Source organism: Stenotrophomonas sp. TWI1409, from assembly GCF_039673015.1.
Taxonomy (GTDB): Bacteria; Pseudomonadota; Gammaproteobacteria; order Xanthomonadales; family Xanthomonadaceae; genus Stenotrophomonas; species Stenotrophomonas maltophilia_A.
Genome location: NZ_JBDJKU010000025.1, coordinates 1 through 57,036, shown reverse-complemented (window position 1 = coordinate 57,036; position 57,036 = coordinate 1). Strand labels below are relative to the sequence as shown.

Annotated in this window: 54 protein-coding genes and 1 pseudogene; all 55 read left to right on the top strand. The window is 66.8% G+C overall.

What is annotated here, in order from left to right; genetic code table 11:
- Nucleotides 1-132 precede the first annotated feature (132 nt).
- The 55 genes and pseudogenes from ABE423_RS10455 to ABE423_RS10185 all read left to right on the top strand — a co-directional run bounded on the left by ABE423_RS10455 (nucleotide 133) and on the right by ABE423_RS10185 (nucleotide 56,954).
- Nucleotides 133-1,077, top strand: coding sequence for a chemotaxis protein (locus ABE423_RS10455; RefSeq protein WP_032127374.1), 945 nt, complete (start codon nucleotides 133-135; stop codon nucleotides 1,075-1,077).
- Between the two features lie 137 nt (nucleotides 1,078-1,214).
- A complete protein-coding gene (gene flgB, locus ABE423_RS10450; RefSeq protein WP_010485889.1) occupies nucleotides 1,215-1,610 on the top strand; it encodes a flagellar basal body rod protein FlgB in 396 nt (131 codons plus the stop codon).
- Nucleotides 1,611-1,613: 3 nt separating this feature from the next.
- Complete coding sequence (gene flgC, locus ABE423_RS10445) at nucleotides 1,614-2,021, top strand: flagellar basal body rod protein FlgC (protein WP_010485892.1); 408 nt, start codon at nucleotides 1,614-1,616, stop codon at nucleotides 2,019-2,021.
- Between the two features lie 23 nt (nucleotides 2,022-2,044).
- A complete protein-coding gene (locus ABE423_RS10440) occupies nucleotides 2,045-2,728 on the top strand; it encodes a flagellar hook capping FlgD N-terminal domain-containing protein (RefSeq protein ID WP_346485977.1) in 684 nt (227 codons plus the stop codon).
- A gap of 32 nt (nucleotides 2,729-2,760) precedes the next feature.
- Nucleotides 2,761-3,984 (top strand): flagellar hook protein FlgE, encoded by a 1,224-nt coding sequence (flgE, locus tag ABE423_RS10435; RefSeq protein WP_107431886.1) that lies wholly within the window; start codon nucleotides 2,761-2,763, stop codon nucleotides 3,982-3,984.
- A 32-nt stretch (nucleotides 3,985-4,016) separates the two neighbouring features.
- Entirely contained in the window at nucleotides 4,017-4,766 is a 750-nt protein-coding gene (locus ABE423_RS10430; protein WP_346485975.1) for a flagellar basal body rod protein FlgF, read from the top strand.
- A 102-nt stretch (nucleotides 4,767-4,868) separates the two neighbouring features.
- On the top strand, nucleotides 4,869-5,654 hold the full coding sequence (gene flgG, locus ABE423_RS10425; protein WP_005409571.1) for a flagellar basal-body rod protein FlgG: 786 nt from the start codon (nucleotides 4,869-4,871) through the stop codon (nucleotides 5,652-5,654).
- Nucleotides 5,655-5,676: 22 nt separating this feature from the next.
- On the top strand, nucleotides 5,677-6,369 hold the full coding sequence (flgH, locus tag ABE423_RS10420; RefSeq protein ID WP_010485899.1) for a flagellar basal body L-ring protein FlgH: 693 nt from the start codon (nucleotides 5,677-5,679) through the stop codon (nucleotides 6,367-6,369).
- 2 nt (nucleotides 6,370-6,371) lie between these two features.
- Nucleotides 6,372-7,508, top strand: coding sequence for a flagellar basal body P-ring protein FlgI (locus ABE423_RS10415; protein ID WP_049421917.1), 1,137 nt, complete (start codon nucleotides 6,372-6,374; stop codon nucleotides 7,506-7,508).
- A 1-nt stretch (nucleotide 7,509) separates the two neighbouring features.
- Complete coding sequence (flgJ, locus tag ABE423_RS10410; protein WP_346485972.1) at nucleotides 7,510-8,709, top strand: flagellar assembly peptidoglycan hydrolase FlgJ; 1,200 nt, start codon at nucleotides 7,510-7,512, stop codon at nucleotides 8,707-8,709.
- 8 nt (nucleotides 8,710-8,717) lie between these two features.
- Nucleotides 8,718-10,598 (top strand): flagellar hook-associated protein FlgK, encoded by a 1,881-nt coding sequence (gene flgK, locus ABE423_RS10405; protein ID WP_346485970.1) that lies wholly within the window; start codon nucleotides 8,718-8,720, stop codon nucleotides 10,596-10,598.
- Nucleotides 10,595-11,797 (top strand): flagellar hook-associated protein FlgL, encoded by a 1,203-nt coding sequence (gene flgL, locus ABE423_RS10400; RefSeq protein ID WP_346485968.1) that lies wholly within the window; start codon nucleotides 10,595-10,597, stop codon nucleotides 11,795-11,797. Before flgK ends, flgL begins: the two co-directional genes overlap by 4 nt.
- 396 nt (nucleotides 11,798-12,193) lie before the next feature.
- Complete coding sequence (locus ABE423_RS10395; RefSeq protein ID WP_346485966.1) at nucleotides 12,194-13,399, top strand: flagellin; 1,206 nt, start codon at nucleotides 12,194-12,196, stop codon at nucleotides 13,397-13,399.
- 72 nt (nucleotides 13,400-13,471) lie between these two features.
- Nucleotides 13,472-14,692 carry a flagellin gene (locus ABE423_RS10390; protein WP_346485964.1) on the top strand — a complete coding sequence of 407 codons (1,221 nt, stop codon included), beginning with the start codon at nucleotides 13,472-13,474 and terminating at the stop codon, nucleotides 14,690-14,692.
- A gap of 86 nt (nucleotides 14,693-14,778) precedes the next feature.
- Nucleotides 14,779-15,960 carry a flagellin gene (locus ABE423_RS10385; protein ID WP_049480297.1) on the top strand — a complete coding sequence of 394 codons (1,182 nt, stop codon included), beginning with the start codon at nucleotides 14,779-14,781 and terminating at the stop codon, nucleotides 15,958-15,960.
- A 439-nt stretch (nucleotides 15,961-16,399) separates the two neighbouring features.
- Nucleotides 16,400-17,818: a flagellar filament capping protein FliD gene (gene fliD, locus ABE423_RS10380; RefSeq protein ID WP_346485962.1), complete on the top strand. Its 1,419-nt coding sequence runs from the start codon at nucleotides 16,400-16,402 to the stop codon at nucleotides 17,816-17,818.
- A 128-nt stretch (nucleotides 17,819-17,946) separates the two neighbouring features.
- On the top strand, nucleotides 17,947-18,363 hold the full coding sequence (gene fliS / locus ABE423_RS10375; protein ID WP_005409561.1) for a flagellar export chaperone FliS: 417 nt from the start codon (nucleotides 17,947-17,949) through the stop codon (nucleotides 18,361-18,363).
- The gene (locus ABE423_RS10370) at nucleotides 18,360-18,653 is read left to right on the top strand and encodes a hypothetical protein (RefSeq protein ID WP_010485909.1); all 294 of its coding nucleotides are present in this window, start codon (nucleotides 18,360-18,362) and stop codon (nucleotides 18,651-18,653) included. Before fliS ends, ABE423_RS10370 begins: the two co-directional genes overlap by 4 nt.
- Nucleotides 18,650-19,228, top strand: a complete 579-nt coding sequence (locus ABE423_RS10365; protein WP_010485910.1) for a PilZ domain-containing protein — start codon at nucleotides 18,650-18,652, stop codon at nucleotides 19,226-19,228. The genes ABE423_RS10370 and ABE423_RS10365 overlap by 4 nt, the downstream gene beginning before the upstream one ends.
- A 91-nt stretch (nucleotides 19,229-19,319) precedes the next feature.
- On the top strand, nucleotides 19,320-19,952 hold the full coding sequence (locus ABE423_RS10360) for a response regulator transcription factor (RefSeq protein WP_032970105.1): 633 nt from the start codon (nucleotides 19,320-19,322) through the stop codon (nucleotides 19,950-19,952).
- 285 nt (nucleotides 19,953-20,237) lie between these two features.
- On the top strand, nucleotides 20,238-21,647 hold the full coding sequence (gene rpoN / locus ABE423_RS10355; protein WP_049398121.1) for an RNA polymerase factor sigma-54: 1,410 nt from the start codon (nucleotides 20,238-20,240) through the stop codon (nucleotides 21,645-21,647).
- A gap of 14 nt (nucleotides 21,648-21,661) precedes the next feature.
- Nucleotides 21,662-22,039: a response regulator transcription factor gene (locus tag ABE423_RS10350; RefSeq protein WP_010485922.1), complete on the top strand. Its 378-nt coding sequence runs from the start codon at nucleotides 21,662-21,664 to the stop codon at nucleotides 22,037-22,039.
- Complete coding sequence (locus ABE423_RS10345) at nucleotides 22,036-23,541, top strand: sigma-54 dependent transcriptional regulator (protein ID WP_125895718.1); 1,506 nt, start codon at nucleotides 22,036-22,038, stop codon at nucleotides 23,539-23,541. The genes ABE423_RS10350 and ABE423_RS10345 overlap by 4 nt, the downstream gene beginning before the upstream one ends.
- 186 nt (nucleotides 23,542-23,727) lie before the next feature.
- Nucleotides 23,728-24,144: a hypothetical protein gene (locus ABE423_RS10340; RefSeq protein ID WP_125895717.1), complete on the top strand. Its 417-nt coding sequence runs from the start codon at nucleotides 23,728-23,730 to the stop codon at nucleotides 24,142-24,144.
- 393 nt (nucleotides 24,145-24,537) lie between these two features.
- Nucleotides 24,538-24,903: a flagellar hook-basal body complex protein FliE gene (gene fliE, locus ABE423_RS10335; protein ID WP_005409552.1), complete on the top strand. Its 366-nt coding sequence runs from the start codon at nucleotides 24,538-24,540 to the stop codon at nucleotides 24,901-24,903.
- A 12-nt stretch (nucleotides 24,904-24,915) separates the two neighbouring features.
- Complete coding sequence (gene fliF / locus ABE423_RS10330) at nucleotides 24,916-26,562, top strand: flagellar basal-body MS-ring/collar protein FliF (RefSeq protein WP_253143086.1); 1,647 nt, start codon at nucleotides 24,916-24,918, stop codon at nucleotides 26,560-26,562.
- 7 nt (nucleotides 26,563-26,569) lie between these two features.
- Nucleotides 26,570-27,556: a flagellar motor switch protein FliG gene (fliG, locus tag ABE423_RS10325; protein ID WP_024958226.1), complete on the top strand. Its 987-nt coding sequence runs from the start codon at nucleotides 26,570-26,572 to the stop codon at nucleotides 27,554-27,556.
- Nucleotides 27,553-28,194: a FliH/SctL family protein gene (locus tag ABE423_RS10320; RefSeq protein ID WP_032129206.1), complete on the top strand. Its 642-nt coding sequence runs from the start codon at nucleotides 27,553-27,555 to the stop codon at nucleotides 28,192-28,194. The genes fliG and ABE423_RS10320 overlap by 4 nt, the downstream gene beginning before the upstream one ends.
- The gene (locus ABE423_RS10315) at nucleotides 28,191-29,576 is read left to right on the top strand and encodes a FliI/YscN family ATPase (RefSeq protein WP_032129207.1); all 1,386 of its coding nucleotides are present in this window, start codon (nucleotides 28,191-28,193) and stop codon (nucleotides 29,574-29,576) included. The genes ABE423_RS10320 and ABE423_RS10315 overlap by 4 nt, the downstream gene beginning before the upstream one ends.
- Before the next feature lie 3 nt (nucleotides 29,577-29,579).
- Nucleotides 29,580-30,047, top strand: coding sequence for a flagellar export protein FliJ (gene fliJ / locus ABE423_RS10310; RefSeq protein ID WP_005416437.1), 468 nt, complete (start codon nucleotides 29,580-29,582; stop codon nucleotides 30,045-30,047).
- Complete coding sequence (locus tag ABE423_RS10305; protein WP_346485956.1) at nucleotides 30,047-31,183, top strand: flagellar hook-length control protein FliK; 1,137 nt, start codon at nucleotides 30,047-30,049, stop codon at nucleotides 31,181-31,183. The genes fliJ and ABE423_RS10305 overlap by 1 nt, the downstream gene beginning before the upstream one ends.
- Nucleotides 31,184-31,375: 192 nt before the next feature.
- Nucleotides 31,376-31,891 carry a flagellar basal body-associated FliL family protein gene (locus ABE423_RS10300; RefSeq protein ID WP_049421892.1) on the top strand — a complete coding sequence of 172 codons (516 nt, stop codon included), beginning with the start codon at nucleotides 31,376-31,378 and terminating at the stop codon, nucleotides 31,889-31,891.
- Between the two features lie 10 nt (nucleotides 31,892-31,901).
- A complete protein-coding gene (fliM, locus tag ABE423_RS10295) occupies nucleotides 31,902-32,906 on the top strand; it encodes a flagellar motor switch protein FliM (protein ID WP_032129211.1) in 1,005 nt (334 codons plus the stop codon).
- Nucleotides 32,903-33,238, top strand: a complete 336-nt coding sequence (gene fliN / locus ABE423_RS10290) for a flagellar motor switch protein FliN (RefSeq protein WP_012510967.1) — start codon at nucleotides 32,903-32,905, stop codon at nucleotides 33,236-33,238. Before fliM ends, fliN begins: the two co-directional genes overlap by 4 nt.
- Nucleotides 33,235-33,654 carry a flagellar biosynthetic protein FliO gene (fliO, locus tag ABE423_RS10285; protein ID WP_032129212.1) on the top strand — a complete coding sequence of 140 codons (420 nt, stop codon included), beginning with the start codon at nucleotides 33,235-33,237 and terminating at the stop codon, nucleotides 33,652-33,654. Before fliN ends, fliO begins: the two co-directional genes overlap by 4 nt.
- A 1-nt stretch (nucleotide 33,655) precedes the next feature.
- Nucleotides 33,656-34,435 carry a flagellar type III secretion system pore protein FliP gene (gene fliP, locus ABE423_RS10280; protein ID WP_043395553.1) on the top strand — a complete coding sequence of 260 codons (780 nt, stop codon included), beginning with the start codon at nucleotides 33,656-33,658 and terminating at the stop codon, nucleotides 34,433-34,435.
- An 82-nt stretch (nucleotides 34,436-34,517) separates the two neighbouring features.
- The gene (locus ABE423_RS10275) at nucleotides 34,518-34,787 is read left to right on the top strand and encodes a flagellar biosynthetic protein FliQ (RefSeq protein WP_012510965.1); all 270 of its coding nucleotides are present in this window, start codon (nucleotides 34,518-34,520) and stop codon (nucleotides 34,785-34,787) included.
- Between the two features lie 13 nt (nucleotides 34,788-34,800).
- Nucleotides 34,801-35,592 carry a flagellar biosynthetic protein FliR gene (gene fliR / locus ABE423_RS10270; RefSeq protein ID WP_012510964.1) on the top strand — a complete coding sequence of 264 codons (792 nt, stop codon included), beginning with the start codon at nucleotides 34,801-34,803 and terminating at the stop codon, nucleotides 35,590-35,592.
- 164 nt (nucleotides 35,593-35,756) lie between these two features.
- A complete protein-coding gene (locus ABE423_RS10265) occupies nucleotides 35,757-37,889 on the top strand; it encodes an EAL domain-containing protein (protein ID WP_346485951.1) in 2,133 nt (710 codons plus the stop codon).
- A 118-nt stretch (nucleotides 37,890-38,007) separates the two neighbouring features.
- Nucleotides 38,008-39,138 (top strand): flagellar biosynthesis protein FlhB, encoded by a 1,131-nt coding sequence (flhB, locus tag ABE423_RS10260; protein ID WP_107432403.1) that lies wholly within the window; start codon nucleotides 38,008-38,010, stop codon nucleotides 39,136-39,138.
- 44 nt (nucleotides 39,139-39,182) lie between these two features.
- A complete protein-coding gene (flhA, locus tag ABE423_RS10255; RefSeq protein WP_346485979.1) occupies nucleotides 39,183-41,243 on the top strand; it encodes a flagellar biosynthesis protein FlhA in 2,061 nt (686 codons plus the stop codon).
- Between the two features lie 145 nt (nucleotides 41,244-41,388).
- On the top strand, nucleotides 41,389-43,011 hold the full coding sequence (flhF, locus tag ABE423_RS10250; protein WP_049461532.1) for a flagellar biosynthesis protein FlhF: 1,623 nt from the start codon (nucleotides 41,389-41,391) through the stop codon (nucleotides 43,009-43,011).
- Nucleotides 42,998-43,885, top strand: a complete 888-nt coding sequence (locus ABE423_RS10245; protein ID WP_049401182.1) for a P-loop NTPase — start codon at nucleotides 42,998-43,000, stop codon at nucleotides 43,883-43,885. Before flhF ends, ABE423_RS10245 begins: the two co-directional genes overlap by 14 nt.
- Nucleotides 43,882-44,625, top strand: coding sequence for an RNA polymerase sigma factor FliA (locus ABE423_RS10240; RefSeq protein WP_049401180.1), 744 nt, complete (start codon nucleotides 43,882-43,884; stop codon nucleotides 44,623-44,625). Before ABE423_RS10245 ends, ABE423_RS10240 begins: the two co-directional genes overlap by 4 nt.
- Before the next feature lie 57 nt (nucleotides 44,626-44,682).
- Complete coding sequence (cheY, locus tag ABE423_RS10235) at nucleotides 44,683-45,075, top strand: chemotaxis response regulator CheY (protein ID WP_006365466.1); 393 nt, start codon at nucleotides 44,683-44,685, stop codon at nucleotides 45,073-45,075.
- Entirely contained in the window at nucleotides 45,075-45,680 is a 606-nt protein-coding gene (locus tag ABE423_RS10230; RefSeq protein WP_032129220.1) for a protein phosphatase CheZ, read from the top strand. The genes cheY and ABE423_RS10230 overlap by 1 nt, the downstream gene beginning before the upstream one ends.
- A gap of 2 nt (nucleotides 45,681-45,682) precedes the next feature.
- Nucleotides 45,683-47,515: a chemotaxis protein CheA gene (locus tag ABE423_RS10225; protein WP_346485948.1), complete on the top strand. Its 1,833-nt coding sequence runs from the start codon at nucleotides 45,683-45,685 to the stop codon at nucleotides 47,513-47,515.
- A 101-nt stretch (nucleotides 47,516-47,616) separates the two neighbouring features.
- The gene (locus ABE423_RS10220; protein WP_010482457.1) at nucleotides 47,617-48,357 is read left to right on the top strand and encodes a flagellar motor protein; all 741 of its coding nucleotides are present in this window, start codon (nucleotides 47,617-47,619) and stop codon (nucleotides 48,355-48,357) included.
- Nucleotide 48,358: 1 nt separating this feature from the next.
- Nucleotides 48,359-49,204, top strand: a pseudogene (gene motD, locus ABE423_RS10215) (flagellar motor protein MotD); the annotation flags it as partial.
- 175 nt (nucleotides 49,205-49,379) lie between these two features.
- A complete protein-coding gene (locus tag ABE423_RS10210; protein ID WP_005413243.1) occupies nucleotides 49,380-50,162 on the top strand; it encodes a ParA family protein in 783 nt (260 codons plus the stop codon).
- Nucleotides 50,159-51,361 (top strand): chemotaxis protein CheW, encoded by a 1,203-nt coding sequence (locus tag ABE423_RS10205; protein ID WP_253143082.1) that lies wholly within the window; start codon nucleotides 50,159-50,161, stop codon nucleotides 51,359-51,361. Before ABE423_RS10210 ends, ABE423_RS10205 begins: the two co-directional genes overlap by 4 nt.
- A gap of 286 nt (nucleotides 51,362-51,647) precedes the next feature.
- Nucleotides 51,648-51,956, top strand: coding sequence for an STAS domain-containing protein (locus tag ABE423_RS10200; protein ID WP_014037092.1), 309 nt, complete (start codon nucleotides 51,648-51,650; stop codon nucleotides 51,954-51,956).
- Nucleotides 51,953-52,318, top strand: coding sequence for a response regulator (locus tag ABE423_RS10195; RefSeq protein WP_005409521.1), 366 nt, complete (start codon nucleotides 51,953-51,955; stop codon nucleotides 52,316-52,318). Before ABE423_RS10200 ends, ABE423_RS10195 begins: the two co-directional genes overlap by 4 nt.
- A 45-nt stretch (nucleotides 52,319-52,363) precedes the next feature.
- Complete coding sequence (locus tag ABE423_RS10190; RefSeq protein WP_293796982.1) at nucleotides 52,364-54,352, top strand: chemotaxis protein CheA; 1,989 nt, start codon at nucleotides 52,364-52,366, stop codon at nucleotides 54,350-54,352.
- Nucleotides 54,353-54,704: 352 nt separating this feature from the next.
- A complete protein-coding gene (locus tag ABE423_RS10185; RefSeq protein WP_125895426.1) occupies nucleotides 54,705-56,954 on the top strand; it encodes a methyl-accepting chemotaxis protein in 2,250 nt (749 codons plus the stop codon).
- The last annotated feature ends 82 nt before the right edge of the window (nucleotides 56,955-57,036 follow it).

The window sequence follows — 57,036 nt, the reverse complement described above, 5'->3', positions numbered from 1 at the left end:
GTGCCAGATCGACGGAGCGGCTTCTGTAGAGTCGAGCCATGCTAGACTGGCCGTCCGGAGCAGAGCAGTCGAGCATGGCTCGACTCTACAAAAGCGCTCAAGTTCGGCGCCTACCACGCCGATACAGCAGCCATGTCCCATGACCTGCTCAACCGGATCGACCAGCGGACCCGACTGGCCGGCCACAATCGCCTGGCGCTGCTGCTGTTCCGCCTCGGCGGACGTCAGCTTTTTGGCGTCAATGTCTTCAAGGTGCAGGAAGTCCTGCGCCGCCCGGAGCTGTTCCAGGTGCCCGGACTGCCCAGCCAGTTCGCCGGCGTGGCCGACGTCCGTGGCCGCTCGGTGCCGGTGCTGGACCTGGGCCTGGCCATCGGCCACCCCGAGCGTGAGCCCGATGCGGACACCTCGCCCGGCTACCTGGTCGTCACCGAGTTCAACCGCTCGATCCAGGGCTTCCTGGTCAGCGGCGTGGAGCGCATCGTCAACATCGCGGTGGAAGACATCCACCCGCCTCCGGAACTGGGCGCCGAATCGAGCTATCTGACGGCGGTGACCCGCTTCCAGGGCGAGTTGATCCAGGTGATCGACGTTGAAAGCGTGCTGGCCGATATCGCCCAGGTACGCGGTGAAGCAGTACTCGACCCGGCGATGGCAATGCCCGCCGACGGCCCGCAACTGCAGGTGCTCGTGGTGGACGACTCTCGTGTAGCCCGCCAACAGATCCGCAGCGTGTTGGACCAGCTTGGGGTGGGTGCCACCCTGCTTTCCGACGGCAAGCAGGCGCTGGACCACCTGCTGCAGATCCAAGCCTCGGGCGAGAACCCCGCCGAGCGCTATGCCATGGTCATCTCGGACATCGAAATGCCGGCCATGGACGGCTATACGCTGACGACGGAAATCCGGCGCCACCCGGGCCTTGCCGGCCTGTATGTCCTGCTGCATACCTCGCTGTCGGGCGTATTCAACAATGCGATGGTCGAGCGCGTCGGTGCCAACGCCTTCGTCGCCAAGTATTCGCCGCACGAACTGGCCGACTTCGTGCTGGACCGCCTGCGCAAGGTCGCGATGGCGGCCTGAGGCCTCTGATCCGGTAGTGCCGGCCGCTGGCCGTCAACCACAGACAATCCGGGAAGCCGGCCAGCGACCGGCACTACCCTCTCGAATTTGGCACACCCCTTGCAGCTTCCCGGGCAACGTTCCTGTGGGAGTGCACCGTGCGCAACCTGATTACCGACTACCTGGGCGTCCACGCCCAGGCCATGCCGTTGCGCGAACAGCGGATGAAGCTGATCGCCAGCAACCTCGGCAATGCCGACACTCCCGGCTACAAGGCCCAGGATCTGGACTTCGATGCCGCCCTGCGCCATGCCCAGGGGCAGGATGCCAACGGCCTGATGACCACCACCAACGAGCAGCACTACGAGATCAGTAGTGGCCTGAATCCGTTCCAGATCGCGCGCGACGGCGTGCAGCCCAGCCTGGACGGCAACACCGTCGATCCCGATGCCGAGCGTGCCGCCTATGGCCGCGCCGCACTCGAATACCGCGCCTCGCTCAGCTTCGTCGAGAGCAAGGTGCGTTCCATGCTGACCGCGATCACGGGGCAATAAGCCATGAGCAACCTGCCGATCTTCGATATCGCCGGCTCCGCGCTGCAGGCGCAGTCGGTGCGCATGAGCACCATCGCCTCCAACCTCTCCAACGCCGACACCGTCGCCGGTTCCGCCGATGCCGTGTACAAGCCGCTGGAACCGATCTTCCAGGCAGTGACCAGCAAGAACGATCCGAACATCACGTCGGTGAAGGTCAAGGAGATCACCCAGAGCGAAGCCGCGCCGATCAAGCGCTATGAACCGGGCCACCCGCTGGCCGACGGCGATGGCTACATCTACCAGCCCGACGTGGATCCGGTGGCGCAGATGGTCAACCTGATCTCGACTTCGCGCAATTACCAGGCTGGCGTGGAGATGCTGACCACCGCCAAGGAACTGGCCCTGGCCACCTTGACCATGGGCCGCTGAGGCCCGCAGCACCGGATACCACCATGACCACCGCCGTCAACAACCAGACCAGCCAGGACGTCTACGCCGCGCTCGGCCTGAACGCCCCGAACAGCAACGCCACCAAGAAGAAGAACACGCTGGACCAGGCCGATTTCCTGCGCCTGATGACCGAGCAGCTGCAGCACCAGGATCCGCTGAAGCCGATGGACAACACGCAGATGGTTGCGCAGATGGCGCAGATGTCCACCGTGCAGGGCATCACCGATCTGAACAAGACGGTGAAGGGTTTCCAGGAATCGATGGCCAGCGACCAGGTGCTGCGCGGTGCCGCTCTGGTTGGCCACCAGGTACTGGTGCCGTCGGAAAAGCTGGTACTGGAAAAGGAAGGCAGCGTCGAAGGCACGGTGGCTGCGCCCTCGGCCGGCATCGTGACCGTCGACATCACCGATGCCAACGGCACCAAGGTCACCTCGCTGAGCGTAGAAGCCAAGGCCGCTGGCGAAACCGCGTTTCAGTGGGACGGCAAGGATGCCAACGGCAAGCGCATGGAACCGGGCAAGTACTCCATCGTCGCCAACCACGTCGACACCGCCGGCAAGAGCACCAAGCTGTCCACCTTCGTGCAGGCCCCGGTGGAGAGCGTGACCGTCGGCTCCGACGGCCTGTACCTGAATCTCAAGGGCCTGGGCACGGCCCCGATCGACTACGTGCTCCGCGTCAGCTGAGCCGCACATTCCGCATCTACCAGGAGCATCCCATGGGCTTCAACGTCTCCCTGTCCGGCATCAATGCCGCCAATACCGACCTGAGCGTCACCGCCAACAACGTCGCCAACGTCAATACCGCCGGCTTCAAGCAATCACGCGCCGAGTTCGCTGACCTGTTCGCCTCCACCAGCTACGGCCTGTCGAAGAACCAGACCGGCTCGGGCGTGCGCGTTTCCAACGTGGCCCAACAGTTCATCCAGGGCCACAACGAGCAGACCGGCCGCAGCCTGGACATGGCGATCTCCGGTGAGGGCTTCTTCACCATGAACATGAACGGCTCGCGCGTGTACTCGCGTGCCGGCAACTTCCAGACCGATTCCGCCGGCTATGTGATCAACCCACAGGGCGCACGCCTGCAGGTGTTCGCGCCGAACGCCGATGGCACCAACTTCGATGCAGGCCGCCTGGTGGACCTGCAGCTGCTGACTACCGACAGCGCGCCGAAGCAGACCAGCGAAGTGAAGGTCGGTTTCACCCTGCCCGCCAACGCCAAGCAACCGACGGTCACCAATTTCGATCCGACCGACTCCAACAGCTACAACCACTCCAGCGGCGGCATCACCGTGTACGACTCGCTGGGCGTGAGCCACATCCAGGTCTCGTACTTCGTGAAAGGTGCCAACCCCAACGAGTGGACCGTGCGCAACTACGTGGATGGCCAGCCGGCCGGCGCACCGACCCCGGTGACGTTCGACAACAGCGGCAAGCTGACCAATCCTGCCAACGGCAAGGTCAGCCTCGGTACTTTCACCCCGACCACCGGCGCGGGCCAGCTGAACATGACGCTGGATATCAGCGGCTCGACCCAGTACGGCGAGAAGTTCGCGCTACGCAACACCCAGCAGGACGGCTATGCCGCTGGCAAGCTCAACGAGATCACCGTATCGGAAACCGGCGTGGTCTATGCCCGCTACTCCAACGGCGACGACAAGCCCCTCGGCCAGGTCGCACTGACCACGTTCAACAACACGCAGGGTCTGGAGCAGAAGGGCAACAACCTGTGGGTGGAGACGTTCGAGTCGGGCACCCCGCGCACCGGCATGCCGGACACCTCCAACCTCGGCAAGATCCAGGCCGGCTCGCTGGAAGCGTCCACCGTCGACCTCACCGAGCAGCTGGTCAACATGATCACCGCGCAGCGCAACTTCCAGGCCAACGCGCAGATGATCACCACGCAGGACCAGATCACCCAGACCGTCATCAACATCCGTTGATGACCTGCTGACCCCGTCACGGAACTCCCCGCATGGATAAAGCCCTTTACGTGGCGATGACCGGTGCCCGCGCCTCCCTGCAGGCGCAGGGTACGCTCAGCCACAACCTCGCCAACTCCGACACCCCCGGCTTCAAGGAAGCGCTGGCCAACACCGAAGCCTTCCCGATCCGTGGCCCGGGCTTTGCCTCGCGGGTGGATGCGCTGCATGTCGACGCCGGATTCAACCGCGCGCCCGGTTCGCAGCACATCACCGGCAAACCGCTGGACCTGTCCCTGCAGACCGGCACCTGGCTGGCCGTGCAGTCCAGTGACGGCAGCGAGGCGTACACGCGCGGCGCGGCGTTGTCGGTGACGCCGAACGGCCAGCTGGTGACCTCCAGCGGCCGTCCGGTACTGGATGACAACAACAACCCGATCGCCATTCCGCCCTACCAGGCGATGGAGATCGGTGCCGACGGCACGCTCTCGATCATCCCGCAGGGCGAAGGTCCGCAGACCATGGCGCAGATCGGTCGCATCAAAGTGGTGCAGGCACCGGATGAACGCCTGGAGCGTGGCCTGGACGGCCTGTTCCGCAACACCGACCCGCTGCAGCCGTTCGCACCGGCACAGGGCACGGCCGTGCACAGCGGCCAGCTGGAAGGCAGCAACGTGGATGCCGCTGGCGCGCTGGTGCAGATGATCCAGCTGCAGCGCCAGTACGAAATGCAGGTGCAGGTGATCAAGCACGGCGACGAAAACGCGCGCAGCGCCAACAGCATGCTGCGCCTGGGCAGCTGACGGAATTCCGGCGCCGGTTGATGCCGGCGCTGGCACACCGCTTGCACACCCGCATACAAGGGCCGCACCACGCGGCCGGCTTCAGCAGACAGGACATCGAAGATGAACCAGGCATTGTGGATCGCGAAAACCGGACTGGATGCGCAGCAGATGCGCATGTCGGTGGTTTCCAACAACCTCGCCAACACCAACACCACCGGCTTCAAGCAGGACCGTGCCAGTTTTGAAGACCTGCTGTACCAGCAGGTACGGCAGCCCGGCGGCTCCTCGTCGGCGCAGACGCAGCTGCCCACCGGCCTGCAGCTGGGTACCGGCGTGCGCGTGGTCGCCACCGCCAAGAACTTTGAACAGGGTGGCCAGCAGCAGACCGGCCGCGCCCTGGACGTGATGGTCAATGGCCGCGGCTTCTTCGAAGTACAGATGCCTGATGGGAGCTCGGCCTACACCCGTGATGGCTCGTTCAAGATCAACCAGGACAGCGAGCTGGTCACCAACAGCGGCTACCCGGTGCAGCCGGGCATCCAGATTCCCGAAGGCGCGCAGTCGGTGACCATCGGCACCGATGGCACCATCAGCGTGAAGATGGCCGACGGCGCCGCCTCGGTGGAAGTCGGCGCACTGACCCTGACCGACTTCGTCAATCCCGCTGGCCTGCAGGCACGTGGCGAGAACCTGTTCCTGGAGACCACTGCGTCCGGCCCGGCACAGAACGGCAACCCCGGCCTCAACGGCCTCGGCACTGTGGTGCAGGGCGCGCTGGAAGGCAGCAACGTCAACGTGGTGGAGGAGCTGGTGTCGATGATCGAAACCCAGCGCGCCTACGAGATGAACGCCAAGGCGATCTCCACCACCGACTCGATGCTCGGTTATCTCAACAACAAGCTCTGACCGGCCAAATCGGGAAACCGCCATGTCGCCCATTTCCAACTTCGCCCGCACTGCTCTCGCCTGCGCCGTGGCCGCCCTGCTCGGTGGCTGCGTGATCGCGGGCGACGTGCGCCCCTACCCGACGATGGCACCGATCCAGCCGATCATGCCGCCGCAGGCACAGCCGACCGCCGGCGCGATCTACGCTGCCGGCCCGACCCTGCAGCTGTATTCGGACCGGCGCGCGCGCGATGTTGGCGACCTGTTGACCATCACCCTGCTGGAAAACACCACCGCGCAGACCAGCGCCAACACGGCCACCAACAAGGAATCGAACCTGAGCCTGGGAACGCCGTCCATTCTCGGCGCTCCGGTCACCCTCGGCGGCAAGGACATCCTGAGTGCCACAGCCAAGGGCGCGCGTGACTTCACCGGCAAGGGCAACAGCGCGCAGAGCAACCGCCTGCAGGGCAGCGTCACCGTCACCGTGGTCCAACGCCTGCCCAACGGCAACCTGGTGGTGCAGGGGCAGAAGAACCTGCGGCTCAACCAGGGCGATGAACTGGTACAGGTGCAGGGCATCGTGCGCCCGGGCGACATCAGCCAGGACAACACCATTCCGTCCAGCCGCGTGGCCGAGGCCCGCATCGTCTACGGCGGCCGCGGTCCCGTCGCGCAGTCCAACGCGATGGGCTGGCTGAGCCGCTTCTTCAACTCCGGCCTGACGCCGTTCTGAGTATGGCCATGAAACTCTTCTCCTCTTCTTCCTGGCAGCGACGCATGGCGTCGTTCGTCGCGCTGATGCTGCTGGTCGTGGCTGCCCCTGCCAGCGCCGAGCGCATCAAGGACCTGGCCCAGGTCGGCGGCGTGCGCGGCAATGCGCTGGTGGGTTATGGCCTGGTGGTCGGCCTGGATGGCAGCGGCGACCGCACCAGCCAGGCACCCTTCACCGTGCAGAGCCTGAAGAACCTGCTCGGCGAACTGGGCGTCAACGTGCCGCCGAACGTCAACCCGCAGCTGAAGAACGTGGCCGCCGTGGCGATCCACGCCGAACTGCCGCCGTTCGCCAAGCCGGGCCAGCCGATCGACATCACCGTGTCCTCGATCGGCAACGCGGTCTCGCTGCGTGGCGGTTCGCTGCTGATGGCGCCGCTGCGCGGTGCTGACGGCCAGATCTATGCCATCGCACAGGGCAACCTGATCGTCGGCGGCTTTGGTGCGCAGGGCAAGGATGGTTCCCGTGTCTCGGTGAACGTGCCCAGCGTCGGCCGCATTCCCAACGGTGCCACCGTTGAACGCGCCCTGCCCGACCCGCTGGCCAACGGCGGCGACATCACCCTGAACCTGCACAACAACGACTTCACCACGGTCTCGCGCATGGTTGCCGCGCTCAACAACGCCTTCGGCGAAGGTGCGGCGCGTGCGGTCGATGGCGTGACCGTGGCGGTCACCGCGCCGACCGACCCAGGCGCGCGCATCGGCCTGCTGGCACGCATCGAGAACCTGGAACTGACCCCCGGCAGCGCCCCGGCCAAGGTGGTGGTCAATTCGCGTACCGGCACCGTGGTCATCGGCCAGCAGGTGCGCGTGGGACCGGCGGCGATCTCGCATGGTTCGCTGACCGTGACCATCCAGGAAAACACCAACGTCAGCCAGCCCAATGCGCTGTCCGGCGGCCGCACCGTGGCCAGCCCGCAGTCGACCATCACCGCCACCAACGACGGCAGCCGCATGTTCAAGTTCAGCGGCGGCACCACCCTGGACGAGATCGTGCACGCGGTGAACGCCGTGGGCGCGGCACCGGGCGATCTCATCGCGATCCTGGAAGCCCTGAAGCAGGCCGGCGCACTGAGTGCCGAGCTCGAGGTGATCTGATATGCGTATCACTCCCGCATTCGATCTGCACCCGGCGCAACAGAACGATCCGGCCAAGATCGACAAGGTCGCGCGCCAGCTGGAAGGCCAGTTCGCGCAGATGCTGGTCAAGAGCATGCGTGACGCCAGCTTCGGCGATTCGCTGTTCCCCGGCGAAAACAAGATGTTCCGCGAGATGTACGACCAGAAGATTGCCGAGGCGATGACCCGCGGCAAGGGCCTGGGCCTGTCGGGCATGATCAGCCGGCAGCTGTCCGGCCAGGCCGCCGACGGCCCGGCGCTGGATACCCGCGTGGACCCGGCCAAGGCCAGTCGTGCCTACCAGCTCAATGCACCGGCCAAGCCGGCACCGTCGCTGCCGCTGGAAGACGGCAGTCAGGCCGTGCGCCTGCTGCAGCAGATGGCCGCCGGTGCACAGCACGGTGCGCAGGCGGCAGTCGCACCGATGGAACAGGCCCTGGACCTGATCGCCGGCCGCGAGAGCAGCAGCATGCACCGCTCGTTGGGCACCGAGGATCCGTACATCGGCAGCCTGCAGGGCGAGGACTGGGCCGCCAACAGCGACCAGTGGTCGGCCACCGCCAGCAACCGCGGCACCGCGATCAGTCCGGCCGATGCGATGGCTACCCGCACCGCCGTCGCCCAGCTGGGCGAGCACACCCCGGAAGGCTTCGTTGCCAGCATCTGGCAGCACGCGCAGAGCGCGGCCAGGGAACTGGGCGTGGATGCCCGCGCCCTGGTCGCCCAGGCGGCGCTGGAAACCGGCTGGGGCAAGCGCCACATCAAGCATGCCGACGGTAGCACTTCGCACAACCTGTTCGGCATCAAGGCCAATGGCTGGAACGGCCAGCGCGCCGTGGCCGGCACCCACGAATATGTCGATGGCGTGCGCCGCAACGAGACCGCCAGCTTCCGCGCCTACAGTTCGCCGGCCGAGAGCTTCGCCGACTATGTGCGCCTGCTGAAGACCAGCCCGCGTTACCAGCAGGCCCTGCAGGCCGGCACCGACGTGCAGGGCTTCGCCCGCGGCCTGCAGCGCGCCGGCTATGCCACCGATCCGCGTTACGCGGCCAAGATCGCCGCGATCGCCGGCGGCCCGACCATCGAGCGCGCCGTCAGTGCCGTGGCCGATGCCGGCTCGCGCCTTGGCCAGACCTTCGCCAGCACCGCAACCGCGGCGCTGGGTATCACTCGTCGTTGAGGAACCCCATGTCCAGCGTACTTTCCACCGGTACCGGTGCCCTGCTCGCCTTCCAGCGTGCGTTGGCGACCACCAGCCACAACGTGGCCAACCTCAATACCCCGGGCTACAGCCGGCAGAAGGTCAACTTCGCCACCGCTGATCCGCAGAACTACGGCTACGGCACGGTCGGCAACGGCACCCGCATCACCGACATCCGCCGCACCGCCGACCAGCTGGCGATCTCACGCCTGCTCGACAGCAGCGGCGAGCTGGCACGCCTGAAGCAGCTTTCGAGCATGGCCGACCGCGTCAACGCGCTGGTCTCTGATCCTGCCACCAACGTCTCCGGCGTCTGGTCCAACTTCTTCGATTCGGTCAGCGGCCTGTCTTCCAATGCCTCCGGCACGGCCGACCGCCAGAACATGCTCGATGGCGGCAAGGCCCTGGCCAACCGCTTCGTGCAGCTCAACACCCATCTGAACAACCTCAACAGCGAGGTCAACAACGGTCTGCTGGCCGGTGCCACCGAGATCAACCGGCTCGCGCAGGAAATCGCGCAGATCAACGGCGCCATCGGCACCAACATCGCCACGGCCGCACCCGACCTGCTCGATCGTCGTGACCAGCTGATCACCCAGCTGATCGGCTACACCGGTGGCACGGCGGTGATCCAGGACGGCGGCATCATGAATGTCTACACCGCCGGCGGCAATGCCCTGGTGGTAGGCACCACGGCGACCAAGGTCACCACCGTGGCCGACCCGTACCAGCCCGAACGCCTGCAGCTGGCCCTGGAAACCCAGGGCAACACCATCCGCCTCGACCCGAAGGCCGTCGGTGGCCAGATCGGTGGCCTGATGGAGTTCCGCGACACCGTGCTGACCCCGGCCCAGGCCGAGCTGGGCAAGCTGGCCGTGGGCCTGGCCGAGACCTTCAACCAGGCCCACCACCAGGGTGTTGACCTGTACGGCAAGATGGGCGGCGACTTCTTCAACATCGGCAACCCCCGCGTCACCGCCAACAACAGCAATACCGGCACGGCCAGCCTCAGCGCGACATATGGCGACCTGGGCAAGCTGGACGCGCAGAACGTTGTGCTGCAGTTCGATGGCACCAACTGGAAGGCCAGCCGGGCTGACACCGGCGCCAGCGTGCCGCTGACCGGTTCGGGCACCGCTGCCGACCCGTTGATGATCAACGGCGTCAAGCTGGTGGTCGGCGGCACGCCGTCGGCCAATGACCGCTTCCTGCTGCAGACCACCGCAGGCGTGGCCGGCAGCATGGAGATGGCCATCACCGATCCGTCGCGTATTGCCGCCGCGGCTGCGGTCAAAGGCGCGGCCGCGACGTCCAACACCGGTACCGGCAAGTTGAGCGGCGTGACCGTGACCGATGCGAGCAACGCCAACCTGCGCAATCCGGCGGCCATCGTGTTCACCTCGGCCACCACCTACACCATCGATGGTGGCCCGCCGCAGACCTACACCCCCGGCCAGACCATCAGCGCCAACGGCTGGAGCTTCGTGCTGGACGGCGCGCCGAAGGTCGGCGATACCTTCAACATCACCCCGACGCCGGCCGGCTCCTCGGACAACAGCAATGCCGCCAAGTTGGCCAAGGTCGAGAGCGCCAAGGCGTTCAACGCCGGCACGGTGACGCTCAACGGCGCGCTGGGCGGCCTCACCACCCAGGTCGGTGCTGCGGCCCGTTCTGCCGAGTACTCGCTGGACGCCCAGCTGGTGATCAACGACAAGGCGCAGGAAGCGCGCGATGAAGTGTCCGGCGTCAACCTGGACGAGGAGGCCGCCGACATGCTGCGTCTGCAACAGGCCTACCAGGCGGCCTCGCAGCTGATCTCCACCGCCGACAGCATGTTCCAGACCATCCTGGGAGCCGTCCGCCGATGAGCAGCCGCATCTCCACCAGCATGATGTACAACCAGTCGGTGTCGCTGATGATGGCCAAGCAGGCCAAGCTCAGCCACCTGGAGCAGCAGATCGCCACCGGCAGCAAGATCGTCACCGCAAAGGACGATCCGGTCGGCGCAGGCGCAGCGGTCGGACTGGACCGCAGCCTGGCCGCACTGGACCGCATGAAACTCAACGCCGGCAACGTGCAGAACCGGCTGGGCGTGCAGGAAAATACCCTGGCACAGGTCAACGACCTGATGGGGCGGGTCAACGACCTGACCATCCAGGCCAGCAACCCCGCGTTGAGCGCGGCCGACAAGAAGACGCTGATCACCGAGCTGAACCAGATCCGCGACGGCCTGCTGTCGCTGGCCAACGCCGAGGACGGCACGGGCCGCTATGTGTTCGGCGGCACCAACGATGGTGACCCGCCGTTCGCCAAGATCAACGGCAAGGTGGTCTACCGCGGTGACCAGACCCAGCGCCAGATCGAGGTCGGCCCCGATACCTACGTCCGCGATGCCCTGCCCGGCAGCGAGATCTTCATGCGCATCCCCACCGGCGACGGCTTCGTCGATGGCGGTGCCGCAACAGGCAATACCGGCAACGGCGTGCTGACCAACATCACCCGCGATGGCACCGACAGCTGGAACGGGCAGTCATTCAGCATCCGCTTCACCGCCGCCGACCAGTACCAGGTGCTCGATGGCGCCGGCAACGTGACCAGCACCGGTACCTACAAGGCCGGCGACAATGTGGAAGTGAACGGCGTGCGCCTGCAGATCACCGGTGCGCCGGCAGCAGGCGACAGCTTCAACGTGAAGCCAGCGAGCAGCCGCGACATCTTCGACACCATGGACAAGCTGATCACCGCGCTGGATGCCGACACCGGTACCACCGCGAAGATGAGCGCACAGCAGAACGAACTGCAGAGCGCATTGCGCGACGTGGCGCGGGCGTCGGAGCGGATGATCGACTCGCGTGCAGCCGGCGGTGCGCAGCTGAAGGCACTGGACAATGCCGCCGACATGCGTGAAGCCAACAGTGTGACCCTGAAGACCACGCTGTCGCAGATGCGCGACCTGGACTACGCCGATGCGCTGAGCCAGTACCAGTTGCAGAGCACCGCACTGCAGGCGGCACAAACGATCTTCTCGCAGATGCAGTCGATGTCGTTGTTCAACAAGATCGGCTGACAGCTCTCTCACCTCAGCACTGAAAGGCCGCGATGCCCTGCATCGCGGCCTTTTTCGTTTCTGGGGCCCGTTGCCGCCGGGCGCGCCGACCCACCTTCCGCGGATTTTCCGTGATTACCCATCAAGCCCGGCCGGAGCCCGCCGATACCTTCATCAGCGCTGGTTGGGCATGCCCGACCGCCCCCTCCGGGGTCGCCTTCACGCCCCTCCAGGGCTGGAAAACCCCGGAAAAACAGCCTCCGGCAACGAATTACGGCTTCAGCGGAATTCACGGCTAAAGGTTGTTGACAAAGCGCCGTTATTCATTTGGCAACAACGAAGCACACAGCCACACAAAAAAACAGGCGGCGCTTCGTTTCATTCACCAACGGGTTCCATATAAGAGGAGACGACCCCATGGCACAGGTAATCAACACCAATACGATGTCGCTCAACGCTCAGCGCAACCTGAGCACCAGCGGCAACTCGCTGGCCACCACCATCCAGCGCCTCTCGTCCGGCCTGCGCATCAACAGCGCGAAGGACGACGCCGCCGGCCTGGCGATCTCGGAGCGCTTCAGCACCCAGATCCGCGGCCTGGACGTGGCCATCCGCAATGCCAACGACGGCATCTCGCTGGCCCAGGTCGCCGAAGGCTCGCTGAGCGAAGTCGGCAACAACCTGCAGCGCATCCGCGAACTGGCCGTGCAGGCCTCCAACGCTACCAACTCCAGCAGCGACCGCAAGGCCCTGCAGGCCGAAGTGACCCAGCTCGTCAGCGAAATCGACCGCGTCGCCAAGCAGAGCGACTTCAACGGCACCAAGCTGCTGGACGGCTCGTTCACCAGCCAGCTGTTCCAGGTCGGTGCCAATGCCGGCCAGGCCATTGCGATCAACAGCGTGGTGGATGCAAAGGCTGAATCGCTGGGTGCCACTACCTTCGTCGATGCCGGCAAGATCACCCTGGACAACACAGCAGTCGATGGCGCAGCCGGTAAGATCGTCGGGGTCAAGGTCGGTGCGATCAACGTCGGTGATGTCTCCTTCGACTACACCGCCCCGGGCGCCGCAACCGGCCCGGAGCTGGCTGCGATCCAGAAGTCCAACCAGGACAACGCTACCAAGGCACTGGCAGCAGCCCTGAACGGCAAGATCGGCGAGACCGGCCTGCATGCCGCAGTGTCCGCGACCGCCGGTGAGATCACCCTGACCTCGGTCAAGGACGAAAACACGCTGGCCAGCGTGACCGTCCAGGCAGGCGCTACCCCGGCCAACCTGAACACCCCGGCCGCCGGCACCACGGCCGCACATGTCGCAGACATCAAGATCGACTCGGTTGCCGGCGCCCAGCAGGCGCTGGAAATCGTCGACAAGGCCTTGGAATCGGTCAACAGCGTCCGCGCCGACCTCGGCGCGATCCAGAACCGCTTCACTTCGGTGGTGGCCAACCTGCAGACCTCCTCGGAGAACCTGTCAGCCTCGCGCAGCCGCATCCGCGATACCGACTTCGCCAAGGAAACCGCTGAGCTGACCCGCACCCAGATCCTGCAGCAGGCCGGTACGGCCATGCTGGCCCAGGCCAACCAGGTACCGCAGAACGTGCTCAGCCTGTTGCAGCGCTGACATGAGCCGCCCCCGGGGCACGTCGGGGGCGTCTAACCCAACTCACGTGCAACCGCTCAAGGACCTCTCCTCATGGCACAAGTCATCAACACCAACACGATGTCGTTGAATGCTCAGCGTAACCTGAGCACCAGCGGCAGCTCGCTGGCCACTACCATCCAGCGCCTGTCCTCCGGTTCGCGCATCAACAGCGCCAAGGACGACGCCGCCGGCCTGGCGATCTCGGAGCGCTTCGGCACCCAGATCCGCGGCATCGACGTCGCCATCCGCAACGCCAACGATGGCATTTCGCTTGCACAGACCGCCGAAGGCTCGCTATCAGAAATCGGCAACAATCTGCAGCGTATCCGTGAGCTGTCGGTGCAGTCGGCCAACGCTACCAACTCCAGCAGCGACCGCAAGGCTCTGCAGGCAGAGGTGACCCAGCTGGTAAGCGAAATCGACCGCGTCGCCAAGCAGAGCGACTTCAATGGCACCAAGCTGCTGGACGGCTCTTTCTCCAGTCAGCTGTTCCAGGTCGGCGCAAACTCGGGCCAGGCGATTGCTATCGATAAGATCGTCGACGCAAAGACGGATTCGCTGGGCAACGCAACGTTCGGCTCCGACGGCTCGCTGGCCATCGGTGCCGCTCAGGATGTGACCACCGGCAAGATCTCCGGGCTGAAAATTGGCGGTCTCGACTTGGGTGACATCACCTTCGACCAGGGCACCGGTGCCGACGCAGCCGCAATCCGTGTTGGAACCGTGCAGAACGCTGTCAAGGCGATCACCACAGCGATCAATTCCAAGCTGGGTGAGACCGGTGTGCTCGCTTCGCAGGCCGTCGACGCCGCTGGTGCCCCCGTGGCAGGCACCGTCACCCTGACCACAGTCAAGAGCGATCTGGATGCAGCGGGTCTGGCCAAGACTGTCGTCTCCGGCAACGGGGCCAACATCACTGCCGTCCAGATTGGAGCGGACGCTACCAAGGACACCGTCTCCACGCTGTCGTCGTTGGACATCGGCACCGTTGCAGGCGCCCAGCGCGCGATGAGCGTCGTCGACAAGGCGCTGGAATCGATCAATAGCAGCCGCGCCGACCTGGGTGCCATCCAGAACCGCTTCACCTCGGTCGTTGCCAACCTGCAGACCTCGACGGAAAACCTGTCGGCCTCGCGTAGCCGCATCAAGGATACCGATTTCGCCAAGGAAACCGCCGAACTGACCCGCACCCAGATCCTGCAGCAGGCCGGTACGGCCATGCTGGCCCAGGCCAACCAGGTGCCGCAGGGCGTGCTCAGCCTGCTGCGCTGATCCGCATCCTGATCGTCTTCCGGGCACCGGTTGATACGGTGCCCGGCTACTGAACCACGCATCACCTCCGCCAAAGGAAAAGTACCATGGCACAAGTCATCAACACCAACACGATGTCGTTGAATGCTCAGCGCAACCTGAGCACCAGCGGCAGCTCGCTGGCCACCACCATCCAGCGCCTGTCCTCCGGTTCGCGCATCAACAGCGCCAAGGACGACGCCGCCGGCCTGGCGATCTCGGAGCGCTTCGGCACCCAGATCCGCGGCATCGACGTCGCCATCCGCAACGCCAACGATGGCATTTCGCTTGCACAGACCGCCGAGGGCTCGCTTTCGGAAATCGGCAATAACTTGCAGCGTGTCCGCGAACTGGCCGTGCAGGCAACGAACGCTACGAACTCTGACAGTGATCGTAAAGCGCTTCAGGCCGAAGTGTCACAGCTGGTCAGCGAGATCGATCGCGTTGCCAAGCAGTCGGACTTCAACGGCACCAAGCTGCTGGATGGTTCATTCTCGAGCCAGCTTTTCCAGGTGGGCGCCAACGCAGGCCAGGCAATTGCCATTGATCAGATCGTCGACGCGAAGACCTCGAGCTTGGGCCGGGCTGCATTTGCGGCTGACATCGCTGGTGCAGACGTAGCTGGTGCCGCCGCTGGCGCTGAGGTGGGTGGATTCAAGGTCAACGGCGTCACCGTCGACAAAGTGAAGTTCACGAATGCAGCGACCGATAAGGAGGTCGCAACATCTTTGGTCGCAGCCATCAATGCCAAGACCGGTGAGACTGGAGCGGTCGCAAAGGTAATCGAAACTGCGGGCGCGGCTGCTGGCGATCCGTCCACCTTCTCGATCACACTGAGCTCGATCAAGGCCGACTCCACTCTAGCGGTAGAAGCTTCAGCCACTGCGGGCTTCACTGCGACCTCGAACACCGCTACTGCCGCCGGCGCGACCGTCAACGTCGCTCAAGATCTCTCCGTAACATCTTTCAAGGATGCCTCACGGGCGATTGAGATTGTCGACAAGGCGTTGGGTTCGATCAACAACACCCGTGCTGACCTCGGCGCGATCCAGAACCGCTTCACTTCGGTCGTCGCCAACCTGCAGACCTCGACGGAAAACCTGTCGGCCTCGCGTAGCCGCATCAAGGATACCGATTTCGCCAAGGAAACCGCCGAGCTGACCCGCACCCAGATCCTGCAGCAGGCCGGTACGGCCATGCTGGCCCAGGCCAACCAGGTGCCGCAGGGCGTGCTCAGCCTGCTGCGCTGATCCACGGCAAGAAGGTGCTGCTACCGTCGGGTCAAACCGACGGTAGCAGCAACCCGGAAGTCACGATGCACGAAGGCGCGGGCCATGCCCGGCCCGGGAGTACTCCCGAACCGGCTTGGCATCGCCCGCTCCTGCGGACCTCTCTTTCAGCGCTGTACCTTTGACTGTACGTACCGGGCGGCTTCGTCTCCCCCCGATTGTCAGTAGCCTGTGCCCTCCCCTGCATTGGGGGAGGGTTTTTTGCAGACTCCCGGCAGCCCGCGGTGAATCTCCCCGCACCCTGCCCCAACCCTCCTGCAACCTGCGTGCCAGAACCTGCGCCTGAGCATTGGCACGGCGCATGCATCAACGAAGTCCTCAAGACCCAGCGGCGCAGGCCGCTATTTTCGTTGACGACGGGCCAGCGCCTAGCGGCCAGGCCCGATACCAGGAGAATCACATGGCAAGCTTTGGATACGGTGGCATCGGCTCGGGCCTGAACATTTCAGACATCGTCAGCCAGCTGGTGGCGGCCGACCGCAAGCCCGCCGACAACGCGCTGAACCTGCAGCAGTCCAAGGCCAAGATGCAGCTGTCGTCGATCGGCACCGTCACCTCGGCCTTTGACAAGCTGAAGACTGCATTGACCGCGCTGAAGGCCACCACAGCCTTCGACACGCGCACAGTAACCGCCACCGGCAAGGCCGGCCCCAACAATGCCGATGACGTGCTGTCGGCGTCGGTAGCGCTGTACGACCAGGGTTTGACCAAGGCCGCCGCCGCCAATGGCACGCACCAGGTGGAGGTGAAATCCCTCGCCACGGCACACAAGCTGATTGCCAGCACCTCGGTGCCCAAGACCGACACCTTCGGCGCCGGAACCTTGACGCTGACCGTTGGCGTGGGCGACAAGGCAAAGACGATGAAGGTCGAGGTGGAGGCCGGCGACACGCTCACCACCGTGCGCAACAAAATCGATGCCGCAGGCCGCAAGGAAGGCGTGCAGGCGACCCTGATCGCTTCGGGCGATAGCCAGTACCTGTCGATCGCCCAGGAGAAAACCGGCGCCGCCAACGCGATCAAGCTGGAATATGGCGGCAGCGACCCGAAGCTGAGCGCACTGATTGGCAGCCTTCAGGAGAACACCGCGGCAGCCGATGCCGAGCTGACCATCGATGGCGTCACGGTGATCAGCGACAGCAACACCGTGACCGACGCCGTACCGGGCCTGACCCTGAACCTCAAGGTCAAGGGCAAGAGCACGGTCGTGATCAGTACCGACACCACTGCAGCCACCAAGGTGATGCAGGACTTCGTCAAGGCGTACAACGATGCGATCGCCGCCATCAATACCGAGACCAAGTACGACGCCAAGACCAAGGAAGCGGCGACGCTGACGGGCGATGCGCAGATGCGCGGCGCATCCAGTCAGCTGCGTTCGATGATGGGCGCTGTACTGAAGGATCTGTCCGCGGATGGATTGGATCCGAAGAAGCTCGGCCTGCAGACCCGTGGCTATCCCAATGCCGACGGCAGCCTGGTGCTGGACGCGACCAAATTCGCAGCGGCGCTTGCCAGCCAGCCGGAGAAGATCCGCTCGGCGATCACCGGTGATACCGGCGGCGCCGGCAAGCTCTACACGATGGTAGACGGTTACGTCAGTACGACCACGGGCAAGGAAGGCGCCTTCGTCGCCCGTACCAAGGGCCTGAACACCACGTTGGACAACATCGACAAGCGACGCAAGGACCTGGACGTCCGCATGAAAAACGTCGAGGAACGCTACAAGAAGCAGTTCCTGGCGCTGGACAGCCTGATGGGCAAACTGCAGCAGAGCAACACCGCATTGCAGCAACAGCTGGCACAGCTGAACCGCTAAAGGACTGCGTGCAACGCTCAAGTTTGGCGTGTAACGCACCGATAACGGACGCAACAGCAATCAACGCCGCACCGCCGGCAGCGGTCCCCACGACCGCCCGGCGGCACCCCGCGCAAGGAGAATCACGAATGTACGGTTCCAGCCGTCAATATGCCGAGCAGTACCGCCAGGTGGGAGTGACCAGTGCGGTTGCCGATGCCGATCCGCACAAACTCGTGGCGATGCTGCTGGCCGGCGCGCTGGAGCGCGTGCGGCGGGCCCTGGCCAGCCTCGAGCGTGGCGACCAGGCCGGCAAGGGCAAGGCGATCGGCGAGGTCTGTGCAATCGTCGGCCACCTCAACGGCTCGCTGGACCATGAAGCCGGCGGCGAGATCGCCGGAAATCTGTCGGCGCTGTATGACTATGTGCTGCAGCGCCTGACCGAGGCCAACCTGCACAACGACCGCGCCGCGCTGGATGAGTCGCTGCAGTTGCTGGGCGAGATCGACAGCGCCTGGAATGCAATTCCTCAGGAACAGCGCCGCCCGGCCGCGGTGGCGCCATGAGCCTGCACGAACTGCACGCCCAGCTGGACGCCTTCGAGAAGGCCCTGGGCGAAGAGTCCCTCGACCAGGCCGACAGCTTGCTCGACGGTCATGACAGCACCCTGCATGCCCTGCTCAGCCAGCCGCTGACCGCCGCCGACCACGCACCGCTGACCGCGCTGTTCGAACGCCAGCAGAATCTGCTCGGCCTGCTCCGCCAGCGTCGTGATGCAGTGGCTGCACTGATGAACGATGGCCAGCGCTCCCTTCGCGCGGCGCATGCCTACCTGCAGGCAGAATCACTCGCATGACCCAACTGCCGACCACGTCGCTGCACCACCCCGCCGAAAGCGAGCTGTTCGACGAAACGCTCAGCTGCGAGCTGGCCTTGCCGGCCGAGTTCCAGGCAGGCAGCGCCGCCGGTCGCACCAGCAGTGCCGAAGGTCTTCTGCGCAGCCTGGCCCTGGTCGAGGACAGCCGCGTTGACGAGCACGACGACCGCAATGAGTCCAGCCTGCAGTTGCAGCGGCTGGAAGCCAAGCTGGATCTGGCGATGGTGCTGCTCGGCCGTCTGGTACGCCAACAGGGCCAGGAACTGACGCTGCGCCCTGTGCGCTGGTCACGCCGCGGCATACGCCTGCAGCTGGGGCCGCGCAGCGGCGCCAGCCCCGGCCAGGCCGGCCTGGTGCGTCTGCAGCCCAGCGACTGGCTGCCTGACCATATCGACCTTCCCGTGGAAGTGATCGCCGAAGCGGCGGACGGTGGCGGTGGTCATTACCTGTGGCTGCGTTTCCAGCGTCTTGGCGATGGCCTGGAGATGGCAATGGAGCGGCATCTGTTCCGCCTGCATCGCCGCCAGGTGGCCGAAGCACGCCGCGCCCGCTGAAACCTGCCACCATGACGCCGGATGGGCAACCCTTGGCGCGCCCGTTCAGCTAAGTTAAGGTGGACTCCCCTCACGGACCTCCAACGTGCCTGTGCGAGTTCTCATCGTCGACGATCACACCCTGGTCCGCGCCGGCCTGGCGCGGCTGCTGCAGGGGTTTGCCGACGTGCAGCTCGTCGCCGAGGCCAGCAATGCCGAGCAGGCACTGCAGCTGGCCCTGCAGCACGCCCCGGACGTGATCCTGATGGACCTGTCACTGCCCGGCCGCACCGGCCTGGAAGCCCTCAGCGACATCCGCCTGCGCGCCCCCGGCACGCGGGTGGTGATGATGACCATGCACGACGACGCCGCCCACGTGCGCGATGCACTCGATCGCGGTGCGGTCGGGTTCCTGGTCAAGGATGCCGCACCGCAGGAGCTTGAACTGGCGCTGCGTGCCGCGCACGCCGGCCAGGTGTTCCTGAGCCCGCAGATCTCCGCCAAGATGCTGGCACCGATGCTCGGCCGCGAAAAACCCACCGGCATCGCCGCACTGTCGCCGCGCCAGCGCGAGATTCTGCGCCGCATCGGCAAGGGTGAGAGCAACAAGGAAATCGCCGCCGACCTCGGCATCAGCGTCAAGACGGTGGAAACCCACCGCGCACGCATGATGGAGTCGCTGGGCTGTCGCCGCGCCAACGATCTGCTGCTGCTGGCCGCGCGCCACCAGCACGAGCTGGAGTGATCCTCTGCGAAGGAGGCCAGATCCGCACTGACGACGAATTCCCGTCACCCCGACACGCCCTGACAGGAATCCGTACACGGCGCAGCCCGATCAATCCGGGACCCACACCGGAAATCAGCAACTTAGCGGCGATCATCGTCAACATTCCGCGACAATGTAGGGAATACCCCTACACCCTGTCAGGACATTCACGAAGCCCCTCAGGAACCCCCTGATTCCGCCCCCGCCGGATCAAAAGCAAGATGCGTTCCACAAGGCGCCGGGGAGCGGTGCCGGGGAACCACGATGAAGGCTGCACTCTCGGCCCAGCTGGGCCAACAACTTCACCTCACCCCGCAGTTGCTGCAGTCGATCCGGCTGCTGCAGCTTGATGGCCTGCACCTGGAACAGGAAATCCAGCGCCTGCTGGACTCCAACCCGCTGCTGGAGATCGAAGAGGCTGAAGCACCCACCGCCGAAGCCACCGAGGCCGGCGCCACCACGCTGGAAACCGCTGCGTTCGACGAGCTGCCCGAGTCGTCGATGTGGGACGTGGCCGGCGCCAGCTGGCAGGACGGCGACGACGACCGCATGGCGCGCATCGCCGCCGGCGAATCGAGCGACCCGCAGCTGCGCGTGCTGCAGCGCCTGTCGCTGGACATGGATGACCGCGAGCTGGCCGTGGCCGCCTTCTGGCTGGACCATTGCGATGAGGCAGGCTACCTGCAGGCACCGCTGGACCAGCTGCAGCTGCTGGCCAGCGCCCAGTTCGACATCGCCGCCGACGGCGTGGAAGCCATCCGTCAGCAGCTGCTGCATGGCGAGCCGGCCGGCATGGCCGCTCAGGACCTGCGCGAAGGCCTGCAGGCACAGCTGCGCAGCCTGCACGGCGTAGTCCCCGCCCGCCACCTGGCGGCACGCATTCTCGATGGCGCGCTCGACGCGCTGGCCGCGCACGACTACCCCGCCCTCGCCCGCCTGCACGACGCCGAGATCGACGACGTGCGCGAAGCCGTGCGCCTGATCCTCTCGCTGCAGCCGCGCCCGGGTGACAGCCTGCTGCCCGAACGCAATGCCGTGGTGGTGCCGGACGTGGTCGCCTGGCACGCCGACGACCAGTGGAAGGTGGCGCTGAATCCGGCGACCAGCCGCCGCGTCTCGATCAACAGCCAGTACGAACAGGCCCTGGCCGAGACCAGCGAGGCCGCACCGGCACTGCGCGAAATGCTGCAGGAAGCGCGCTGGTTCAGCCGCGGCCTGTCGATGCGCTACGACACCCTGCTGCGCACCGCGCGGGTGATCGTCGAGCGCCAGGCCGCGTTCCTGGTGCGTGGCGAGGAGGCCATGGCGCCGCTGACCCTGAAGGAAGTGGCCGAGGAAATCGGCATGCACGAGTCCACCGTCTCGCGCATCACCACCGGCAAGTTCCTGCAGACCCCGCGCGGCACCTTCGAACTGAAGCACTTCTTCGCCGTGCGCCTGGAAGGCGCCAGCGTCTCCGGCCAGGCCGTGAAGGCCATGGTCCGCCGCCTGATCGACGCCGAACCGGCCGGCCGGCCGCTGGCCGACGAGGCCATCGCCGGCCTGCTGTCGCGCCAGGGGGTGAACATTGCCCGCCGAACCGTCGCAAAATACCGAGAACAACTGGACATCGCCCCGGCCCGTGAACGGCGCCGGCTTGGCGCCAGGCAACCGCAGCTGGCCCGGGTGGGCTGAAAAGGATGTTGGACATGAACAAGCTCACGGTCCTGCTGGTCGATGACCACGAGGGCTTCATCAACGCGGCGATGCGCCATTTCCGCAAGATCGATTGGCTGCAGATCGTCGGCAGCGCCGGCAACGGCCTGGAAGCGATCGAGCGCTCGGAAACGCTGCGCCCGCAGGTGGTGCTGATGGACCTGGCGATGCCGGAAATGGGCGGCCTGCAGGCCACCCGCCTGATCAAGTCGCAGGACGATGCACCGTACATCGTGATCGCCAGCCACTTCGACGACGCCGAGCACCGCGAACACGCGCTGCGCGCTGGCGCCGACAATTTTGTCAGCAAGCTGTCCTACATCCAGGAAGTCATGCCGATCCTGGAAGGCCTCAGGGAGGATCGATCGTGAGCGAATCGCGCATCCTGGTGCTGGACAACGACGCCGTGCGCGCAGAGCGCACCGTTGCCCTGCTGGAATTCATGGATTTCAACCCGCGCTGGGTTTCCGACGCGGCCGACTTCGACCTGGGTCGCCAGCGCCAGAACGACTGGATGGCCGTGATCGTCGGCAGCCTGGACGACACCGCTGCCAGCACCGCGCTGTACAACTGGCTGGGCGGCAGCAGCCTGCCGCCGCCGGTACTGCTGGCCGACGGTGATGCCGCAGCCTTTGCCCATCAGCACGGCCTGCACGAAGCCAACATCTGGCCGCTGGAAACGCCGCTGCGCCATGCGCAGATGGAAGCCCTGCTGCGCCGCGCCAGCCTCAAGCGCCTGGACGCCGAGCACCAGGCCGGCGCCGCCCAGGACCAGGGCCCGACCGGCAACGGTCCGGCAGTGACTGCGTTGCGCACGATGATCGAACAGGTGGCCGCATTCGACACCACCGTGCTCGTGCTGGGCGAATCCGGTACCGGCAAGGAAGTCGTGTCGCGCGCAATCCATCAGCGCTCGCCGCGCCGCGACGGCCCGTTCGTGGCGATCAACTGCGGCGCCATTCCGGCCGACCTGCTGGAAAGCGAACTGTTCGGCCACGAAAAGGGTGCCTTCACCGGCGCACTGACCGCGCGCAAGGGCCGTTTCGAAATGGCCGAAGGCGGTACCCTGCTGCTCGACGAAATCGGCGACATGAGCCTGCCGATGCAGGTGAAGCTGCTGCGCGTGCTGCAGGAACGCAGTTTCGAGCGTGTCGGTGGTAACCAGACCATCCGCTGCAACGTACGCGTTGTGGCCGCGACCCATCGCGACCTGGAAACCCGCATCGCCGAAGGCAAGTTCCGCGAGGACCTGTTCTACCGCCTCAACGTGTTCCCGATCGACGTGCCCGCCCTGCGCGAGCGTCGCGAAGACCTGCCGGCGCTGGTGGAAACCATCGCCGCACAGCTGGCCCGCACCGGCCGTGGCGAAGTGCGCTTCACCCCGGAAGCCCTGCAGGCCCTGGCCGGCTACGAGTGGCCCGGCAACGTGCGCGAACTGACCAACCTGGTCGAGCGCCTGGCGGTGCTGCACCCGGGCGGCTCGGTGCGCGTGCAGGACCTGCCGGCCCGCTACCGTGGCGACGCTGCACTGGCAGCGGTGGCCGCACCGGCACCGGTACAGCCGACGGCCAGCGAAGAACGCCTCGACCTGCGCAGCTTCTCGTTCCACACCCCGGGCGGCGGCAGCCAACCGGCGCTGGAGCACAGCATTGCCGTCAATCGCGCCGCAGCACCGGCGGCGCTGCCCGATGAAGGCATGGACCTGCGCAACCACATGGCCAACATCGAACTGGGCCTGATCAACGAAGCACTGGAGCGCACCCAGGGCGTCGTCGCCCACGCCGCCCAGCTGCTCGGCCTGCGCCGCACCACCCTGGTGGAAAAGCTGCGCAAGTACGGCATCGAACGCGAGCAGGCCGAACTGGCCGGCTGAACCTCGCGACCAGCATGAAGGGGGCACGAACGCCTGGGCTTGCCCGGGCGTTGGTGTTTCCAGTACCTGGGGTCAGATCCCTTTTCCTGCGGAAAGAGATCTGACCCCATTGCATTTGCACGTTTTCCTAAAGACATCACCGCCGCAGTGCGGAGCATGGCAAGGACATCCCAACGAGGTCCCACCATGCATCGCCTCACTCTGCTCGCCGCCTTGCTCTGCCCGCCCCTGGCCAGCGCCGCCGACTGCACCCTGCCCACCACGCTGGACCAGCGCCAGTTCACCAACCTCAGCGACCCGCTGTACGCACCGGACAACCCCAATGCCGGACGCATGGTGCAGGTCAGCTTCGCCGGCAACCAGTATGTGCTGGACATCCTCGGCACCGACCTCCGCATCGGCGGCAGCTACCGCTATCAGCACCTGGCCCCGCATATCGCGGAAATCCAGATGACCGAAGCCCACCCGGCCGGCCCTACCCACTACACCCTGCTGCTGACCTGCCAGACCGACCACCAGGGCCGCTTCATCTACACCCAGCACGACGGCCCTATCGCACCGCGCCAGCGCCAGAATTCCGGCCGCTGGACCCTGCAGCCATAGGCCAGAAAACCGACGCCGGTTAAATGGCGCCTTCAATGGGGTAAGAGCCCGTGCCGACCAACGGTCGGCACCCACCATCAGCAGCAGGTTCCAACAGATCGCGGAATTCTGTCGAAGGCGGGGTGGGTCCGGTTGCGGGGGCGTGAGCGCCATGGATGGCGCGACCGAGCTTACATGGATGTACTTGCAGCGTCCCCCGCAACCGGACCCACCCCGCCCCCCACGGATCGCCAGCCGTTGACGTTGACGTTGACGTTGATTCGGCGGGTGCAGGGCGCAGCCCTGCCAGCACACCCAAAACCCTCACTTCACTGAATCGAAAACCGGTTTCGGCACGGCACTTGCACCTGCTCCAGCAGACAACCCCATCCCCTGTTTCTGGAACCGTTGCAGATGTCCCACTCCGTCACGTCGATCCTTTCGCAGATCCGCTCCTATCAGACCCAGATGGGACAGCCGGCGCTCAACCCGCTGGGCGAAACGCCGCGCAGCAACGCCCTGCCGGGCACGGTGCTGGATGCACCGCAGGCCCAGCCGGCCAGCTTCACCGAAACCCTGCGTGGTGCGATTGCCGGCGTCAACGACGCGCAACAGAAATCCGGCGCCCTGGCAAAAGCCTTCGAAATGGGCGACCCCAGCGCCGACCTCGCCAAGGTCATGGTCGCCTCGCAGCAGTCCCAGATCGCCTTCCGCGCCACCGTGGAAGTCCGCAACCGTCTCGTCCAGGCCTACCAGGACGTGATGAACATGCCGCTGTAAGGATAGAACCGCATGGCCCTGTCGCTCTCCAAGGAATCCCTGAACGCCGAAAAGGCGGGCCAGTGGTTCGATCGGCTGCAAAGCCTGCAGATCACCCGTCGGCTCGGACTGATGGCGATGATCGCCGTGGCCGTAGCGGCCGGGCTGTCCGTGTTCTTCTGGTCGCAGAAGCCCGGCATGGTCCCGCTGTATACCGGCCTGGACCAGAAGGCCACCGCTGAAGCGACCGACCTGCTGCGCGCCGCGCAGATCCCGTTCGCGCTCGACCCGGCCACCGGTGGCATCACCGTGCCGGAAAAGAACCTGCACGACGCCCGCCTGAAGCTGGCCGGCTCCGGCCTGACCGACAGCGGCAAGCTCGGCTTCGAGCTGATGGAACGCGACCCGGGCTTCGGCGTCAGCCAGTTCGTGGAAAGCGCGCGCTACCAGCATGCGTTGGAAACCGAGCTGTCGCGCACCATCAACACGCTGCGCCCGGTGCGCGATTCGCGCGTGCACCTGGCCATTCCCAAGCCCAGCGCCTTCACCCGGCAGCGCGACGTGGCCAGTGCCTCGGTGACGCTGGAACTGCGTGGCGGCCAGCAGCTGGAACGCAGCCAGGTCGACGCCATCGTGCACATGGTCGCAGCCAGCATTCCGGACCTCGCTCCGGAACGGGTGACCGTGGTCGACCAGAGCGGGCGCATGCTCAGCATCACCGACCCGAACAGCGAAGCGGCGGTCAATGCGGCCCAGTTCGAGCAGGTCCGCCGCCAGGAAACCTCGTTCAACCAGCGCATCCGCGAGCTGCTGGAGCCGATGACCGGTCCTGGCCGCGTCAATCCGGAAGTGAGCGTGGACATGGATTTCTCGGTGACCGAGGAAGCCCGTGAGCTCTACAACGGTGAACCGCAGAAGCTGCGCAGCGAGCAGATGAGCGAGAACACCACCAGCACCCCGGGGCCGCAGGGCGTGCCGGGCGCGACCAGCAACAGCCCGCCGGGCCAGCAGGCCGCACCGGCCACTGCGCAGGCCCCGACCGAAAGCAGCAAGAATGCGACCCGCAACTACGAGCTGGACCGCACCCTGCAGCACACCCGCCAGCCGGCTGGCCGCATCAAGCGCGTCTCGGTGGCGGTGCTGGTGGACAACGTCCCGCGCGCCGGTGCCAACGGCAAGATGAGCCCGCAGCCGCTGTCGGCCGCCGAACTGACCCGCGTCGAGGCGCTGGTCAAGCAGGCCGTCGGCTTCAACGCCGAGCGTGGCGACACCGTGTCGGTGATGAACGCCCCGTTCGTGCGTGACACCACGCCGGTCGAAGGCCCGGCATGGTGGGAGCTGCCGTGGGTGCACGACGCCGGCCGCATGCTGCTGGGTGCCGTGGTGGTGCTGGCGTTGCTGTTCGGTGTGCTGCGCCCTGCACTGCGCGCGATCACCGGCCAGAACAAGAAGAACGACGAGCTGGCACTGGAGCCGCATACCGCGGACGTGCAGCTGGTCGATGACGATGGCATGCCGCTGCCGGCGCTGGGCGCCGACCGGGCCAGCCTGGGCGGGCCGGATGCATTGGCCCTGCCGGTGGATTCATATGAGGAACGACTGCGGATGGCGCGTGAAGCCGTGAAGACCGACTCCAAGCGCGTGGCCCAGGTGGTCAAGGGCTGGGTGGCCAATGACTGAGGCCGCACTGACTGGCGTGCAGCGCGCCGCCGTACTGCTGCTTTCGCTGGGTGAGCTGGATGCGGCCGAAGTGCTGCGTCACATGGAACCCAAGGAAGTTCAGAAAATCGGCATCGCCATGGCCACCATGACCGACATCACCCGCGAACAGGTGGAACGGGTGATGGACCAGTTCGGCCAGGAGCTGGGCTCGAAGACCTCGCTGGGCGTGGGCTCGGACGATTACATCCGCAACATGCTGGTGCAGGCACTGGGCAGCGAGAAGGCCGGCAACCTGATCGACCGCATCCTGCTCGGCCGCAACACCACCGGCCTGGACGCGCTGAAGTGGATGGACCCGCGTGCGGTGGCCGACCTGGTGCGCAACGAGCACCCGCAGATCATCGCCATCGTGATGGCGCACCTGGAAACCGACCAGGCCGCCGACGCGCTGAAGCTGCTGCCCGACCGTACCCGCGTGGACGTGCTGCTGCGCATCGCCACCCTCGACGGCATTCCGCCGAACGCACTCAATGAACTCAACGAGATCATGGAGCGCCAGTTCGCCGGCAACCAGAACCTGAAGTCGTCCAACATTGGCGGCGTGCAGTGCGCGGCCAACATCCTGAACTTCATGGACAGCGGCCAGGACCAGGCGATCCTGGGCGAGATCGCCCGCATCGATGCGCCGTTGAGCAACCGCATCCAGGACCTGATGTTCGTGTTCGACGACCTGGTAGACCTGGACGACCGCGAAATGCAGCTGGTGCTGCGCGAAGTGAGCGGCGAGCGCCTGGGCCTGGCCCTGCGCGGTGCCGACATCAAGGTGCGCGACAAGATCACCCGCAACATGTCGCAGCGCGCGGCCGAAATCCTGCTGGAAGACATGGAAGCCCGCGGCCCGGTGCGCCTGTCCGACGTGGAAGGCGCACAGCGCGAGATCCTGGCCATCGTCAAGCGCATGGCCGATGAAGGCACCGTCACCATCGGTGGCAGCGCGGAGGCCATGCTGTGAGCAACGTCGTGCGCTGGCTTGCCCCGGACCTGCTGGCCCAGCCCGAACCGGTGCTGGATCAGGCGGATGCGTTCGAACTCACCGAGCCGGACCCGGAACACGAGCCGGAGCCGCCGCTGCAGCTGCCGACCCTGGAGGAAATCCAGGCCATCCAGGACAGCGCAGAGAAGGAAGGCTTCCAGCACGGCCATACCGAAGGCTACGGCCAGGGCCAGGCGGAGGTGCGTCGTCTCGCCGCGCAGATCGAAGGCATCCTGGACAACTTCAGCCGACCGCTGGTGCGGCTGGAGAACGAAGTGGTCGGCGCACTGGGCGAGCTGGCGGTACGCATCGCCGGTGCGCTGGTCGGCCGCGCCTATGAAGCCGACCCGGCACTGCTGGCACAGCTGGTCGGTGAGGCCATCGACGCGGTGGGTGGCAGCACCCGGGAAGTGGAAGTGCGACTGCACCCGGACGACATCGCCGCCCTCGCCCCGCTGTTGAGCCTGCCGCCACAACAGCGCCTGGTGCCAGACACCAGCCTCAGCCGCGGCGATCTTCGCGTGCACGCCGAAGCCGTGCGCATCGACGGCACCCTGGAAGCCCGCCTGCGCGGCGCGCTGGACGCGGTGATCCGCCAGACCGGAGCCAATGCATGAACCCCGATCAGCAGCCGACGCCGCCACCGGCCGACTGGGCCATGGCCCGCAACCTGCGCCTGGCCCGTCGCCTCGATGGCCTGCGTGTGGATACTGCCCATGGCCGCGGCCTGATCCGCGAGGGCGTGCTGCGCCGCGCGGTCGGGCTCACGCTGGAAGCGGTCGGCTGCGAGGCACCGCTGGGCGCAAGCTGCAAGGTGGAAGTGGTTGATGGTGGCTGGGTCGATGCCGAAGTGGTCGGCTTCGCCGGCGAGCGCACCTACCTGATGCCCAGCGCAGAGCTGCATGGCCTGTTGCCCAATGCGCGGGTGGTGCCGTCCGCGCGCCGTGGCGGCGTGGAAGTGGGTGAAGGCCTGCTCGGCCGCGTCATCGACAGCGACGGCGTGCCGCTGGATGGCAAGGGCCCGATCCGCGCCGAGGGCCATGTCGGCATGGCCGGCGTGTCGATCAATCCGTTGGCGCGTGAGCCGATCACCCAGCCGCTGGACGTGGGCGTGCGCGCGATCAACGCGCTGCTGCCGATCGGCCGCGGCCAGCGTGTCGGCCTGTTCGCCGGTTCCGGCGTCGGCAAGTCGACGCTGCTGGGCATGATGACCCGCTACACCGCCGCCGACGTGATCGTGGTCGGCCTGATCGGTGAACGTGGCCGCGAAGTACGCGACTTCGTCGAGACCACGCTGGGCGAGGAAGGCCTGCGCCGCGCCGTGGTGGTGGCCAGTCCCGCCGACCGGCCGCCGCTGGCGCGCCTGCATGGTGCCTATCGCGCTACCGCCATCGCCGAATGGTTCCGCGACCAGGGCCTGAACGTGCTGTTGCTGATGGACTCGCTGACCCGCTTCGCCCAGGCGCAGCGCGAGATCGGCCTGTCGGTCGGCGAACCACCGACCACCCGCGGCTATCCGCCGTCGGTGTTCGCCAAGCTGCCGGCGCTGGTCGAGCGTGCCGGCAATGGTGCCAAGGGCCGCGGCTCGATCACCGCGTTCTACACGGTGCTGACCGAAGGCGACGATCCGCAGGATCCAATCGCCGATGCAGCGCGCGCGATCCTCGACGGCCACATCCTGCTGTCGCGGCGCGTGGCCGACAGTGGCCTGTACCCGGCCATCGACGTTGAATCGTCGGTCAGCCGCGTGGTCACGGAAATCGCCGACGAACCGTGGCGCCTGCGCATCCGCAAGCTGAAGCGGCTGGTCTCGGCCTATTCGGCCAACCGCGATCTGATCGCCATCGGTGCCTACCAGCGCGGCAACGACGCGGCCACCGACGAAGCCTTGGAACGCTGGCCGGAAATCATGGAGTTCCTCGGCCAGGACGTTGCCAAGGCCGCAGATCTCCCGCACAGCCAGGCGGCACTGCAGCGCCTGGTGGAACAAGAGAGTTAAGCCATGAACCAGTCCAAGCGCATCGATCCCCTGCTCAAGCGGGCCCAGGAACACGAGGACGCGGTCGCCCGCGACCTGGCCGAACGCCAGCGCGTGCTCGATACCCATCTATCGCGACTGGACGAACTGCGCCGCTATGCCGAGGAATATGCGAACGCGCAGATGGCAGCGACCAGCCCGGCGCAGCTGCTGAACCGGCGCGCCTTCCTCGACCGTCTCGACAGTGCGGTGGAGCAGCAGCAGGCCACGGTCAACGGCAACCGCGAAAAGGTGGAAGCCGAGCGCGCCCGCCTGATCCTGGCCAGCCGTGACAAGGCCGTGCTGGAACAGCTGGCCGCCAGCTACCGCGCACAGGAAAAAGTGGTGACCGACCGCCGCGACCAGCGCGAGATGGACGACATTGGCGCGCGTCGCGCCCGCCTGGTACAGGCCGAAGATCAGGACGGCGCCGAGCAGGGAGGCCGCTCGTGATGCCCGCGCCATTGGCCAGCAGCGCCAACGCGCAGCCACAGCATTCCGGCAGCAGCGCACCCCGCGCGCCACGCGGTGATGGCAACAAGGGGTTCAGCCAACTGCTGCAGGGTGGCTCGCCGGGTGCCGATGCACCCTCGAAACCCTCGAACTCGCCCATGCCGTCCACGCAGGGACCGGCATCGGACAGTACTGGCCAGGCCGGCGCCGAGCGCAGGCCGGACAGCGCTGCCGCCCCCGAAGAGACCGCCGCCACGGTGCCCACAGCACCGGCCAAGCCGGTTGCCGAAAAGGACACCCCGGCGGCGACCGAGGAAGCCCCTTGGCCGCCACTCGGCCTGGCCGGGCTGGTGCTGGCGGTACCCGCGCCTGCCGATCCTGCCGCCGCTCTGCCAACAGTGGCCGCAACGGCTACCGACGTAGACGGCAACGCACTACCCGCCCCCGCCGCACTGCCGGCCGCCGCAGCCCTGCCATCCACAGCGGCGGCTGCCACATCGTCCACCACCAACAGCGGCACCGACCAGACAGCCACATTGCCGTTGCCTGAACTGGTGCTGCCCGGCAAGCGCAACGAGCGTGGCGAAGGCAGCGACGCACCCCTCATCGGCGACCGTGCCGCAGCGCCGCTGCTGCATGCGCCCGGCAACGCGGCTGTGCAGGATCTGAAAGCCGCACTCGCTACCGGCAACGCCATTTTCAACGGCGAGCCGACACCGAAGCCGGTGCTCGGTGACGATGGTTTCGACCAGGCCGTCGGCGCGCGCCTGGGCTGGCTGGCCGACCAGAAGATCGGCCACGCCCACATCCGGTTGAGTCCGGACGACATGGGCCCGGTCGATGTGCGCCTGCAGTTGAACGGCGACAAGGTGCATGCCAGCTTCAGCAGCCCACACGTGGATGTGCGCCAGGCACTGGAAAGCAGCCTGCCGCGCCTGCGCGAACTCCTCGGCGAGCAGGGCTTCCAGCTGGCTCATGCTGATGTTGGTCATCAGGCGCCCGGTGGTGACGGCAATGCGTCAGGCCAGGCCAGTGGCGGCGGCATCGCGGGTGACGGAGAACCGTCGCCGGGCGAGGCCAGCGTGTCGTCCGCGCAGTTGATCCGCCAGCGCGGGTTGCTGGACGCATACGCCTGACAGACGTGCCAACCAAGGTTGGCACCCACCAGAGCGGGACGGTTGGCACCTACCAGTATCGCGTTGGTGGGTGCGGAGCGTGCTCAGCACGGCCCCACCGGCACCCCGACGGAATTCCGTCGCACCCCTCTGCCCCTACTCCGGCACACCCCTTGCATATCCCGGTGAAGCAACCCTCAGGAGCTTCACCCCGTGGCCGCAGCCGCTGACAAAACCAAGAAGACCGCCGAGAAGGACAAGGCCGCCAAGCCGCGTAGTCCGATCCTGATCACCGCACTGGTGGCCGTGCTCGCCGCCGCTGCCGCCGGTGGCGGCGTCTGGTTCTTCACCCAGTCCAAGCACGAAGAGAAGACCGCGCAGGCCCCGAAGAAGGCCAGTACTCCGGCACCGGCCCAGTACTTCGCGCTGGACCCGGCCTTCGTGGTCAATCTCAACGGCCCGGTCGACGGCCCGCGCTACCTGCAGCTGGAAGTGCAGCTGATGACCCGCGATCCCGCTGCACTGGAAGCGATCAAGACGCATGCGCCAGCCATTCGCGCACGCCTGCTGATGCTGTTCTCGCAGGTCAGCCCCGACCAGATCGCCGACATCGCCGGCAAGCAGAAGCTGCAGGCCGCTTCGCTGGCCGAAGTGCAGAAAGTGCTCAAGGCCGAAACCGGCAGCAACGGCGCCGACGATCTGCTGTTCACCAGCTTCGTGACCCAGTAAGGGCCCACCGATGAATGATCTGCTGTCCCAGGACGAGATCGATGCCCTGCTCCACGGCGTGGACAGTGGCGCGGTCGAGACCGATGCGGAACCGCCGTCAGGCGAAGCACGTTCGTACGACTTCGCCAGCCAGGACCGCATCATCCGCGGTCGCATGCCGACCCTGGAAATGGTCCACGAGCGCTTCGCGCGCCTGTGGCGGATCGGCCTGTTCAACCTGATCCGCCGTTCGGCCGAACTGTCGGTGCGCGGCATCGAGCTGATCAAGTTCAACGACTACATGCACTCGCTGTATGTGCCGACCAACCTGAACCTGATCCGCTTCAAGCCGCTGCGCGGTACCGGCCTGATCGTGTTCGAACCGACCCTGGTGTTCGCCATCGTCGACAACTTCTTTGGCGGCGACGGGCGCTACCCGACCCGCATTGAAGGCCGCGAGTTCACCGCCACCGAAATGCGGGTGATCCACCTGCTGCTGAAGCAGACCTTCGCTGACCTGCGCGAGGCCTGGGCACCGGTGATGGATGTCGACTTCGAATACATCAACTCGGAGATCAACCCGCACTTCGCCAACATCGTGACGCCGCGCGAGTACGTGGTGGTGTGCCGGCTGCACGTCGAGCTCGACGGCGGTGGCGGCGACATCCATGTGACCCTGCCGTATTCGATGCTGGAACCGATCCGCGAGCTGCTCGACGCTGGCATCCAGAGCGACCGCAATGATCGCGACGAAAGCTGGGGCCAGACCCTGCGCGAACAGCTCAACATCGCCGAGGTGACCCTGTCCAGCGTACTGGCCAGCAAGCGCATGACCCTGCGTGACCTGACCCAGCTGAAGGTCGGCGACATCCTGCCGATCGAGCTCAGCCCGCAGGTGCCGCTGTGCGTGGAGAACATCCCGGTGTTCACCGGCGAGTTCGGCATCGCCAACGGCATGAACGCCGTGAAGATCACCGCTACCCATCCGCCGGGCACCCGCCCGCGCGCACCCGTCATCCAGGAAGACCCGCAATGAACGATATCGACGCCCTCGAACCGACCCCGGCCCAGTTCGGCACCCTGCAGGCCGAAGAAGGGGCCGGCGCCGACCTCAACCTGGACGTGATCCTCGACGTGCCGGTGACCCTGTCGCTGGAAGTCGGTCGTGCCCGCCTGCCGATCCGCAACCTGCTGCAGCTCAACCAGGGCTCGGTGGTGGAACTGGAACGCGGCGCCGGCGAATCGCTGGATGTGTTCGTCAACGGCACCCTGATCGCCCACGGCGAGGTGGTGGTGATCAACGACCGCTTCGGCGTTCGCCTGACCGACGTGGTCAGCCCGAGCGAGCGGATCCGGAGACTGCGTTGAGCCTGCTGGCCTCCACACTGCTGGCGGTCGGCAAGACCGCCGCTCCGGTCGGCCCGCAGATCGGCCAGCACGCAGCCGCCGCACCGAGCCTGTTCGGCGCGGTGCTGGCGCTGCTGGCAGTGCTGGCGCTGGTCATCGGCCTCGGCTGGCTGCTAAAGCGCCTGCCCGGCAGCGGCTTCCGCCCGGCCGACGGCATGAAGGTGGTGGCCAGCCTGAGTGTCGGTGCCAAGGAGCGCGTGGTGGTGGTCGAGGTCAACGGCCAGCAGCTGCTGCTGGGCGTCACCGCTGGCGGCATCAACACCCTGCACACCCTGCCCGAACCGCTGCCGCCGCCCGCGCCGGTGCGCGTGCCGGACTTCAAGAACCTGCCGAATTTCGCCCAGCTGCTGCAGCAGCGGCTGCGCAAGGATCCCTGACATGCGTGTCACCCGTACCCGTCTTGCCACCCTGATGCCGTGGCTGCTGATGCTCGCCCTGTGCCTGTTGCCGGCGCTGGCATTCGCCGCACCCGGTGCCCCGACCACGCCGCTGCCGGACATCAATGTCGGCAAGATCGGCGGTGCTCCGGTCAGCCTGCCGCTGCAGACCCTGCTGCTGATGACGGCGATCACCCTGATCCCGTCGATGTTGCTGGTGCTGACCTCGTTCACCCGCATCATCATCGTGCTGGGCCTGCTGCGCCAGGCGCTGGGCACCGGACAGACGCCGTCCAACCAGGTGCTGCTGGGCCTGGCCCTGTTCCTCACCGCAATGATCATGCTGCCGACCTGGGACAAGGCCTGGAGCACCGGCATGGCGCCCTACCTCAATGGCGAGATCGACTTCCAGACCGCTTGGACGCTGACCACCTCGCCGCTGCGCGCCTTCATGCTGGCGCAGATCCGCGAGACCGACCTGATGACCTTTGCCGGCATCGCCGGGCATGGCACCTACGCCAGCCCCGACGCGATCCCGTTCCCGGTGCTGGTCGCCTCGTTCGTCACCAGTGAACTGAAGACCGCCTTCGAGATCGGCTTCCTGATCTTCATTCCGTTCGTGATCATCGACCTGGTCGTGGCCAGCGTGCTGATGTCGATGGGCATGATGATGCTGTCGCCGATGCTGGTGTCGGCACCGTTCAAGATCCTGCTGTTCGTGCTGGTGGATGGCTGGGTGCTGACCGTCGGCACCTTGGCGGCGAGCTTCAATCCGGCGTGATCGAGAGGCAGTCGAGCATGACTCGACTCTACAGAAGCACAGTCGAGCGCGGCTCGACTCTACATGAGCAGATGGAACCCGAATGACTCCCGAACTTGCCCTGACCGAACTGCGTGGCGGCCTGATCACCGTGTTGTGGGTGGCCGGCCCGCTGCTGCTCACCGTGCTGGTGGTCGGTGTGGTGGTGGGCGTGGTGCAGGCCGCGACCCAGCTCAACGAGCCGACCATCGCCTTCGTTGCCAAGGCGGCGGCGCTGACCGCGGTGCTGTTCGCGCTGGGCAGCCTGCTGATCGGCCACCTGGTGGAGTTCACCACGCTGCTGTTCCAGCGCATTCCACACCTGATCGGCTAGGACACGCGCTTCGATGGACGCCGCCACCCAGATGGCTGCCGACGGCCTGCAGGCCTTCGGCATGATCGGCACCGTGCTGTGGACCATGCTGCGCATCGGCGCAGTGGCCATGGCCATGCCGATGGTCGGCACCCGTGCCGTTCCCGCGCGGGTGCGCGTGGTGCTGGCTGGCACCCTGGCCATCGCACTGGCGCCGCTGCTGCCGCCGGTACCGGACTGGACCGGTTTCGATGCCGCCACGGTCCTTACCATCGCCCGTGAACTGGCCATCGGCGTATCCATCGGCTTCCTGCTTCGGCTGGTGTTCGAGGCCGGCGCGATGGCCGGCGAACTGATCGCCCAGGGAACTGGCCTGGCCTTCGCGCAGATGAGTGACCCACTGCGTGGCGGCACCTCCGGCGTGATCGGGCAGTGGTTCTATCTGCTTTTCGGCCTGCTGTTCTTCACCGCCAACGGGCACCTGGCGCTGATCTCGCTGGTGGTGGACAGCTACCGGGCGCTGCCGATCGGCGCCCCGCTGCCGGACCCGCACGCCTTCTTCAGCATCGCCCCAACCTTCCTGCTGACCGTACTGCGCGGCGCATTGACCCTGGCGATCCCGCTGACCGTGGCAATGCTGGCGGTGAACCTGGCGTTCGGCGTCCTGGCTCGTGCGGCCCCGGCGCTGAACCCGATCCAGCTCGGCCTGCCAGTGTCTCTGCTGCTGGGCCTGTTCCTGCTGGCGCTGCTGGCCGGGGAAATGGGTCCGCCGGTACAGCGCCTCTTCGATGCCGCCTTCCAGGCTGCGGACACGGTCACACACTGACCGGATCATCACGTTTTACTGCTTGCCCTTCCCCCGGGTCTGCGCGTTAGAGTGAATACGCGGCAACCGGGGGGATGCCGCACGTGGCCGGCGCCGTGCGTCGGCCTGCCTCATGCATGCCCCACCGTGGTTTCCGTCGACAGGCAGGTCCGGGAGACTGACGAATGCTGGTAGGCACGTACAACCCGTGGCTGGTGGCGATCTCGCTGCTGGTGGCCGTGATGGCTTCGTACACCGCGCTGGCGATGGCCGGGCGCACGGTCACTGCACCCGGCAAGGGCGCGGCGTGGTGGTGGCGCCTCGGTGGTGGCTTCGCCATGGGCCTGGGCATCTGGTCGATGCACTTCATCGGCATGCTCGCCTTCGACCTGCCCATTCCGCTCGGCTACGACCTGCCGATCACCCTGCTTTCCCTCGCATTGGCGATCGCCACATCGGTGTTCGCGCTATGGCTGGTTTCGCTGCGTACCCTGCCCCACCCGCGGTTGGCCGGTGGCGCGCTGCTGATGGGCACCGGCATTGCCGGCATGCATTACGTTGGCATGGCCGCAATGCGCATGCAACCCGGCATCGACTACGACCCGGGCTGGCTGCTTTTTTCGCTGATGGTGGCTGTGGCCGCCTCGTGGACGGCGCTGTACGTGGCGTTCCGCCTGCGCGCGCAGCGCACCCGTGTCGGCGACCGGCTCGCGGCTGCCGGCCTGCTCGGGTTGGCCATCGTCGGCATGCACTACACCGGCATGGCCGCAGCGCGCTTTCCGGAAGGCAGCATCTGCGGCGCAGCCGTCGGCGATGGGCTGCAGAGCGAATGGCTGGCCATGCTGGTGGTGGTGCTGACCGTCGCCATCCTGGCCGTGGTGCTGGTGGTCTCCTGGCTGGACCAGCGGGTGGAGGCGCAGCTGCTGCGCCTGCGCAATTCCCTGTTGAGTACCTCACTGACCGACGCACAGCAGGAACTGACCCAGGCCGCACTGCACGACCCGCTTACCCGCCTGCCCAACCGCCTGCTGCTGCAGCGTCGGATCGTGCAGGCGCTGGCCGAGGCCGAACAGGGCGGCAGCCGCTTCGCGGTGATGTTCATGGACCTGGATGGCTTCAAGCAGGTCAACGATGCCTACGGCCACCAGGCCGGCGATGCACTGTTGGTTGCGGTGGCCGAACGCACGCGCCAGCTGCTTCGGCCCAACGACATGCTGGCCCGTCTGGGCGGTGACGAATTCGTGCTGGTGGTGCGCATCGAGCACGACGAGGACCTGCCGACGCTGGCCCGGCGCATCCTGCAGGCGGTCGGCAGCGGGCCGTTGCTGGCCGACAACGAACTGCAGGTGACCGCCAGCATCGGCGTGGCGATCTGTCCGGATCACGCTGCCAGCGAGCGGCAGCTGATGGCCTTTGCCGATGCAGCGATGTACCAGGCCAAGGAATCCGGACGCAACGCCTTCGTGCTGTTCGCCGACTGGATGAATGACAGCGCCGAACAACAGTTCCGGCTGCTGGCCGACCTGCGCCGGGCCATCGGCAGCGAGCAGCTGTTCCTGCACTACCAGCCGAAGATCCAGGTAGCCACGCAGAAGGTGGCCGGTGCCGAAGCGCTGATCCGCTGGCGCCATCCGGAGCATGGCCTGATCCCGCCGGACCGCTTCATCCGGCTGGCCGAACGCAGCGGTGCGATCAATGAGATCGGGCGCTGGGCGCTGGACCAGGCCTGCCAGCAGCTGCGCCGCTGGCACGATGCCGGCCACGAGGGCTGGTCGATGTCGGTGAATCTGTCGCCGGTGCAGTTCAGTTCGCCGCACCTGCTGCAGGATGTGCGTGAAGTGATCGAACGCTACGACATTGCCCCACGCCACCTGGTGCTGGAGATCACCGAAAGCACGGTGATGCGCGATACCGATACCAGCCTGCGCCTGCTGCAGGCGCTCTCGGCACTGGGCGTGGGCATCTCCATCGATGACTTCGGCACCGGCTATTCCAGCCTGCTGTACCTGAAGCGGTTGCCGGCCACCGAAATCAAGATCGACCACGCCTTCGTACGCGACCTGGAGCACAGCGCCGAGGACGTGGTGATCGTCTCGGCGATCGTGGCGCTGGGCCACGCGCTGGACATGGACATCGTCGCCGAGGGCGTGGAGACCGCCGCGCAGCGCGCCTACCTGGAGCGGCTGGGCTGCGATTACCTGCAGGGCTACCTGCTCGGCCGTCCGGTGGATGCGGCGCGCTTCATGCAGCTGCATGATCTGCCGCGGCCTCGGGTGGAACTGGCGCAGAGCCCGCCGACGCAGCACCCGCCGGGGTAAATCCAGGCTGCGCTCCCACCTGCACCTGCTCTGGTAGATGCCAACCTTGGTTGGCACATGAACCCATCACGGAACACTTCTTGCACGCACCCCGGCATCCCCTGCCGCAGTGCCCGTGATGTCCGAGAACGAATCCGCCGGCGAAAAGACCGAACAACCTACCGAAAAACGCCTGCGCGACGCCCGTGAACAGGGCAACCTGCCGCGCTCGCGCGAGCTCGGAACGGCCGCCGTGTTCGGCGCCGGCGTGCTGGCGGTGATGGCCATGAGCGGCTCGATCGGCCGTGGTGCAAGCGCCTGGATGAAGCATGCACTCAGCCCAGAGCAGAGCCTGCGGCAGAACCCGAAGGAACTGTTCGGCCACTTCGGCGACCTGCTGCTGCAGTTCATGCTGGTGATCGCGCCGCTGGTGCTGGTCTGCCTGCTGGCCAGCTTCGTCGCCCCGCTGGTGATGGGCGGCCTGCGCTGGTCGCAGAAGGCGATGATGCCCGACTTCAACCGCATGAACCCGATGAGCGGGCTCAAGCGCCTGTATGGCCCGGAAGCCATCGCCGAGTTCACCAAGTCGTTGTTGCGCGTGGCTTTTGTCGGCGTTGCCGCCGGGCTGGTGGTGTGGACCGGCTTCGACACCCTGCGCGGGCTGATCCACCACCCGCTGGAGACCGCCATCACCGACGGTCTCGGCTTCACCCTGCGCCTGCTGCTGGCCACCGCCGGCGCGATGCTGGTGCTGGCGGCCATCGACGCCCCGTACCAGCGCTGGAACTGGATGCGCAAGCTGAAGATGACGCGTGAAGAGCTGCGTCGCGAAATGAAGGAAAGCGAGGGCAGCCCGGAGGTAAAGGGCCGAATCCGCCAGCTGCAGCAGCAGATGGCCAACCGCCGGATGATGGAGGCGGTGCCCACTGCCGATGTGGTGGTGGTCAACCCCACCCACTACGCGGTCGCCCTTAAGTACGAGGGCGGCGCCATGAACGCCCCCAAAGTGGTCGCCCTGGGTGTGGATGAGACCGCCCTGCGCATCCGTGAAGTGGCCGACGGCAACAAGGTGGCGATCGTCTCCGCCCCGCCTTTGGCACGCGCCTTGTATCGGGAAGGCCAACTCGGAAAGGAAATCCCCGTGAGACTGTATTCGGCCGTCGCCCAGGTCCTGTCCTACGTCTACCAGCTGCGCGCTTGGCGCACTGGCCCGATGCCGGACGCCCCGCACATCCAGGTGGATGAATTCGGCAAGGGAGGCCGCCCGTGAGCGCCCAGCCCTCCACCGGTTTCAACACCCGCCGCGCGCTGGAAATGATCCGCCAGGGCCTTGGCGCACCGCTGATCGTGCTGGCCCTGCTGGCCATGGTCGTGGTGCCGCTGGCCGCGCCGGTGCTCGATGCCCTGTTCACCTTCAACATCGCCATCTCGCTGATGGTGCTGCTGGCGGTGGTCTACGTGAAGCGCCCACTGGATTTCACGATCTTCCCGATCGTGCTGCTGATCACCACCATGCTGCGGCTGGCGCTGAACGTCGCCTCCACCCGCGTGATCCTGCTGAACGGCCAGAACGGCCATGACGCCGCGGGCAAGGTCATCGCTGCCTTCGGCGAATTCGTGATCGGCGGCAACTACGCGGTCGGCATCGTGGTGTTCGCGATCCTCACCATCATCAACTTCGTGGTCATCACCAAGGGCGCCGGCCGCGTCTCGGAAGTGACCGCGCGCTTCATCCTCGACGCGATGCCCGGCAAGCAGATGGCGATCGACGCCGACCTCAACGCCGGTTTGCTGACGCGCGAAGAAGCCAAGCTGCGCCGCGAGGAAGTCCGCGAGGAAGCCGATTTCTACGGCGCGATGGACGGTGCCAGCAAGTTCATCCGTGGTGATGCCATTGCCGGCATCCTGATCCTGTTCATCAACATGCTCGGCGGCCTGGCCGTAGGCGTGCTGCAGCATGGCATGCCGTTCGGCGATGCCGCTGCCACCTACACCCTGCTGTCGATTGGTGATGGCCTGGTGGCGCAGCTGCCGGCGCTGCTGGTCTCCAGCGCCGTGGCCATGCTGGTCACCCGCGCCTCGCGCTCGCAGGACATGGCCCAGGCCCTGACCGGCCAGGTGTTCGGGCAGTACCGTGCGCTGGCGATCACCGCCGGCATCATCGGTGTGGTCGGCCTGGTGCCGGGCATGCCCAACGTCGCTTTCCTGACGCTGTCCGCGATCCTCGGCTTCATCGCCTGGAAGGTCTACCGCAAGGGCAAGGCCACGGCCACCGATCCGGCAGCCGCAGGCAATGACGCTGCCGCGCTCAACGCACTCGGCCGCCCGGCCGCGCCAGCTCCGACTGCCGAACTGAGCTGGGACGAACTGCGCCCGGTCGATCCGCTGGGCCTGGAGGTCGGCTACCGGCTGATTCCGCTGGTGGACAGCAGCCAGGGCGGCGAACTGATGGCACGCATCAAGGGCGTGCGGCGCAAGCTGACCCAGGACGTCGGCTTCCTGATCCCGTCGGTGCACATCCGCGACAACCTGGAACTGCCGGCCAACGGCTACCGCGTGCTGGTGCACGGCGTACCGGTGGCCACCGCCGAGATCCACCCCGACCGAGAACTGGCCCTGGACCCGGGCAGCGCCCTCGGCGCGCTGGAAGGCATCGCCGGCAAGGACCCCGCGTTCGGCCTGGACGCGACCTGGATCCAACCACACCAGCGTGCCCAGGCCGAAACGCTGGGCTATACCGTGGTCGATCCGGCCACCGTGGTCGCCACCCATCTGTCGCACCTGATCCGCGAGCACGCACCGGAACTGCTCGGCCACGAGGAAGTGCAGCACCTGCTGGCCAACCTGGCCAAGAGCGCGCCCAAGCTCGTCGAAGATCTGACGCCGAAGGCGCTGCCGTTGTCGGCGGTGGTGCGCGTACTGCAGAACCTGCTGGTCGAGCGCATTCCAATCCGCCAGCTGCGCAAGATCGCCGAAGCACTGGTCGAACATGCGCCCAGCAGCCAGGACCCGGCCGTGCTGACCGCCGCCGTGCGCACCGCGCTGGGCCGCTTCATCGTGCAGGAGATCGCCGGAATGTCGGCGGAGCTGCCGGTGTTCACCCTCAACCCGCAATTGGAACGTGTCTTGCAGGAGTCCACGCAGGGCAACGGCGCCGCGCTGGAACCCGGACTCGCTGAGCGACTGCACCAGAGCCTGGCCGAATGTGTCAGCAAGCAGGAAGCCCGCAACGAGCCCGCGGTCGTGCTGGTACCTAGCCCGGTGCGCGCCGCGCTGGCCCGCCTGGTCCGCCACAGCGTTCCGTCGCTGTCGGTCCTGGCCTACAGCGAGGTGCCGGAGGACAAGCGCCTGAAGCTGGTCGGAACGATCAGCTGACGCCGCCCTCCGATGCGCCAGAAAACAGACACCACTTTCGAACCAACGCAACAGACAGATACCAAGGGGAACCCGCACCGTGCAGACCACCGACCACCCGAGTTCTCCGACCGCCACCCCGCCGTCTTCGTCCCGTGACCACAGCATGAAAATCAAACGATTCGTCGCCGCCGACATGCGCTCGGCCATGAACCTGGTGCGCAAGGAACATGGTCCTGACGCCGTGATCCTGTCCAACCGCCGGATCGAGGAAGGCATCGAGATCGTCGCCGCCGCCAACTACGACGAGAGCGCCGTGCAGCGTGCACTGGAAGCCTCGCGTCGTGACATCGCTCCGCCGCCGGCGCCGAAGCCGCGCACCGCCGCCGACGCGGTGATCGCCGCGGTCACCCGCCGCCGCAGCAATACCCCGGCACCGGAACCGGTCGCCGCAACCACCTCGGCCGTGGCTGCCCTCGCCCGCGCTGCGGTCGGCGCCACCGGCCGCACCCTGGACAGCGCCGACGAGATCGTGCCGACCCGCGGCAGCACCGGCTTCGCCGCCACCCTGGCACGCGCCGCCGTCAACGAACCGGCGCTGCCGGATCAGATCTTCGCTCCGTTCGCCGAAGCCATCGTCGCACCGGCGCCCAGCACCGCCGCACCGGCCAACCGCGCCCGCTTCCAGATCGACCCGCCGCACGAGACGCATCACGAAAGCGCGGCGTCGGCCGTGCAGCCGCCGCCGCTGCCGACCGCTGCCGTGACCGAAGCGCAACCCGGGATCGTCGCCAGCGAACCGGCACCGGTCGAAGCCAGCGACGAAACCGGCGCTGCCCCCGTGCTGGCCCCAGCCCCGGCACTGACCCTGGTGGCCCAGGACGACGCCGAGATCCGCCAGCTGCGCCAGGAAGTGGCCGGCATGCGCCATGTGATCGAGCGCGAGATGAACCGCTTCACCGACGAGCGCCTGCGCGGCTGCCCGGTGCGCGCCACCGCGCTGGACCTGATGGACGAGTATGGCTTCGATGCCGGCCTGGCCCGCGACGTGGCCATGCAGATCCCGCTGGAGACCGAGGCCCATCGAGGCCGCGGCCTGATGCTGGGGCTGATTTCGCGCAAGCTGCCGATCGCCCCGGTCGACCCGCTGGAAGAAGGTGGTGTGATCGCACTGGTCGGACCGACCGGCGCCGGCAAGACCACCACCATCGCCAAGCTGGCCTCGCGCTTCGCCGAGAAGCACGCGCCGCGTGACGTGGCCCTGGTCACCACCGACACCACCCGCATCGGTGCCCGCGAGCAGCTGTACGGCTACGGCCGCCAGCTCGGCATCGCGGTGCACGAGGCCAACAGCGGCACCGACCTGGACCAGCTGCTGGAACGCCTGAAGGACTACAAGCTGGTGCTGATCGACACCGCCGGCCTGGGCCCGCGCGACCGCGCCCTGGCCGCCCAGCTGCAGTGGCTGCGTGCCGCCCGCCAGGTCCGCACCCTGCTGGTGCTGCCGGCCAACACCAGCTTCGGCGACATGGACGAGGTGGTCCGCCGCTTCGGCGCCGCCAACCTGCAGGGCCTGGTACTGAGCAAGCTGGACGAGACCGGCCGCTTTGGCAACGCCCTGTCGGTGGCCGTGGATCATGCCCTGCCGATCACCTGGGTGACCGATGGCCAGGACGTCCCGGAGGACCTGCACCGGGCCAGTGCAGCCAATCTTGTACTTCGCCTTGAAGATTTGCGCCGCGCGGCCGATATGCCCTGCAACCCGGAGTTGAACCATGCCGTCGCGTGAGTACGCCAAGCTGACCAAGACCTTCCCGCTGTCGGCCACCCGCAGCGAGCCGCTCGGCCCTGTGCGCACCATTGCGGTCACTGGCGGCAAGGGCGGCGTGGGCAAGACGAATGTGTCGGCCAACCTGGCCGTGGCACTGGCTGGCATGGGCAAGCGCACGCTGCTGCTGGACGCCGACCTCGGCCTGGCCAACATCGACGTGATCCTGGGGCTGAACCCCACCTTTACGCTGGCCGACCTGGTCGCCGGCCGCTGCACGCTGGATGACGTCATCGTCGAAGGCCCGAACGGCGTGCTGGTGGTCCCGGCCGCATCCGGCCGCCGCCACATGGCCGAGCTGGCCCCGGCCGAGCACGTTGGCCTGGTCAACGTGTTCTCCGAACTGGAGCGCGAGCTGGACATCATGGTGGTGGACACTGCCGCGGGCATCACCGATGGCGTGCTGACCTTCTGCCAGGCCGCACAGGACACCGTGGTGGTGGTCTGTGACGAGCCGGCCTCGATCACCGACGCCTACGCACTGATCAAGGTGCTGTCGCGCGAGCGCGGCGTGGACCGCATCCAGGTGGTGGCCAACATGGTGCGCGACCCGAACGAGGGCCGCGTGCTGTACGAAAAGCTGACCCGCGTCTGCGAGAAGTTCCTTGCCGATGTCTCGCTGAACTACCTCGGCTGCGTGCCGCAGGATGACTGGCTGCGCCTGTCGGTGCAGCGCCAGCAGCCGGTGGTGAAGGCCTATCCGTCCAGCCCGGCGGCGCTGGCGATCACCGAGATCGCGCGCCGTACCGCGCGCTGGCAGGCGCCGACCGAACCGCGTGGCGGCGTCGAGTTCTTCCTCGAACGCATCCTCAAGCAGCGTGGGGTGACGGCATGAAAGGCGCAGCCCAGTACAGGGAAGTGCAGCGCTCGGCGGCGAACGAAGTCATCGCCCAGCATTCGGACCTGGTGCGGCGCATCGCCCACCACCTGGCCGCGCGCCTGCCAGCCAGCGTCGAGGTCGACGACCTGATCCAGGCCGGCATGATGGGCCTGATCGAAGCCTCGCGCAGCTATGACGCCGACCAGGGTGCTTCTTTCGAGACCTACGCCTCGATCCGCATCCGTGGTTCGATGATCGACGAGATCCGCCGTGGTGACTGGGTCCCGCGCTCGGTGCACCGCCGTGCACGTGATGCCGCCGCCACCATCCGCCGCCTGGAACAGAGCAGTGGCCGTGCCGCCAGCGCCACTGAAGTGGCCGCCGCGATGGAGATGCCGCTGCCTGAGTACCTGCGGCTGATGGAAGACGCTGCACGTGGCCAGGTGCTGAGCCTGGAATCGCGCATCGAGGACCAGGGCGAGCTGGACACCGTCGCCCAGGGCGGGCCGACCCCGCAGCAGGTACTGGAGCGCGGTGAGTTCGGTCGCGAGCTGGGCAAGGCCATCGGCCACCTGCCCGAGCGCGAACAACTGGTGCTCTCGCTGTACTACGAGCAGGAACTGAACCTGAAGGAGATCGGCGCGGTGCTCGGCGTGAGCGAGTCGCGGGTCTGCCAGATCCACGGCCAGGCGGTACTGCGCCTGCGTGGCCGGCTGAAGCTGTTCGAGGCTGCCGACGCAGGCCTCGAAGAATGAACATCCCCGAGGCGGCTGCCCCCGGCCGTCCGGAATGAACAACAAAGGAATTCTGCTTTGAACAAGAACATGCGCATCCTGATCGTCGACGACTTCTCGACCATGCGTCGAATCGTCAAGAACCTGCTGGGCGATCTGGGCTTCACCAATACCGCCGAAGCCGAGGACGGGCATGCCGCGCTGTCGCTGCTGCAGAGCCAGCCGTTCGATTTCGTGGTCACCGACTGGAACATGCCGGTGATGACCGGCATCGAGCTGCTCAAGGCGATCCGTGCCGATGCCAAGCTGAAGACCCTGCCGGTGCTGATGGTCACGGCAGAAGCCAAGCGCGAGCAGATCATCGAAGCCGCCCAGAGCGGCGTGAACGGCTACATCATCAAGCCGTTCACCGCGCAGACGCTGGAAGAGAAGCTCGGCAAGATCTTCGAACGCCTGGCGGCCAGCGCCTGATGGATACCACGGTCGACAAGAACGCCCTCGCCCTGCGCCTGCAGGAAGCCCTGGACGCACTCGAGTCCGGTGACGAGACCGCCTGGCGGCAGCGCATCGACGGGCTGGTCGCGCTGCGCACGCAGCCGATGATGAGCGGCCTTTCGCGGCTGGCCCGCGAGCTGGGACAGGCGCTGGGCGAACTGCCGACCGTGCCGAGCGAAGCCGGCGAACTGGACGACGCCTGCGCGCGACTGGACCACGTGGTGGCGATGACCGAACAGGCCACGCACCGCACCCTGGACCTGGCCGAGGAATGCCGCAGCCTTACCGAACAGCTGCGCGCCGAAGGCCTGCAGCCGGGCCAGGACGCGCAGCTCGAGCGCATCCGCCACAACCTGACCGAGATCGCCCTGACCCAGAGCTACCAGGACCTGACCGGGCAGATCATCCGTCGCGTGGTCGGCATCGTCCGCCGCGTGCACGAAGGCTTCGGCGCGCTCGGCCTGCCGCCGGAACAGCATCGCACCGACCCGGAACTGGCCGGGCCGGCACTGAAGGGACTGGACCGCCACGCGGTCTCGCAGAACGACGCCGACGACCTGTTGTCGGATCTGGGGCTGTAAGCATGAGCGCGGTATCCGACGACATCACTGCCGATTTCATCATCGAGGCGCAGGAGATCCTGGATCGCCTCGGCGAACAGCTGGTGTCGCTGGAGCAGGCACCGCAGGACAGCGACCAGCTCAACGCGGTGTTCCGTGGCTACCACACGCTCAAGGGCGGCGCCGGCTTCCTCGGCGTCACCGCCATGGTCGAGCTGTGCCATGCCGCTGAAGAGGCGCTGGGCGCCGCACGTGCCGGCCAGGCCGTGCTGCAGGCCCACCACTTCGACGCGGCCCAGCAATCGCTGGACTACCTGCAATCGATGCTGGACGCGGTTTCCTCCGGCACCGAGCCGGGCTATGCGCCGCCGGACCTGATCGCACAGTTCGACGTGCACAGCGGTGCCGTGGCTGCACCCGCCGCCGCCGCAGCACCCACCGCGGGTGGCAGCGACCTGATCACCGACGACGAATTCGAGGCTCTGCTCGACCAGCTGCATGGTGGCAACGCGCCGACCGCGGTCGCGCCAGCGAAGAAGGCCGACGACGGACTGATCAGCGAAGACGAGTTCGAAGCCCTGCTCGACCAGCTGCACGGTGGCGCGGCACCAGGCACCAAGCCTGCGGCCGTGGTGGCACCGGCACCGATCGCAGCGCCGCGCCCGGTCGCCGCACCGGCACCGGCGGCGAAGCCGGCCGCCAAGCCGCTGGCCGAGGCCGAACATACCGTGCGCGTGGACACCAAGCGCCTGGACGCGATCGTCAACCTGATCGGCGAACTGGTGCTGTCACGCAATCGGCTCAAGACCCTGCGTGCACGCCTGCGCGATGAAGAGCTGGACCGGGCCGTGTCCACTCTGGATATCGCCACCGCCCGCCTGCAGTCGGCAGTGATGCGCACCCGCATGCAGCCGGTGGGCAAGGTGTTCTCGCGCTTCCCCAAGGTTGCCCGCGACGTCGCCCGCTCGCTGAAGAAGGAAGTGGACCTGGAACTGATCGGCGCCGAGACCGAGCTCGACCGCAACCTGGTCGAAGCGCTGGCCGACCCGCTGGTGCACCTGGTCCGCAACGCCATCGACCATGGCGTGGAAATGCCCGACCTGCGCGAGGCACAGGGCAAGCCACGGATGGGCCATGTGCGCCTGTCGGCACAGCAGGAAGGCGACTACGTCAGCATCGAGGTACAGGACGATGGCGCCGGCATCGACCCGGAAAAGCTGCGCGCCAAGGCGCGCGAGAAGGGCCTGATCGATCCGGAAGCCGCCGCGCGCCTGAGCAGCGAGGAGTGCCTGCACCTGGTGTTCCTGCCCGGCTTCTCGACCAAGCAGCAGGTCACCGACATCTCCGGTCGTGGCGTCGGCATGGACGTGGTGCAGTCACGCATCCGCGAACTGAGCGGCCAGATCCAGATCCAGTCGGAACTGGGCCGTGGCAGCCGCTTCCTGATCCGCGTGCCGCTGACCCTGGCGATCCTGCCGACCCTGCTGGTGCAGGCCGGCGAGGACGTCTATGCGCTGCCGCTGGCCCGCGTGATGGAAGTGCTGCACGCGCCGCGCACCTCGCTGGGCTGGTTCGATGGCCGTGCCGTGCTCGACCGCCGCTCGCACACGCTGCCGCTGGTCGATCTGCGCCAGTGGCTGGATGTGACGCCGGCCGCCTCGCCGCTGCTGACCATCGTGGTGCTGCAGGCCGGCGAAGCGCGCTTCGGGCTGGTCGTGGACCAGGTACGCGGGCGTGAGGAAGTGGTCATCAAGCCGCTGCCGAAAGCGCTGCGCGGCCTGCGCGGTTATGCCGGTGCAACCTTGATCGGCGATGGTCGCATGGCGCTGATCCTGGACGTGGACGGGCTGCGATGAACCCCGCCGGGCCATGCCCGGCGCCCCGAAAACTGTGACTACCGTCTGTACGCGATCTACCGGTGTCTCAAGTCCCATTCATACACGCCGATACCGGAACCATGGATAGACTCAGCCTCATTGGACTCTTTCTCGCCCTGGCCTCGCTGGTCGGCGGCAGCATCCTCAAGGGCGCCGGCCTGGCGTCGTTGTGGTCGCCTGCGGCGTTCGTGATCGTCATCGTCGGCACCGTCGCCGCGATCCTGCTGCACACCTCGCCGGCGGTGTTCAAGCATGCCTTCAAGATCGTGCGCTGGGTCGTGCGCCCGCCGCACAGCGATCGCCGCGAACTGATCCAGCAGATCGTCGAGTGGAGCAACATCGCCCGCCGCCAGGGCCTGCTGGGCCTGGAATCGCAGGTGGAGGCGCAGCAGGACCCGTTCCTGCGCAAGGGCCTGCAGCTGCTGGTGGACGGCGTCGAACCCGAATCGATGCGGCACATGCTGGAAATCGAACTGGGCAGCCAGGAACACCAGGACCAGGCCGGTGCCAAGGTCTTCGAAGCGATGGGCATCTATGCACCGACGCTGGGCATCATTGGTGCCGTGCTTGGCCTGATCGCGGTGATGAAGAACCTGGCCGACCCGAGCAAGCTCGGCCACGGCATCGCCGCAGCGTTCACCGCCACCATCTACGGTATCGCCTCGGCCAACCTGCTGTTCCTGCCGGTGGCCGCCAAGCTCAAGAGTGTGATCTCGCACAACACCCGCGACCGCGAAATGGTCATTGAAGGCCTGATCTCGATCGCCCAGGGCGAGAACCCGCGCAACATCGAAACCAACCTCTCCGGCTTCCTGCACTGACATGGCCCGCCGCAAGCACCACGAAGAGCACGCCAACCACGAAGCATGGGCGATCCCCTATGCCGATCTGATGACGCTGCTGCTCGCCTTCTTCGTGGTCATGTACGCGATTTCCTCGGTAAACGAAGGCAAGTACCGGATCATGGCCGACGCGCTGACCGATGCCTTCGGGGGCGCGCCGCGCACGATCAATCCGGTACAGGTGGGTAACAAGCAGGTGCAGGGTGGCGGCTGGGACAGCCCCTCGGTGATCAAGTCCGGCACCAAGATCGGGCCCTCGGCGCCTGCGCCGTCGCACGACCCGACCCTGCTGCCGTCGATGGCCTCGCAGATGCGCATGCCTGTTTCGGTGCACAACCAGGAGCAGATCGCGCGCGCCGAGCGCCAGCTCAACAGCATCGCCGACCGCCTGACCGCCGCGCTGGCACCGCTGATCGACCGCGGCATGATCAGCGTGCGCCGCACCGAGCTGTGGATCGAAGTCGAGATCAACAGCGACATCCTGTTCCCCACCGGTTCGGCCGCGCTGGACGTGCATGCGCGGCAGACCCTGGCCAGCCTGGCCGAGGTCCTGCGCGACGTACCCAACAGCGTGCGCGTGGAAGGCCACACCGACAATGTACCGATCGCCACCGCCACCTTCCCGTCGAACTGGGAACTGTCGGCCGGGCGCGCGGCCAGCGTGGTGCACCTGTTCGCCGACCAGGGCGTGCAGCCATCACGGCTGGCGATGGTTGGCTACGGCCAGTTCCGTCCGCGCGAAGAGAACGACAGCGCGCAGGGGCGCAACCGCAACCGCCGGGTGATGGTCATCATCCTGGCCGACACCTCGCACTCGGTGGATCCGCTTGGCCAGCGCCTCAATGCGGCCACCGGCGCCGTCGACGACAGCACCACCGAACAGGCCGCCGCAACTCCGGCTACCGCCCCCACCTCCCCCATCGCACCGGTGAAGTTGCCGCCGGTGCCGGCTGGCAGCCGCGTCGGCGCCGCCGTTCCCCCGGCAATGAAGGAGTAATCCGATGCGCATCTGGGCAGTCGCCAACCAGAAGGGCGGAGTCGGCAAGACCACCACCACCCTCGCCCTCGGCCGCGGACTGGCCGCACTTGGCCATCGCGTGCTGCTGATCGACCTCGATCCGCATGCCTCGCTCAGCCGCGCGTTCGGCGTACCGGTGGACCCGCCGCCGGCTGGCGTGCTGGAGCTGTTCGGCGCCCCGCCCGCCGATCTTTCCAGCCTGTGCCATGCCAGCAGCATCCATGGCCTGGACTATGTCTGCGCACAGTCCGCGCTGGCCACGCTGGAACGCCGCAGCGCCAACCAGCCTGGCCTTGGCCTGGCGCTGCAGAATGCGCTTGCGCGCCACCAGGGCCAGCACGACTACATCCTGCTGGACTGTGCCCCCACCCTTGGCCTGTTGATGATCAACGCACTGGCCGCTGCCGACCGCCTGATCATTCCCACCCAGGCCGAGCCGCTGGCCCTGCATGGCCTGGACGGCATGGTCCGCACCGGCGAGATGGTCGAGCGCTCGCGCCGCCGCCCGCTGCCGATCTCGATCCTGCCGACCCTGTTCGACCGCCGCACCCGCGCCGGCAACGAGTCGCTGCGCACGATGCAGGATCGCCACGGCACCCGCGTGTGGGAAGACGCCATTCCGATCGACACCCGCATCAGCAACGCCGCCGGCCTGACCCTGCCGAGCGTTGGTGAGGACTACCCGGGCCGCGGCCTGGCCGCCTATCGCCGCGCGCTGAACTGGATCCTCGGCGAGGATGCCCGCGCCCTGGAGCAGGCCGCATGAACAGCACCGGAGTACTGGACGACTACCTGGACGAACTGCTGGGCGAAGCGATCGCCGTGGCACCACCGGCTGCACCGCCGCCGGCGAGCGACGAAGCGTGCCCAGCAATTGCAGCCGACGCCGAACGCGAGCCGACCTGGGATGACCTGCCGGCCGAGGTGATCTACGAAACCGAGACCGTCGCCGCTGCGCCTGCCGTCGACAACGCCGCACTCGCAGCCGCCTTCGACGCGGCCGCAACGGCTGAGCGCGAACCCACCTGGGACGATCTGCCCGCCGAAGTGATCTACGAAACGGAGACTGTTGCTGCTGCCGCGGCAGAGGACGACGCAGCACTGGAGGCCGCCTTCGAGGCCGCCGCAATGCCTGTCGCCGCCCCCGAGCGCGAACCGACCTGGGATGACCTGCCTGACGAGGTGATCCACGAGACAGCCCCTGCTCCCGCCACCGCCAAGTCCGGCCCGGAACCTACATGGGACGACCTGCCGGACGAAGTGATCTACGAGACCGATCCGGCCGACAGCCATCGACTCGCCCACACCGACAGCCCCGGCCTGGAGGCCGCGTTCGAGGCCGCTGCCGGCGGCGAGGACGTTCCTGCGCCACCAGCGGCCGTGGTCGCAGCACCCGCTCCAGTTGCACGCACCGATGCCGCGCCGCCACCGCGCGTGGCCGTGGACGCGCCAGCAGGCAACCGCCCGAGCAGCTGGCAGGAGCTGCAGGCACAGGCACATCGGCCCGCCAGCAGCCCGCATCCGCAGAACCGACGCGCCGGCGAGCGCACCTCGCGCTGGCTGCGCCTGCGCTGCGGCACCCAGGCCTATGCACTGGAACTGCTGAAAGTGCAGGAAGTGGTGCTGCCGGTGCCGCTGCTGCCGTTGCGCGGCACTGCGCCGGCCATGCTGGGCATCATGAACCTGCGTGGCCAGGTGGTACCGGTGATGGACCTCGGCCTGCACCTGGGCGCCGCGGCCGCCGAAGACGACTCACAGACCCGCATCGTGGTGCTGGAGGAAGACGGCGAGACCATCGGCCTGCGCGTGTCGGCAGTGGAAGATGTCGCCAACCTCACCGATTCGCAGATCGAGCCACCCGATACCGCGCGCATCTGCCAGATCTCCAACGACCTGTTCCGTGGCGTCGCCAGGGTCAGCCAGCGCCCGATGATCCTGCTGGATGCCACCCGGTTGTTGAGTTGAGCGGAAAAAAAGGGGACGGAGGGGATTAAGTCGCAAGTGGCTCGGCGCTTTGCGCCGAAGCGGTGCCTGTCGGGGACGCAAGGAGTTGATCCGGTGGATCAACACCTTACGTCCCCACTGCGCGGTCGCCGTTGCCGAGGGGGCTGCAGTAGAGCCAGGTCGCTTGCGACTTAATCCTCTCCGTCTCCTTTTCAACAGCGACCGCATCGACGCACCGCGTCGATTCCCCTAAAGAACCCCGCCGGGGTGCCGTTATGGATCACGGAACCGTTTGTCCGGAGCAACGATGAGCACTGTCGAACTGGGTGGGGATCTCGGCATCGAGAGCACCACCGAGCTCAAGAACCGCCTCGCCCCGCTGGTGGCGCAGGCAGGCGAGCTGACCCTGGATGCCAGCCAGGTCGCCCGCATCCACACAGCCGCCGTGCAGGTGCTGTGTGCGTTCGTGCAGGCCCGCCGCGAGGCAGGCCTCGGCACCGGCTTCCACGGTTGCACTGCAACCTTCCGTGACGCCGCGCGCCTGCTGGGCGTCACCCAGGCCCTGGGCCTGGACGTAACCCATGACAACCTGAAATCTGTGGAGAACGCTGCATGAGCGCACGTATCTTGGTGGTGGACGATTCGGCGTCAATGCGCCAGATGGTGTCCTTCGCCCTCACCTCGGCCGGTTTTGCCGTCGAAGAAGCTGAAGACGGCGCGGTCGCGCTCGGTCGCGCCAAGGGCCAGCGCTTCAATGCGGTAGTCACCGACGTCAACATGCCGAACATGGACGGCATCGCGCTGATCCGCGAACTGCGCCAGCTGCCGGACTACAAGTTCACGCCGCTGCTGATGCTGACCACCGAATCGGCCGCCGACAAGAAGTCCGAAGGCAAGGCCGCCGGTGCCACCGGCTGGCTGGTCAAGCCGTTCAATCCGGAACAGTTGGTCGCCACCGTGCAGAAAGTGCTGGGCTGATCGCCCGCCACCGCTCCCCCTCTTCGCTTCCGGACCACCACTGCCATGAGCATGGACCTGCAACGCTTCCACGCCACCTTCTTCGAGGAGAGCCGCGAAGGCCTCGACGCGATGGAGGCTGGCCTGCTGGCCCTGGAATCGGGGCAGCAGGACGCGGAGATCATCAATTCGGTGTTCCGCGCCGCCCACTCGATCAAGGGCGGCGCCGGCACCTTCGGCTTCGATGCGATCGCCGGCCTGACCCATGTGCTGGAAACGCTGCTCGATGAGCTGCGTGCCGGCAAGCGGGCGCTGGAAGGCCACGCCGTCGACGCCATGCTGTCCTCGGTGGACGTGCTGCGCGCCCTGCTGCGCGAAGCCGAACACGGCCAAGCCGCCGATCCCGCCGCAGTTGCTGCGGTGAAGGCGCGCCTGGAGGCGGTTCTTTCCGGGGAGGCCGCAGCGAGCGCCCCCGCGGCCGCCGCAGCCAAGGTGGACGATACGCCGGAAGCCTGGCAGATCGGTTTCACCCCGGCGCCATCGCTGTTCATGAGCGGCAACGACCCGCTGCGCATCATCCGCGAACTGGAACATCTCGGTTCGCTGCAGGTCGCCGCGCGCATGGAACGCCTGCCCGGCTTCGCCCAGCTCGACCCGCTGGAGGCCCACCTGGCGTGGGATCTCGGCCTGGTCGGCAAGGTGCCGCGCAGCAAGATCGAAGACACCTTCGCCTGGGTGCTGGACGACTGCGAACTGGACATCCGTCCGGCTGCGCCGCCGAGCCTGGCCACCGAGGCACCTGCCACACCCGCCCCTTCCACACCGGCTGCCGTTGTACCGGCGGCACCCGCCGCCGCTGCCAGCAGCGTTGGCGGCCAGGAAGCCGAAACCTCGATCCGGGTCAGCGTCGACAAGGTCGATGCGCTGATCAACCTGGTCGGCGAACTGGTCATCACCCAGGCCATGCTCAAGCAGGTCTCGCACGCGCTGGACCCGGTCCACGCCGAGAGCCTGTTCGCCGGCCTGGACCAGCTTGAACGCAACACCCGCGACCTGCAGGAAGCGGTGATCGGCGTGCGCATGCTGCCGGTCGATGCGGTGTTCCGCCGCTTCCCGCGCCTGGTCCGCGACCTGTCCAGCCGCCTCGGCAAGCAGGTCCGCCTGCGCACCGTCGGCGAAGGCACCGAACTGGACAAGGGCCTGATCGAAAAGATCGCCGATCCGCTGGTGCACCTGGTGCGCAACTCGATCGACCACGGTCTGGAAATGCCCGACGTACGTCGCGGTGCGGGCAAGGACGAGACCGGCACGATCACCCTGGCAGCCTCGCATCAGGGCGGCCATATCGTCATCGAAGTCAGCGACGACGGCCGCGGCCTGGACCGCGCCAAGATCCTGGCCAAGGCCACCGAACGCGGCCTGGCGGTGCCGGACAACCCGACCGATTCGCAGGTCTGGGACCTGATTTTCCAGCCGGGTTTCTCCACCGCCGATGCAGTCACCGACCTGTCCGGCCGTGGCGTCGGCATGGACGTGGTCCGCCGCAACATCCAGGCGCTGGGGGGCGAGGTCCAGATCGAAAGCAGCCTCGGCGCCGGCACCCGCACGCTGATCCGCCTGCCGCTGACCCTGGCCATTCTCGATGGCATGACGGTGGCGGTGGCCGGTGAAACCCTGATCCTGCCGCTGGCTTATGTGCTTGAGGCCCTGCAGCCGCAGGCCGAGGACATCCGCAGCATGGCCGGCGAAGGCCGCGTGCTGCGCGTGCGTGGCGAGTATCTGCCGATCCTGTCGCTGAGCGAGTACTACGGCTACGGCAACCGCGCACCGGGCAGCGAATCGCTGGTGGTGGTGGTTGAAGGTGATGGCCAGAAGATTGCGCTGGAAGTGGACGAGCTGGTCGGTCAGCAGCAGGTGGTGGTGAAGAACATCGAGAACAACTACCGCCGCATCGGCGGGGTATCCGGTGCCACCATCCTTGGCGATGGCCGCGTGGCCCTGATCGTCGACATCGGCGGTCTGGTGCGTTCGCTGCGGATGCCGCAGGCCGCCTGATCCACGTTGAATGCGTGCACTGAGCCGCCGCCCTTCGGGGCGGCGGTTTTCGTTTGCGCGCACGGCCACGATCTGACCGCGCCCGCTTCGCCAGGCATACCGTGAACTCCGTCTGCACGAAGGTTTCGGGCGCAACCTTGCCGTTCAAGCGAAAGCCCTTTCATGGCACCACTTTCGCGACGTCATCCCTACGCAACCGAATGTGATCTGCGTCCATAAAGTCCATCCGAACTGCGCCGCTATTTCGCTTTGACGGCCGTCACCGAACCCCCACCGGGCACCACCGTTCGCTCTGCAACCACCCCCAGCCGACGCAACGACGCCGGCGCCCTGCCCACCTGGAGCACCCTGCATGAAGTGGTTCCACGATCTGCCCATCGCCCGCAAGCTGGCCGTGGGGTTCACCCTCACCACCTTGATGACCCTCGTCCTCGGCGCATTCGCACTGCTGCGGCTCAACGAGGCCAACAAGCAACTGGGCGAGATGGCCAGCAACGATATTCCCTCGGTGCAGCATCTCGGCGAGGCGCGCTCGCAACTCGGCGAGTTCCGCACCTACGAGCTGGCTCTGTTGAGCATGCTCGACCAGCCTGACAAGGTGGCCGACTACTACAAGCGCATGGACGACACCGCCAAGGCCGTACATGACGAACTGGCCGCCTACTCGGCACTGCCAGCCCTGGCCAAGGAGCGCGAGCTGTACGCTGCGGCAAACGTGCAGCTGGACCGCTACTTCGCTGCCAACAAGGCCATGCGCGAAGCCGTCGCGGCAGGCGACGGCACCTTGGCGCGGCAGATCTCCGACGAACAGTCGCGCCCGGCCCGCCGTGACCTGTTCGCTGCGATGAAGACCCTCGGCACCCATATCGCCGGCCTGATGGATGCCAAGATCGCCGATGCAAATGCCACCCACCGCGCCAGCATGATCGCCATCATCGGCTGCATCGTGCTGCTGTCGCTGGTGGCAGCCGCGCTGGCAACGGTCATCTCGCGCGCCGTCACCGGCCCGCTCGGCAAGGCCGTGCACGCGATCCAGGCCGTTGCCCGTGGCGATCTCAGCGTCAGCACCCAGGCCACCAGCAAGGACGAAGCCGGCAAGATGCTGGCCGCCACCACCGAAATGACCGCGATGCTGCGCCGCTTCTCCGAGCAGACCCAGCTGATGGCGCAGATGCACGCCGGTCCGGACATCAGCCATCGCATTCCGGAAGACTTCCCGGGCGTCTACGGGCAGCTGGCCAGCGGCATCAACACGGTCATCTTCGAACATCTCGACGCGATCCGCGATGCCATCGACGTGCTCAACCAGTACGCCACCGGCAACCTCACCCCGGACGCACGCCGCCTGCCCGGCAGCCGCGCGATCCTGCACGAGTCGATGGATGCGGCCAAGGCCAGCCTGCTGGCCATCAACACGCAGATCCAGCAGCTGGCCTCGGCCGCCGCAGCCGGCGACTTCAGCCAGCGCGGTGATGCGCAGCGTTTCGATCACGATTTCCGCGTGATGATCGAGCAGCTCAACAGCATGATGCAGGTCGCCGACGGCAACCTCGGCCAGCTCTCGCAGCTGCTGCAGTCGATCGCCGCCGGCGACCTGACCGCGCGCATGGACGGCCAGTTCAACGGCGTGTTCGCACGCATGCGTGACGACGCCAACACCACCGTCGCGCAGCTGACGCAGATCGTCGGCCAGATCCAGGCCAGCGCGTCCAGCATCACCCTCGCCGCTGGCGAGATCGCGTCGGGCAACAGCGATCTGTCGCGCCGCACCGAGCAGCAGGCCGCCAATCTGGAAGAAACCGCCGCGTCGATGGAGGAGCTGACCTCCACCGTGCGCCAGAACGCCGAGCACGCCCGCCAGGCCAATCAGCTCGCCATCGGCGCACATGGCGTCGCCTCGCAGGGCGGTGAAGTGGTCGGCCAGGTGGTCACCACCATGTCGGCCATCGAAGCCTCGTCGAAGAAGATCGCCGAGATCATCTCGGTCATCGACGGCATCGCCTTCCAGACCAACATCCTGGCGCTGAACGCCGCAGTGGAAGCCGCACGTGCCGGCGAACAGGGCCGTGGCTTCGCCGTGGTCGCCAGCGAAGTGCGTACCCTCGCCCAGCGCTCGGCTGCGGCCGCCAAGGAGATCAAGGGCCTGATCGATGATTCGGTCGGCAAGGTCGCCGAAGGCTCCAGCCTGGTGCACCAGGCCGGCAGCACCATGGGCGAGATCGTCGCCTCGGTGCAGCGCGTGACCGACATCATGGCCGAGATCTCTGCGGCTTCGCAGGAACAATCGGCCGGCATCGAGCAGGTCAACCAGACCGTGGTGCAGATGGACGAGACCACCCAGCAGAACGCCGCGCTGGTGGAAGAAGCCACCGCTGCCGCACGTGCAATGGAAGACCAGGCCGTGCAGCTGGGTGAAGCCGTGGCCCGCTTCCGGCTGGCATCACAGGGCACGACGGCCATCCCGGCACGCCCGCTGGCGGCACCGGTGCCGCGCCAGGTCGCAGCCGCCGCACCGGCCGCAAAGCCGGTCCCGGCGCGTACGCTGCGCACGGCGACGGCCCAGCCGGCGCTGGCCGCAGACGGCGACTGGCAGGAGTTCTGATGTACCCGGGGTGGGGGGGGGGGGGGGGGTGGGGGGGAGGGGGGACACCCAACCCCGCACGAGACGGAAAGAGAACGAGAGA

Coding starts and splice junctions, on each gene's coding strand:
- flgJ (WP_346485972.1), top strand. CDS start 7,510: ATGCGTATCACTCCCGCATTCGATCTGCACCCGGCGCAACAGAACGAT.
- flgH (WP_010485899.1), top strand. CDS start 5,677: ATGTCGCCCATTTCCAACTTCGCCCGCACTGCTCTCGCCTGCGCCGTG.
- ABE423_RS10210 (WP_005413243.1), top strand. CDS start 49,380: ATGCGCATCTGGGCAGTCGCCAACCAGAAGGGCGGAGTCGGCAAGACC.
- ABE423_RS10440 (WP_346485977.1), top strand. CDS start 2,045: ATGACCACCGCCGTCAACAACCAGACCAGCCAGGACGTCTACGCCGCG.
- ABE423_RS10340 (WP_125895717.1), top strand. CDS start 23,728: ATGCATCGCCTCACTCTGCTCGCCGCCTTGCTCTGCCCGCCCCTGGCC.
- ABE423_RS10200 (WP_014037092.1), top strand. CDS start 51,648: ATGAGCACTGTCGAACTGGGTGGGGATCTCGGCATCGAGAGCACCACC.
- ABE423_RS10205 (WP_253143082.1), top strand. CDS start 50,159: ATGAACAGCACCGGAGTACTGGACGACTACCTGGACGAACTGCTGGGC.
- flhF (WP_049461532.1), top strand. CDS start 41,389: ATGAAAATCAAACGATTCGTCGCCGCCGACATGCGCTCGGCCATGAAC.
- fliJ (WP_005416437.1), top strand. CDS start 29,580: ATGAACCAGTCCAAGCGCATCGATCCCCTGCTCAAGCGGGCCCAGGAA.
- ABE423_RS10315 (WP_032129207.1), top strand. CDS start 28,191: ATGAACCCCGATCAGCAGCCGACGCCGCCACCGGCCGACTGGGCCATG.
- fliN (WP_012510967.1), top strand. CDS start 32,903: ATGAACGATATCGACGCCCTCGAACCGACCCCGGCCCAGTTCGGCACC.
- ABE423_RS10455 (WP_032127374.1), top strand. CDS start 133: ATGTCCCATGACCTGCTCAACCGGATCGACCAGCGGACCCGACTGGCC.
- fliM (WP_032129211.1), top strand. CDS start 31,902: ATGAATGATCTGCTGTCCCAGGACGAGATCGATGCCCTGCTCCACGGC.
- fliD (WP_346485962.1), top strand. CDS start 16,400: ATGGCAAGCTTTGGATACGGTGGCATCGGCTCGGGCCTGAACATTTCA.
- fliE (WP_005409552.1), top strand. CDS start 24,538: ATGTCCCACTCCGTCACGTCGATCCTTTCGCAGATCCGCTCCTATCAG.
- ABE423_RS10415 (WP_049421917.1), top strand. CDS start 6,372: ATGGCCATGAAACTCTTCTCCTCTTCTTCCTGGCAGCGACGCATGGCG.
- flgG (WP_005409571.1), top strand. CDS start 4,869: ATGAACCAGGCATTGTGGATCGCGAAAACCGGACTGGATGCGCAGCAG.
- ABE423_RS10185 (WP_125895426.1), top strand. CDS start 54,705: ATGAAGTGGTTCCACGATCTGCCCATCGCCCGCAAGCTGGCCGTGGGG.
- fliP (WP_043395553.1), top strand. CDS start 33,656: ATGCGTGTCACCCGTACCCGTCTTGCCACCCTGATGCCGTGGCTGCTG.
- flgK (WP_346485970.1), top strand. CDS start 8,718: ATGTCCAGCGTACTTTCCACCGGTACCGGTGCCCTGCTCGCCTTCCAG.
- ABE423_RS10275 (WP_012510965.1), top strand. CDS start 34,518: ATGACTCCCGAACTTGCCCTGACCGAACTGCGTGGCGGCCTGATCACC.
- ABE423_RS10190 (WP_293796982.1), top strand. CDS start 52,364: ATGAGCATGGACCTGCAACGCTTCCACGCCACCTTCTTCGAGGAGAGC.
- fliR (WP_012510964.1), top strand. CDS start 34,801: ATGGACGCCGCCACCCAGATGGCTGCCGACGGCCTGCAGGCCTTCGGC.
- fliS (WP_005409561.1), top strand. CDS start 17,947: ATGTACGGTTCCAGCCGTCAATATGCCGAGCAGTACCGCCAGGTGGGA.
- ABE423_RS10385 (WP_049480297.1), top strand. CDS start 14,779: ATGGCACAAGTCATCAACACCAACACGATGTCGTTGAATGCTCAGCGC.
- ABE423_RS10370 (WP_010485909.1), top strand. CDS start 18,360: ATGAGCCTGCACGAACTGCACGCCCAGCTGGACGCCTTCGAGAAGGCC.
- ABE423_RS10305 (WP_346485956.1), top strand. CDS start 30,047: ATGCCCGCGCCATTGGCCAGCAGCGCCAACGCGCAGCCACAGCATTCC.
- ABE423_RS10225 (WP_346485948.1), top strand. CDS start 45,683: ATGAGCGCGGTATCCGACGACATCACTGCCGATTTCATCATCGAGGCG.
- ABE423_RS10395 (WP_346485966.1), top strand. CDS start 12,194: ATGGCACAGGTAATCAACACCAATACGATGTCGCTCAACGCTCAGCGC.
- ABE423_RS10390 (WP_346485964.1), top strand. CDS start 13,472: ATGGCACAAGTCATCAACACCAACACGATGTCGTTGAATGCTCAGCGT.
- ABE423_RS10430 (WP_346485975.1), top strand. CDS start 4,017: ATGGATAAAGCCCTTTACGTGGCGATGACCGGTGCCCGCGCCTCCCTG.
- ABE423_RS10195 (WP_005409521.1), top strand. CDS start 51,953: ATGAGCGCACGTATCTTGGTGGTGGACGATTCGGCGTCAATGCGCCAG.
- flgL (WP_346485968.1), top strand. CDS start 10,595: ATGAGCAGCCGCATCTCCACCAGCATGATGTACAACCAGTCGGTGTCG.
- fliF (WP_253143086.1), top strand. CDS start 24,916: ATGGCCCTGTCGCTCTCCAAGGAATCCCTGAACGCCGAAAAGGCGGGC.
- ABE423_RS10365 (WP_010485910.1), top strand. CDS start 18,650: ATGACCCAACTGCCGACCACGTCGCTGCACCACCCCGCCGAAAGCGAG.
- flgE (WP_107431886.1), top strand. CDS start 2,761: ATGGGCTTCAACGTCTCCCTGTCCGGCATCAATGCCGCCAATACCGAC.
- flhB (WP_107432403.1), top strand. CDS start 38,008: ATGTCCGAGAACGAATCCGCCGGCGAAAAGACCGAACAACCTACCGAA.
- ABE423_RS10220 (WP_010482457.1), top strand. CDS start 47,617: ATGGATAGACTCAGCCTCATTGGACTCTTTCTCGCCCTGGCCTCGCTG.
- ABE423_RS10245 (WP_049401182.1), top strand. CDS start 42,998: ATGCCGTCGCGTGAGTACGCCAAGCTGACCAAGACCTTCCCGCTGTCG.
- flhA (WP_346485979.1), top strand. CDS start 39,183: ATGATCCGCCAGGGCCTTGGCGCACCGCTGATCGTGCTGGCCCTGCTG.
- ABE423_RS10230 (WP_032129220.1), top strand. CDS start 45,075: ATGGATACCACGGTCGACAAGAACGCCCTCGCCCTGCGCCTGCAGGAA.
- flgC (WP_010485892.1), top strand. CDS start 1,614: ATGAGCAACCTGCCGATCTTCGATATCGCCGGCTCCGCGCTGCAGGCG.
- rpoN (WP_049398121.1), top strand. CDS start 20,238: ATGAAGGCTGCACTCTCGGCCCAGCTGGGCCAACAACTTCACCTCACC.
- ABE423_RS10265 (WP_346485951.1), top strand. CDS start 35,757: ATGCTGGTAGGCACGTACAACCCGTGGCTGGTGGCGATCTCGCTGCTG.
- ABE423_RS10240 (WP_049401180.1), top strand. CDS start 43,882: ATGAAAGGCGCAGCCCAGTACAGGGAAGTGCAGCGCTCGGCGGCGAAC.
- ABE423_RS10350 (WP_010485922.1), top strand. CDS start 21,662: ATGAACAAGCTCACGGTCCTGCTGGTCGATGACCACGAGGGCTTCATC.